This window comes from Dyadobacter sp. CY326 (genome assembly GCF_021390515.1).
In the GTDB taxonomy this organism is placed as follows: Bacteria; Bacteroidota; Bacteroidia; order Cytophagales; family Spirosomataceae; genus Dyadobacter.
The window spans coordinates 747,419-804,882 of the sequence record NZ_JAJUXI010000003.1 but is presented as its reverse complement, the minus strand read 5'-3'; the positions used below and the strand labels follow the sequence as shown (position 1 = coordinate 804,882).

56 protein-coding genes (1 of these 56 cut by a window edge) are annotated in these 57,464 nt (G+C 45.4%); 19 read left to right on the top strand and 37 right to left on the bottom strand.

Features of this window, described 5'->3' with window-relative positions; all coding sequences use genetic code 11:
* Positions 1 to 353, top strand: partial view of a DUF1624 domain-containing protein gene (locus tag LZG73_RS07825; RefSeq protein ID WP_233847366.1) — the 3' end only. It extends 811 nt beyond the left edge of the window; the window shows 353 of its 1,164 coding nt (coding positions 812-1,164); its start codon lies beyond the left edge, outside the window; its stop codon occupies positions 351 to 353.
* A 166-nt stretch (positions 354 to 519) separates the two neighbouring features.
* Here the strand turns inward: LZG73_RS07825 and LZG73_RS07820 are convergent, their stop codons facing one another.
* The 3 genes from LZG73_RS07820 to LZG73_RS07810 form a co-directional block, all read right to left on the bottom strand.
* Positions 520 to 936 (bottom strand): hypothetical protein, encoded by a 417-nt coding sequence (locus tag LZG73_RS07820; RefSeq protein ID WP_233847364.1) that lies wholly within the window; start codon positions 934 to 936, stop codon positions 520 to 522.
* A gap of 11 nt (positions 937 to 947) precedes the next feature.
* Positions 948 to 1,301, bottom strand: coding sequence for a YciI family protein (locus LZG73_RS07815; protein ID WP_233847362.1), 354 nt, complete (start codon positions 1,299 to 1,301; stop codon positions 948 to 950).
* Positions 1,302 to 1,379: 78 nt separating this feature from the next.
* Positions 1,380 to 1,949, bottom strand: coding sequence for a Crp/Fnr family transcriptional regulator (locus LZG73_RS07810; RefSeq protein WP_233847360.1), 570 nt, complete (start codon positions 1,947 to 1,949; stop codon positions 1,380 to 1,382).
* Positions 1,950 to 2,348: 399 nt separating this feature from the next.
* Between LZG73_RS07810 and LZG73_RS07805 the strand changes: the two genes are divergently transcribed.
* Positions 2,349 to 2,783, top strand: a complete 435-nt coding sequence (locus LZG73_RS07805) for a hypothetical protein (RefSeq protein WP_233847358.1) — start codon at positions 2,349 to 2,351, stop codon at positions 2,781 to 2,783.
* A 78-nt stretch (positions 2,784 to 2,861) separates the two neighbouring features.
* Here the strand turns inward: LZG73_RS07805 and LZG73_RS07800 are convergent, their stop codons facing one another.
* Positions 2,862 to 3,731 (bottom strand): alpha/beta hydrolase, encoded by an 870-nt coding sequence (locus LZG73_RS07800; protein WP_233847356.1) that lies wholly within the window; start codon positions 3,729 to 3,731, stop codon positions 2,862 to 2,864.
* Positions 3,732 to 3,952: 221 nt separating this feature from the next.
* On the opposite strand from LZG73_RS07800, the gene LZG73_RS07795 reads away from it, so the two are divergent.
* The 3 genes from LZG73_RS07795 (at position 3,953) to LZG73_RS07785 (ending at position 5,110) form a co-directional block, all read left to right on the top strand.
* Positions 3,953 to 4,291: a hypothetical protein gene (locus LZG73_RS07795; protein ID WP_233847354.1), complete on the top strand. Its 339-nt coding sequence runs from the start codon at positions 3,953 to 3,955 to the stop codon at positions 4,289 to 4,291.
* 77 nt (positions 4,292 to 4,368) lie between these two features.
* The gene (locus tag LZG73_RS07790; protein WP_233847352.1) at positions 4,369 to 4,596 is read left to right on the top strand and encodes a histidine kinase; all 228 of its coding nucleotides are present in this window, start codon (positions 4,369 to 4,371) and stop codon (positions 4,594 to 4,596) included.
* A gap of 31 nt (positions 4,597 to 4,627) precedes the next feature.
* Complete coding sequence (locus LZG73_RS07785) at positions 4,628 to 5,110, top strand: LytTR family DNA-binding domain-containing protein (protein WP_233847350.1); 483 nt, start codon at positions 4,628 to 4,630, stop codon at positions 5,108 to 5,110.
* A gap of 42 nt (positions 5,111 to 5,152) precedes the next feature.
* On the opposite strand, the gene LZG73_RS07780 is transcribed toward LZG73_RS07785, so the two are convergent.
* From LZG73_RS07780 to LZG73_RS07755, 6 genes are all read right to left on the bottom strand, one after another.
* Positions 5,153 to 10,111, bottom strand: coding sequence for an Ig-like domain-containing protein (locus LZG73_RS07780; protein WP_233847348.1), 4,959 nt, complete (start codon positions 10,109 to 10,111; stop codon positions 5,153 to 5,155).
* A 58-nt stretch (positions 10,112 to 10,169) separates the two neighbouring features.
* Positions 10,170 to 10,478, bottom strand: a complete 309-nt coding sequence (locus tag LZG73_RS07775) for a DUF6916 family protein (RefSeq protein ID WP_233847346.1) — start codon at positions 10,476 to 10,478, stop codon at positions 10,170 to 10,172.
* A complete protein-coding gene (locus tag LZG73_RS07770) occupies positions 10,460 to 10,963 on the bottom strand; it encodes a GNAT family N-acetyltransferase (protein WP_233847344.1) in 504 nt (167 codons plus the stop codon). Before LZG73_RS07770 ends, LZG73_RS07775 begins: the two co-directional genes overlap by 19 nt.
* Positions 10,964 to 11,013: 50 nt before the next feature.
* Complete coding sequence (locus LZG73_RS07765; protein WP_233847342.1) at positions 11,014 to 11,532, bottom strand: phage tail protein; 519 nt, start codon at positions 11,530 to 11,532, stop codon at positions 11,014 to 11,016.
* Between the two features lie 62 nt (positions 11,533 to 11,594).
* Positions 11,595 to 12,101, bottom strand: a complete 507-nt coding sequence (locus LZG73_RS07760; RefSeq protein ID WP_233847341.1) for a phage tail protein — start codon at positions 12,099 to 12,101, stop codon at positions 11,595 to 11,597.
* 42 nt (positions 12,102 to 12,143) lie between these two features.
* On the bottom strand, positions 12,144 to 12,659 hold the full coding sequence (locus LZG73_RS07755) for a phage tail protein (protein WP_233847340.1): 516 nt from the start codon (positions 12,657 to 12,659) through the stop codon (positions 12,144 to 12,146).
* Positions 12,660 to 13,232: 573 nt separating this feature from the next.
* On the opposite strand from LZG73_RS07755, the gene LZG73_RS07750 reads away from it, so the two are divergent.
* Both LZG73_RS07750 and LZG73_RS07745 read left to right on the top strand, forming a co-directional pair.
* The gene (locus LZG73_RS07750) at positions 13,233 to 13,592 is read left to right on the top strand and encodes a hypothetical protein (RefSeq protein ID WP_233847339.1); all 360 of its coding nucleotides are present in this window, start codon (positions 13,233 to 13,235) and stop codon (positions 13,590 to 13,592) included.
* Positions 13,593 to 13,767: 175 nt separating this feature from the next.
* Entirely contained in the window at positions 13,768 to 13,989 is a 222-nt protein-coding gene (locus tag LZG73_RS07745) for a hypothetical protein (protein WP_233847338.1), read from the top strand.
* Positions 13,990 to 14,131: 142 nt separating this feature from the next.
* Here LZG73_RS07745 and LZG73_RS07740 read toward each other — a convergent pair whose 3' ends face one another.
* Together LZG73_RS07740 and LZG73_RS07735 are read right to left on the bottom strand one after the other, a co-directional pair.
* Positions 14,132 to 15,925 (bottom strand): RagB/SusD family nutrient uptake outer membrane protein, encoded by a 1,794-nt coding sequence (locus LZG73_RS07740; RefSeq protein ID WP_233847337.1) that lies wholly within the window; start codon positions 15,923 to 15,925, stop codon positions 14,132 to 14,134.
* An 18-nt stretch (positions 15,926 to 15,943) separates the two neighbouring features.
* On the bottom strand, positions 15,944 to 19,312 hold the full coding sequence (locus LZG73_RS07735; RefSeq protein WP_233847336.1) for a TonB-dependent receptor: 3,369 nt from the start codon (positions 19,310 to 19,312) through the stop codon (positions 15,944 to 15,946).
* A gap of 55 nt (positions 19,313 to 19,367) precedes the next feature.
* On the opposite strand from LZG73_RS07735, the gene LZG73_RS07730 reads away from it, so the two are divergent.
* Complete coding sequence (locus tag LZG73_RS07730; RefSeq protein WP_233847334.1) at positions 19,368 to 19,781, top strand: hypothetical protein; 414 nt, start codon at positions 19,368 to 19,370, stop codon at positions 19,779 to 19,781.
* A 190-nt stretch (positions 19,782 to 19,971) separates the two neighbouring features.
* Here LZG73_RS07730 and LZG73_RS07725 read toward each other — a convergent pair whose 3' ends face one another.
* Positions 19,972 to 20,394 (bottom strand): response regulator, encoded by a 423-nt coding sequence (locus tag LZG73_RS07725; RefSeq protein WP_233847332.1) that lies wholly within the window; start codon positions 20,392 to 20,394, stop codon positions 19,972 to 19,974.
* A 390-nt stretch (positions 20,395 to 20,784) separates the two neighbouring features.
* Between LZG73_RS07725 and LZG73_RS07720 the strand changes: the two genes are divergently transcribed.
* From LZG73_RS07720 to LZG73_RS25625, 4 genes are all read left to right on the top strand, one after another.
* Positions 20,785 to 21,003 (top strand): hypothetical protein, encoded by a 219-nt coding sequence (locus tag LZG73_RS07720; RefSeq protein WP_233847330.1) that lies wholly within the window; start codon positions 20,785 to 20,787, stop codon positions 21,001 to 21,003.
* A gap of 81 nt (positions 21,004 to 21,084) precedes the next feature.
* On the top strand, positions 21,085 to 21,453 hold the full coding sequence (locus tag LZG73_RS07715; protein WP_233847328.1) for a YegP family protein: 369 nt from the start codon (positions 21,085 to 21,087) through the stop codon (positions 21,451 to 21,453).
* Positions 21,454 to 21,831: 378 nt separating this feature from the next.
* Entirely contained in the window at positions 21,832 to 22,737 is a 906-nt protein-coding gene (locus LZG73_RS07710) for an NAD(P)-dependent oxidoreductase (protein WP_233847327.1), read from the top strand.
* Positions 22,738 to 22,782: 45 nt separating this feature from the next.
* Entirely contained in the window at positions 22,783 to 22,935 is a 153-nt protein-coding gene (locus LZG73_RS25625; RefSeq protein ID WP_409014321.1) for a BspA family leucine-rich repeat surface protein, read from the top strand.
* A gap of 87 nt (positions 22,936 to 23,022) precedes the next feature.
* On the opposite strand, the gene LZG73_RS07705 is transcribed toward LZG73_RS25625, so the two are convergent.
* Complete coding sequence (locus LZG73_RS07705; RefSeq protein ID WP_233847326.1) at positions 23,023 to 23,499, bottom strand: SgcJ/EcaC family oxidoreductase; 477 nt, start codon at positions 23,497 to 23,499, stop codon at positions 23,023 to 23,025.
* A 114-nt stretch (positions 23,500 to 23,613) separates the two neighbouring features.
* A complete protein-coding gene (locus LZG73_RS07700; protein WP_233847325.1) occupies positions 23,614 to 25,050 on the bottom strand; it encodes a TlpA disulfide reductase family protein in 1,437 nt (478 codons plus the stop codon).
* Between the two features lie 828 nt (positions 25,051 to 25,878).
* Here LZG73_RS07700 and LZG73_RS07695 point away from each other — a divergent pair.
* Complete coding sequence (locus tag LZG73_RS07695) at positions 25,879 to 26,124, top strand: DUF3253 domain-containing protein (protein WP_233847324.1); 246 nt, start codon at positions 25,879 to 25,881, stop codon at positions 26,122 to 26,124.
* A gap of 74 nt (positions 26,125 to 26,198) precedes the next feature.
* Here the strand turns inward: LZG73_RS07695 and LZG73_RS07690 are convergent, their stop codons facing one another.
* The 10 genes from LZG73_RS07690 to LZG73_RS07645 all read right to left on the bottom strand — a co-directional run bounded on the left by LZG73_RS07690 (position 26,199) and on the right by LZG73_RS07645 (position 37,189).
* Positions 26,199 to 27,299 carry an NAD(P)-binding domain-containing protein gene (locus tag LZG73_RS07690; protein WP_233847323.1) on the bottom strand — a complete coding sequence of 367 codons (1,101 nt, stop codon included), beginning with the start codon at positions 27,297 to 27,299 and terminating at the stop codon, positions 26,199 to 26,201.
* 87 nt (positions 27,300 to 27,386) lie between these two features.
* A complete protein-coding gene (locus tag LZG73_RS07685) occupies positions 27,387 to 28,220 on the bottom strand; it encodes a glycosyltransferase family 2 protein (RefSeq protein WP_233847322.1) in 834 nt (277 codons plus the stop codon).
* Positions 28,213 to 29,241, bottom strand: a complete 1,029-nt coding sequence (locus tag LZG73_RS07680; RefSeq protein WP_233847321.1) for a glycosyltransferase — start codon at positions 29,239 to 29,241, stop codon at positions 28,213 to 28,215. The genes LZG73_RS07685 and LZG73_RS07680 overlap by 8 nt, the downstream gene beginning before the upstream one ends.
* Entirely contained in the window at positions 29,238 to 30,299 is a 1,062-nt protein-coding gene (locus LZG73_RS07675) for a glycosyltransferase (RefSeq protein ID WP_233847320.1), read from the bottom strand. The genes LZG73_RS07680 and LZG73_RS07675 overlap by 4 nt, the downstream gene beginning before the upstream one ends.
* Positions 30,296 to 31,318 (bottom strand): glycosyltransferase, encoded by a 1,023-nt coding sequence (locus LZG73_RS07670; RefSeq protein WP_233847319.1) that lies wholly within the window; start codon positions 31,316 to 31,318, stop codon positions 30,296 to 30,298. Before LZG73_RS07670 ends, LZG73_RS07675 begins: the two co-directional genes overlap by 4 nt.
* Positions 31,315 to 32,373, bottom strand: coding sequence for a glycosyltransferase (locus tag LZG73_RS07665; protein WP_233847318.1), 1,059 nt, complete (start codon positions 32,371 to 32,373; stop codon positions 31,315 to 31,317). Before LZG73_RS07665 ends, LZG73_RS07670 begins: the two co-directional genes overlap by 4 nt.
* A gap of 228 nt (positions 32,374 to 32,601) precedes the next feature.
* A complete protein-coding gene (locus tag LZG73_RS07660; protein ID WP_233847317.1) occupies positions 32,602 to 33,225 on the bottom strand; it encodes a hypothetical protein in 624 nt (207 codons plus the stop codon).
* 86 nt (positions 33,226 to 33,311) lie between these two features.
* Positions 33,312 to 33,893 carry a Crp/Fnr family transcriptional regulator gene (locus LZG73_RS07655; protein ID WP_233847316.1) on the bottom strand — a complete coding sequence of 194 codons (582 nt, stop codon included), beginning with the start codon at positions 33,891 to 33,893 and terminating at the stop codon, positions 33,312 to 33,314.
* A 267-nt stretch (positions 33,894 to 34,160) separates the two neighbouring features.
* A complete protein-coding gene (locus LZG73_RS07650; protein WP_233847315.1) occupies positions 34,161 to 36,434 on the bottom strand; it encodes a CRTAC1 family protein in 2,274 nt (757 codons plus the stop codon).
* Positions 36,435 to 36,637: 203 nt separating this feature from the next.
* Complete coding sequence (locus LZG73_RS07645) at positions 36,638 to 37,189, bottom strand: hypothetical protein (RefSeq protein ID WP_233847313.1); 552 nt, start codon at positions 37,187 to 37,189, stop codon at positions 36,638 to 36,640.
* 158 nt (positions 37,190 to 37,347) lie between these two features.
* Between LZG73_RS07645 and LZG73_RS07640 the strand changes: the two genes are divergently transcribed.
* Both LZG73_RS07640 and LZG73_RS07635 read left to right on the top strand, forming a co-directional pair.
* The gene (locus tag LZG73_RS07640; RefSeq protein WP_233847311.1) at positions 37,348 to 39,930 is read left to right on the top strand and encodes a helix-turn-helix transcriptional regulator; all 2,583 of its coding nucleotides are present in this window, start codon (positions 37,348 to 37,350) and stop codon (positions 39,928 to 39,930) included.
* 94 nt (positions 39,931 to 40,024) lie between these two features.
* Entirely contained in the window at positions 40,025 to 40,303 is a 279-nt protein-coding gene (locus LZG73_RS07635; RefSeq protein ID WP_233847309.1) for a DUF4242 domain-containing protein, read from the top strand.
* A gap of 143 nt (positions 40,304 to 40,446) precedes the next feature.
* On the opposite strand, the gene LZG73_RS07630 is transcribed toward LZG73_RS07635, so the two are convergent.
* The 3 genes from LZG73_RS07630 to LZG73_RS07620 form a co-directional block, all read right to left on the bottom strand.
* Positions 40,447 to 41,064 (bottom strand): DUF4242 domain-containing protein, encoded by a 618-nt coding sequence (locus LZG73_RS07630; protein ID WP_233847307.1) that lies wholly within the window; start codon positions 41,062 to 41,064, stop codon positions 40,447 to 40,449.
* 126 nt (positions 41,065 to 41,190) lie between these two features.
* Positions 41,191 to 41,631, bottom strand: a complete 441-nt coding sequence (locus LZG73_RS07625; RefSeq protein WP_233847306.1) for a VOC family protein — start codon at positions 41,629 to 41,631, stop codon at positions 41,191 to 41,193.
* Positions 41,632 to 41,819: 188 nt separating this feature from the next.
* Positions 41,820 to 44,309 carry a PAS domain-containing protein gene (locus LZG73_RS07620; RefSeq protein WP_233847305.1) on the bottom strand — a complete coding sequence of 830 codons (2,490 nt, stop codon included), beginning with the start codon at positions 44,307 to 44,309 and terminating at the stop codon, positions 41,820 to 41,822.
* 298 nt (positions 44,310 to 44,607) lie between these two features.
* Between LZG73_RS07620 and LZG73_RS07615 the strand changes: the two genes are divergently transcribed.
* Together LZG73_RS07615 and LZG73_RS07610 are read left to right on the top strand one after the other, a co-directional pair.
* Positions 44,608 to 47,055 (top strand): T9SS type A sorting domain-containing protein, encoded by a 2,448-nt coding sequence (locus LZG73_RS07615; protein ID WP_233847304.1) that lies wholly within the window; start codon positions 44,608 to 44,610, stop codon positions 47,053 to 47,055.
* 123 nt (positions 47,056 to 47,178) lie between these two features.
* Positions 47,179 to 47,475 carry a hypothetical protein gene (locus tag LZG73_RS07610; RefSeq protein ID WP_233847303.1) on the top strand — a complete coding sequence of 99 codons (297 nt, stop codon included), beginning with the start codon at positions 47,179 to 47,181 and terminating at the stop codon, positions 47,473 to 47,475.
* 1 nt (position 47,476) lies between these two features.
* Here the strand turns inward: LZG73_RS07610 and LZG73_RS07605 are convergent, their stop codons facing one another.
* The 8 genes from LZG73_RS07605 to LZG73_RS07570 form a co-directional block, all read right to left on the bottom strand.
* Positions 47,477 to 48,250 (bottom strand): hypothetical protein, encoded by a 774-nt coding sequence (locus tag LZG73_RS07605; protein WP_233847302.1) that lies wholly within the window; start codon positions 48,248 to 48,250, stop codon positions 47,477 to 47,479.
* A complete protein-coding gene (locus LZG73_RS07600; protein ID WP_233847301.1) occupies positions 48,222 to 48,986 on the bottom strand; it encodes a LytTR family DNA-binding domain-containing protein in 765 nt (254 codons plus the stop codon). The genes LZG73_RS07605 and LZG73_RS07600 overlap by 29 nt, the downstream gene beginning before the upstream one ends.
* A gap of 28 nt (positions 48,987 to 49,014) precedes the next feature.
* Positions 49,015 to 50,079, bottom strand: a complete 1,065-nt coding sequence (locus LZG73_RS07595; protein ID WP_233847300.1) for a sensor histidine kinase — start codon at positions 50,077 to 50,079, stop codon at positions 49,015 to 49,017.
* Between the two features lie 82 nt (positions 50,080 to 50,161).
* Positions 50,162 to 51,109 (bottom strand): fasciclin domain-containing protein, encoded by a 948-nt coding sequence (locus LZG73_RS07590; protein ID WP_233847298.1) that lies wholly within the window; start codon positions 51,107 to 51,109, stop codon positions 50,162 to 50,164.
* Between the two features lie 142 nt (positions 51,110 to 51,251).
* On the bottom strand, positions 51,252 to 52,499 hold the full coding sequence (locus LZG73_RS07585) for an NAD(P)/FAD-dependent oxidoreductase (RefSeq protein WP_233847297.1): 1,248 nt from the start codon (positions 52,497 to 52,499) through the stop codon (positions 51,252 to 51,254).
* A gap of 117 nt (positions 52,500 to 52,616) precedes the next feature.
* On the bottom strand, positions 52,617 to 53,525 hold the full coding sequence (locus tag LZG73_RS07580) for an NmrA family NAD(P)-binding protein (RefSeq protein WP_233847296.1): 909 nt from the start codon (positions 53,523 to 53,525) through the stop codon (positions 52,617 to 52,619).
* Positions 53,526 to 53,556: 31 nt separating this feature from the next.
* Positions 53,557 to 54,489 (bottom strand): alpha/beta fold hydrolase, encoded by a 933-nt coding sequence (locus LZG73_RS07575; RefSeq protein WP_233847295.1) that lies wholly within the window; start codon positions 54,487 to 54,489, stop codon positions 53,557 to 53,559.
* Positions 54,490 to 54,562: 73 nt separating this feature from the next.
* Positions 54,563 to 55,096 (bottom strand): Crp/Fnr family transcriptional regulator, encoded by a 534-nt coding sequence (locus LZG73_RS07570; RefSeq protein ID WP_233847294.1) that lies wholly within the window; start codon positions 55,094 to 55,096, stop codon positions 54,563 to 54,565.
* A gap of 213 nt (positions 55,097 to 55,309) precedes the next feature.
* Between LZG73_RS07570 and LZG73_RS07565 the strand changes: the two genes are divergently transcribed.
* Both LZG73_RS07565 and LZG73_RS07560 read left to right on the top strand, forming a co-directional pair.
* A complete protein-coding gene (locus tag LZG73_RS07565; RefSeq protein ID WP_233847293.1) occupies positions 55,310 to 55,834 on the top strand; it encodes a DinB family protein in 525 nt (174 codons plus the stop codon).
* A gap of 24 nt (positions 55,835 to 55,858) precedes the next feature.
* Positions 55,859 to 56,989 carry a S9 family peptidase gene (locus LZG73_RS07560; protein WP_233847292.1) on the top strand — a complete coding sequence of 377 codons (1,131 nt, stop codon included), beginning with the start codon at positions 55,859 to 55,861 and terminating at the stop codon, positions 56,987 to 56,989.
* Between the two features lie 60 nt (positions 56,990 to 57,049).
* On the opposite strand, the gene LZG73_RS07555 is transcribed toward LZG73_RS07560, so the two are convergent.
* Positions 57,050 to 57,412: a DUF4174 domain-containing protein gene (locus LZG73_RS07555; protein WP_233847291.1), complete on the bottom strand. Its 363-nt coding sequence runs from the start codon at positions 57,410 to 57,412 to the stop codon at positions 57,050 to 57,052.
* Positions 57,413 to 57,464 lie beyond the last annotated feature (52 nt).

The window sequence follows — 57,464 nt, the reverse complement described above, 5'->3', positions numbered from 1 at the left end:
GCTATTTACTGTTCACATTGACATTTACCTTCCTGTTTCTGGCCAATTCTGAAAAGTGGAGGGGTAAGCTCGTCGATTTTTTCTGCGTTTTCGGCCGGGTTCCTTTCTTTTATTATATACTGCATCTTTACACCATCCGAATCTTAGGCATGGTGCTCGCCCAGTTGACAGGCTATGGCTGGCAATCCGCAATTCAGCACGATTTTGAGATCGATTTAAAGGGCTTCGGTTTTAGTCTGCCGATTGTGTATCTAATCTGGATCGCGATTATTCTCGCACTTTATCCGGCTTGCAAGAAATTTGACCAATATAAGCAAAGCCACCGCGAGCAATGGTGGCTGAGTTATTTGTAATATCATTCAGTGGAAGATACCATCTGTCTTGCGTAACCGCCATTGGCACTTGAAACAATCGGTGGGTCATGCGAACCAGCACAATGCAAGCGAAAAATTCAGTTTGATATTCGATTTCAGACAGTCAATCAGTAAATTGTGCGGTGGTCAGAGTAGGGGCTCATTGTTAACCAATCACTCTTTTGTCTTTTGCTACAAACCTCGCAAAGGCCAGCAGTGCACCCGCCACCATGATATTTCTAAAAATATTGACCATTTCTAGCTCTTTTTCCCTGTCCAAATTTGCGGACATTAAACCGGCATCCAGTTCGTGACCCATCGCGCGGGGCATGTGGACCAGCACTGCCATCAGGATTACATACACAGCCATCAATGTATAACTTAGCTTGTCGTACTTGCAGACTACCGCGCTGATAATAAAGGCAATGATGCATAGCAACGTAAAATAATTCCAGAAAAGCGGGAATGGAATATAGTCGGGAACGAATGAAGCCCCCACTTGTGGTTTGCCTAAATGCAAGCCGACATACAGCAGAAACGACAATGGGAAAATGTATCTCCCCAGGTTTAGAATTTTATCCATCTGTCAGCGGATTAATTTGTTGGAAATGGAATCAGGGGGCGGATTTCTACCGAGCTGCTTGGGTAATGCAGGATCGGACAAGTTTTGGACCACTCCTGCACCTGGTGTAAATTATCCGCTTTACAGATTAAAAAACCGGAAACCAACACGCTGTTTGTTTCTTTATAAGGGTTGTCAGTGTCACCGGCGCAACTTACGATTGTTCCGTTGTATTCCATGGGGGCGGTGTGCACCAACTTGCCCTGCATGGCGATACTGCCAATCCAGGCTTGCCATTTGGGCATGTCTTCGGCCATTTCCTGTGAAGTCGACAGATAGGCGTTTTCAGCACTTGCATTTCTGAATAATAAGAGATATTCTTTCATTGCTTGAAGATTTGATTGTTGTTAATGAATCAAATTTCTGCAAACAAAATCTTATCGATGATGACAAAAGTCGATGTTTTATAACTTGGCTTTCAGTCTGCTGAAAACATCTTTGTTGATGCCTAGATAAGAGGCAATTAATTTGCTTGAAAGCCGGCTCATCAATGTGGGCCGGTTTTGCATTAGCCATTTGATCCTTTCCAGTGCCGTAAGGGAGACGAATGTATTGATCCGGTAAACGGAGTTGGCATAAGATGCTTCCAGGATTTGTTTGTAGACTTTGTCAAATTGCGGGACTGTTTCTATTAACTGCTGAAAATCATTTCGGGCAATTGCAAAAAGCTCGCAAGGCTCGACAGCCTGGATATTTTCCGTAGCCGGTTTTCCGCTTCCAAAGCTCACCAATTCAGAACACCAATTGTCTTCTATGACGATGTCCCTTGTGGTTTCATTGAAATTCCGATCGTAGACATAAACTTGTAAACATCCCTTTGCAACGAAGTAAACGTATTTGCATATCTCACCTTCCTGTAAAAGTTGCTGGCCCCGCTTGGCCTCAATGCGTTTAAAAAAGCTCAGGACTTTGTCTAAGTGCTCAATGTCATCTCCCAGGCGGGATATAATGTGCTTGCTTAGCGGGTCAACCATTTATTAACAATTATCAGATAGTTCTGGGATCATCAGGGACTAATTTACACTATTCGGAATGAAAAGCCAGCCCTAAGCATCAGTCGGCGTAACTTTATCAATTAGTCATGAGCTTTTACCCGAAATCATCAATAGCCATGAAAAATTGAGATTCTTTTTTTTGCTTTTACTCTTTTGTTCCTGATGAAAAAGATCTGCAATCGTCACAAAATCCTTTCGCAGAGCTGCCGGAGTAAAGCCCTGAATACGGTTTGCCAAATACGTTCACATCCAATAAGTGACCGTTAGATAATTTGTGGGCTCTTTTTGCCAGTGACACATTTAACTTTCCTTGGGAGGCTCCGTAAAGCGCGGCGACTTGTCAAAACTCAATATTCTTTCATTTTAACAATCCTTTTAATGGCCAAAATTTTATTGCCCGTTTGTCTTTTAATGATGGTATTTTCAATCATCACTTTTTCCTGCGTAGATCATTCTATTCCGAGTAACGATCCTGTCATTGAAACAGGTTATGCAGGCGGAGTTGGACTTAATGATGGAATTGATATGAACTTTCGGCTCAGCTTCAAAGATCTGGGAAGCAAAGGAATTGTAGAATATGGAATTTCATACATTCCATATACCACAGATGTACCGAATGATGAGATTTACATCGATAACCCTGGAGTTCTTCTCGAAAAATTTACCGCACCATATCCCGCGATCCTTGGTGAAGTAAAACAATCACATGCTAAATTTCCATACTATGGCGCGATCTACTACCGGGCTTACGTCATAACCGCCGACAAATACGTCTTTTATGGTGAAAAGAAATTTACAATTTTACCAAAATAATTGAAGGCAAAAGGGCTATTAACCACTGAGCTGCTGGCTCTGGCTAATAGCCCTTTTCATTTGCATTTGTGAGAATCCTTAGCGACTTTTTTCCCAGTCTTTAAAAATGAATCGCAGCGCATCGAAATAAGCCACAACGGGTTCGGTCATGTGGGTTTCGGTGGGGTAATGTTTGTAGAGATAATCAAATCCTTTCAGCTTCTTTTTAGCAATTGTTGCATCAAGCTGCAATAAATTCTTATGAAAAAAAGAATTATTCCCCCCTTCGTTTCCGTCACTGTAAAAAAATATTTTGTCTAATGCTGCACCGTTTTTTAGTGTTTCATCGGTCATTCTCAACAGATACTCCTTGTCCCACCAAAGGGATGGGCTTATGGAAACATACGCATCAAACAGATCGGGATGGGTCAACAGACAATTAAGCACTGAAAGGCCCCCAAAGGAGTGCCCGGCAAATATTTTGTAGGGCCCTGTTTTATAATTTTTGTCGACCATTGGCATCAATTCGGTCTGGATGAATTGCAAAAATTTTTCGTTCCCGCCACTGCCTGCATACGAACTGCCGTCTGGCTTGCCCTCGTAGTTGAGCAAGCTGTTGGTTGGGGTAAGGTCTCTGGTTCGTTTTGTATTCGGGATGCCAACGACGATTGTCTCCGGCATCGCTAAAACGTCGGGCCGACTCAGATAATCGACATACTGAGCAAGCAATGCAAAATGATTATCCCCATCCAATACGTATATCACTGGAAATCGTTTGTTTCCATCCGCGGAGTCTACTTTCGGGCGATGCACATACATCTTGCGCTCTTCGTTTAAAAGTTTGGAGTGAATCGACACCACCTCACTTGATGGAAATGTATAGGCCTGCATATTCTGAGATTGTGCCTGAAAAGCGACAACTAAAAACAGACTTGTCAGCCATCGAAAAGAACAGGTAAGCAATTTCATTGAGTATGATTAAATTGATGGGGGCGTCGATTTTTTTTTCTCTACCTCACAATTGCAATTACTTTTGAAAATAAAAGCAAATAAAGTGGGGAATCTTCAATCTTACAATTTTAAGCCATACAGTCTGTGGTAAGCAGAATTCACAGTGAATTTTGCAGCATTCACAATCCTACTTAAAAGTATTCTTTAAATAGGTTCATTTGTTGTTAAAAATTAGCAACATGAAAAAAGGGATCTCGTTATTTGTCGCGGCCATATTTGGCGTGACTTCTGTAAATGCGCAAATCAAATGGGATGAATATTCCCACAGTTTTCTAAAAAACAGCAATAAACCATCGACACCCGGGTTGATTGTTGCTGTGAGGAAAGATAATAATTCATTCTGGGAAATACATGGGCGAAGCAAGCATTTTGAGACATTGCAGAAGGATCAGGGTTTTCTCCGATTACGACCGAAGGAAATGATTGCCCGGACTGTGTTTGATACCGCAAGTGCATTACCGAATATGCCTTCCAGGTTAAACCTGCGTGGTATGAGACCATGTTTTTCCAGATCTTAGCCGGCGTCTTATCATTAGTTTTTGTGAGTTTGGTAGTATTATTTGCCTGGCAGCGAAGCAAAATTAACCAGGGGAACATGGATAAATCCCGGTTACAGCTTGAATTAAAGACCATTTATGCCCAGTTGAACCCATATTTCGTATTCAATGCGCTCAGCTCTATCCAGGCGCTCATCAATAAACAGGATATTCAAGGGGCGAATGCCTATTTATCTGACTTTGCCCGATTGACCCGGGATTCACTCGTTCATAGCCAAAAGAGTGAAATTTCTCTTCACGAGCGGCTGCTGATACCGATCCGCTAGCAACCTGCTCTATAACCACAAACCCGATCTGGTGTTTCTGGATATACATATGCCAGTACAAAGTGGGTTTGATTGGTTGCGTAGTCTCTCACATATTGATTTTGAGGTTATTTTCGTGACCGCTTACGATCAGTATGCGATCCAGGCAATGCGGCTCTCGGCGATTGACTACTTGCTGAAACCTGTTTCGATTGAAGAATTACAAGATGCTGTTCTGCGAGCTTACAAGCAATTTTCCTTAAAAGAGGAAAATCAATTGCTTAGCAACCTGATGCATTTTTTGAAGGATCATGATAAACCCGCCGAGCAACGCATTGCATTACCAACGACCAAAGAGACGCGCTTCGCAAAAACAAGTGAAATTATCCGGTGCGAATCGGCTAACAACTATACCACATTTTACCTTTTAGGCGGGGGGGAAATACTTATTTGCAAGCCAATACCTACCGGGTGTACCAATATAAATGTGCTGAGCCCGGAACTATACCGGGCTCAGCGCGCTAATCAAATTTAAGCATGTCTTTTTTTCGCTTTGCAGCTGTTATTGGTATTTTGGTTACCTAATAATGAGCACTTTCTGGCGATCTGTTTTTCCGCCTTTGTAATAAATTGACAGCACATAGATCCCGACGGGTAGATTGCCAACTGATACAGTTTTGGAAACAACACCTTGTGACTTGTGAACGAGTATGCCTTTGACAGTATGCAGTTCGACTGAACTGATCTGGTCATTCGTTTTTATAGTTAACAGATCCGCGACTGGGTTTGGGTAAATTTCCAGATTGTGGCCATCCAAGCCACCCACAAACACGATCCGGCTGTAAGCGAATGTCTGGTCTTTGTCGATCATCTTCAACCGGTAAAAATTATCTGCTGTATTCGGTTTTTCGTCGGTGAATGTGTAATGCAATATGGCTGCGCTCTCACCGCTGGATTTGTTTGCGCCAATTGCTTCCCAGTATTTTCCGTCAGCACTGCGCTCAATGTCAAATCTTTCGCTATTTGTTTCTTCACTTGTCCTCCATTTCAACACCACCGCAGTTTCCTGGCGCGCGGCGGAAAAATCGATTAGTGTAACAGGAAGTGAGCAGTCACGGAAAACCGATAATGTGCTGGAACAGCCATCTTTTGTAACGGTTAAAACGGCTGTCTGGTTACTAGGGATATCCGCCACGGAATTGCCGGAAACCGTTCCTTTATCCGTTGTCACTATGGCTCCTGAGGTGGCAGTGAAAGTCACGGAATAAGTGTTCAGGTCTGCTGAGCAGATGTATTGATCTCCGCTCAGAGCTATCGTCGGAACATCATTCACGACGATCACAGCGGTTTGTCCGGAAACAGATGCGCTTGCATCTCCGGCTCCACTGACATTGACAAGCTCATAGGAAAAACTGCCCGCAGCCGTGGTAGGCACAGAAATACTGGCGGCCATGTTAGCCCCGGTTGTGCTGAGTTGCACGTCAGGGCCGCCATTTAGTTTGTACGTAAAAGTAAACGGAGCGACGCCATTAACCGCAGTAAAGGTAACCTGCGGCGATGTGGCACCCACACATGCTGGGCTGCCTTCGGATATCGAAGCTGAAAGACCATTGGCAACTGTAACAACTGCTGTCTGTGCGGACGCTGGCGTCAATGTGCAGCCCTGCGCATCGGTTACACTGATAAGCTCATAGGTAAAGACTCCCACATTTGCGGCTGACTGCGAGATATTAACCGTCGTTGCCGCTCCGGAAGTGCTAATGGTGGCCGGCGTTCCGTCGTTAATTTTGTAAGTAAATGTGTAAGGCAAGGTCCCCCCGGTTGCACCGAAAGTTACTATGGGAGCAGCTGCACCCTGATTAACGGTCGCGGTGCCTGAAATTGTCGACGCAGTAATTTCATTGACAGTTAATGTCGCTGCTGAGGACGTTACGCTATTGCAGGGATTGGAAACTATGCATTGATATTCCGATTGGTTATCTGTTGCCGCAACATTTGTCAGCTCCAATGTTGCTGTGGCCGCGCTTGCATTTACACTGGCATCAATGTTTGCAAATGCGCCACCAGAAAGTTTTTTCTGCCACTGATAAGTTGTGATAGTGCCAGTTGCGGTTACACTGAATGATGCATTTTCGCCCGCGCATATCATTTGTTCCTGCGGGTCTTGCGAGATTACCGGCACAGGAGTGGGCGTTACCGTCACTGTAAATGAGCAGGTTGCATCTGTGCCAATTCCATTGGAGGCGTTCACTTCAACCGTCGTGAGCCCGGCCGGGAAGTTGTAGGGAAATGTGATCGGGCTTCCGGAGACGCTGTAAACAACCGTTGGCGCGGGGCAGCCCTGAACAGTTGCAGGCAGAGACAAAGATGCCGTACAGGTTCCAGCGTCCGGGCTAACAACCTGATTGGCGGGACAAGCGCTGATTACGGGAGCGGAAACAACGGCCGTCATCGTTGGATCACTTGCTGCTACTGTTGCCGGATCATCCGTTAGGACAGCAGCGAAATCATTGCCAGTTACCGATCCTTGATTCGTAACCTCGCAGGTTGTTACAGGGATATCATTGTTAATTGTAACCTTGAATTTGATCACAACATTTGTATTGGCAGGCAGTGCAAATCCGCTGCCGGTTCCGTTCACTGTAATGGTTTCACCCGCCAATGCAGCTGCTGTTCTGCCATTTGGCTTGTCAATCGCTGACACAGTTTGTTGCACATGTTCTATTTCTTGCTTTGTGGTCACAGGCTGCGCGCGTTCGGCTTCTGGCTGAATAACGTTTGAAGTGTTCTGCGCATCCGACGACTGCTGATTTAATGTCATTTCCTCTTCCGCGGCGACCCGTAAAGTGGATACATTCGGAACGGCGCAGGTTTGACCGGTGTTATAAGTTGTCGTTCCTGAGCCAGTTGGAAATACAAACGCATTGGATGGGACATTTCCGTTTGCACTCCATACAGCCGCAAGTGTATTGCCCGGACCCTGCACAATAATCTCATTTCCAGGTGCACCCGGACGTAAGCGCAATGCAATTCCGGTATTTGCTGCCACAGTGTTGTTGGCAATGTAAGCGCAAACTTTGCCCTGATTGTCTGTAAGAGATGAAATCAGATTGACATCAATATCATAAAAGGCATTGGGCCCGGTGGTGATATTATTCCCGCTGATGGTCACATCACTTTTGGTGCTGCTGCTCGTAGAATAGCCTGAATAGGCAATGCCGAAATCATTGACGATGCCTGAAACCGTGTTGTTGCTAATTTTTACAATTCCTTTCGCACCAACACCTTCCGTGTTAAGGTTTACCCCGGATCCACCACCTCCATCACTCACCACTGTATTGCCATCGACAGTTCCCTGCTGGGTGGAGCTGTTGCTAACTTTCAGGTTAATGCCGGGGCCATTTTTACTTCGAATGTTGTTATTAAGAATGTTGTAATTCAATGATGAGGTGCCTGTTGACTGAAAATCAATTCCGATTGATGTTAGTCTTGTCACCGCGTCCAACGCCAGGTTGTTTACAACAGCGCCCTGAATGTCACCCACGAGCTGCGCGTTGTCATTGGATATCATTTTGATTCCCTGTGTCTGGCAGCGTAAAAACTGGCTTCCACCAGTAATTTTGAGTTTCATTTGCGAGCTTCCGTAACCTTCAATCAGGATTCCGCCATTGTTGGGCGAGTCCGTAAAATCAGCGTTGTTAACCGTCAGCAGATTCAGGTTTGTATTTGTATTTCCAAAATAGGCAACCCTTCCAGAAGGAGCATTTGCAATGGTGCTGTTGGCAAAAGTCGAATTTGCAATCGAGCTGTTTCCGGTTGTGTTGGTGGCATAAATGGCGCCTTCAATTGAAGAGTTTCCAGCTTTCTCAACAGAACTGTTATTGATAATCAAGTCATTGACAGCTCTAAGGTTAATGCCATGCTGGGTTGTGTTTCCGGCAATATTCACTTTTTCAAGTTTAAATGCATTTACATTGTTGGCATAAACCGCCGCATTGCATCCGGAGTTATCTGATGTGCCGCATCCGCCGGAGTCTGATGTGTTGGCGTTAGTGAGGTTCATATTGTTCAAAGTGACACCCGAAGCGTTCGAGAATTCAATGCCGCGTTGTGAAATATTTTGGATTGTCCCGCCAGAACCGGCAGTTGTTCCAGAGCCTGTAATCTGAAATGTTCCGGTTGTTCCCGAGACGGAAATTCCTTTGGCTGCATTGTTACAGGAAACCGCCGCCAATGTCACATTAAGCCCGAGTGAGCTTCCGGCAATGTCGATTGCCGTGACATTGGATGACGAAATTGTTCCCGCGTTAATTCTCAAGGAACCCCCACTGGATGAAATGTCAATTGGGCTTACTGATCCCGAGGTAACGTTTGAGGACACTTCCGAGAATTCCGCTGCAAAAGTGACATTAGCCAGGTTAAGCGCACTGCCTTCACCGGATAATCCTACCTCGCTAACCGTCAGTGTTCCAGCCGCTGAGCCAGCAATTTTGGCGCCACCCGAATTACCCGCATTCAATCCCTGGATTGTATTCGAAGCAGCAGTGTTGATCACATTCGAACCGCCGGAGCTTGTTAATGTTGGCCTGGTTCCGCCCGTCGAGGGAAGCTGGGTGTTTCCGCTTGGCGCGCCATAACCTGCGATCGTTAGAAGCGCTCCGCTTGCACCCTGGCCAATGAGCTTTTGCTGATCAAGTAATGTGATCGGGCCTGTGTAGTTTCCCGTGTATAAGAATATGGCATGACCTGGTTGCGGATGCAGCGCACCGCCGTCATTGATGGCTTGCAGGCCCGCCAGGGAAGTGAAAGGGCCGGCTAATGTTCCATTCTCACCGCTGGCATTCGCTGCTGCATTTACAAACCATATCGCGCCGGTGGAAGTAATGGTTACCGTTGCCTGAGAGGTTAACCCCGATTGGTTTTCCAAGGTGTATGTAAAAGTGTCGTTACCAGTGAACCCCGGAGCAGGCTCGTAAGTAAATGCGCCCGTGGCGTAGTCCAGCGTCACCACACCTCCCTGGGTGGTTCCTATCGGCCCCGATCCTGATATACTGAGTGTAGCGCCATTTGGACTTACATCATTGGCAAGCACGCCGCCTCCCGCAGCAATCTCAATCCCGACGTTTCCAATGGTGTTGTAAGTGTCATTTTGAGCAATAGGGCTTACTTTAACAGATCCGGCGACAAGTGTTGTATTAGCATCAATCTGGTCTGTAAAACTGACGCCTGCTGCATCTGTGCCGCTGTTGGAGATCGTAACCGTATATTCAAGCTCATCACCTGCGGATGCGCCCGTCAGGCCAGTGTCGTTGGTAAGCGCATAAGTGTTTGTGGCAGTGACCGTTGGCACGAGAAATGTGACATTATGCGCTATTTTTTGTTTAAACGGAGCATTAGCGATTTGTTTACTTCCCTGATTTACGCTCGTCCATGCAGACATTTGGAGCTGGGCAATCGGGTGATGCTGGGTTTGATTGATGAAGACGCCGGAAGCAAGCATGGCCGCCCCGGCCAGAATGAGGTAAAAGTTTTTCATGTTTTGATTTTTGAGTAAAAAGGACGGGCATCACCTTATTTGGTGATGCCCATGGAGATTAAGAAAATACGGCTTCGTATCTCGTGCCGCTCTGGTCGGTGCCGATTGGAACCAGGAACACTTCAAGCGAATGTGATTGAGGATACAAGATCCGGTAAATGCCCTGTGGCCGGTGCGATGAATCACCATCAGTTTGCAGGACAACTGAGAAAGCGCCTCTTTCGAGGGGCGAATAGGTTTCAAGATCGGTCACACGCTTAACAGTAACCGGCACAGGCTCGCCTGATAAAAATTCAATGTGCAGCTTTTGACCCAGATAATCCTTGAAATCCTGGGCGGTTACCCGGCTTAAATCGTATGTTTCCATTCCATTAAATGATAGACTCCGTTTGTTTCGCTTATTTTCTTAAATCCCAGCCGGTTATAGAGGTTTTTGGCAGGGTTAAATGATTCAACATGAATGCTCAGCGGCCTTTCGAGCTGAGCCGAAAGTTGCATCAGATCTTGCAGTATGCTTGTTCCTATTCCGCAATTTTGATAGGAGGGAAGCAGTGTAATGTCAATGATCCGCATACCCCGGCCCTGAAAGTTTTCGTGGAAATAGAGCCTGCCTGCATTCGATTTGTTTTTGCAGATCACCCAGAAATCTGCCCCTGAGTAGTTTCTCTGATAATGGTTGTGCTGCGCTTCAAACTGACTTTTGATGAATTCGGTTTTCATCGTTTCACTCCATTGCGGCACTTTTTCCAATTCCGCTTGCCGCGTGCTTGCATAGATGGCGAGCAGGGAAGGCATATCTCGTTGGGCAATGCGGCGAAGATGAATGCTTGGGTGAGCAGGCTTAAATTCCATTTGTCAATAAAAAATTTTCAGTTGTAAAAGTCAGAGTGATCAAAAGAGCATTATGGCCGCATGGGAAAGACGCCTTGAAGCGCGAGGCAGAAATAAGTGGTCAGATAGGGCTGCATGTTGTTATGGGGCTGACTATCGCCTGCCGGCCCTATTGAACTTGCAGACATGTTGACATTTGGACTTCCCGGCTGAAAGACAGCGCCGCCGACAGATCTTGCGATGGTATGCCCTGAGGGATCCGAAATTTCGCCTGGCTGCGGTGTCAGGCCAATGGTATGTCCGTGCTGGGGAATCTCCCCCTCAAGCAGCGTCACCCTCTCCGAGCCGCCAGATTCTCCCAGGCTATGCTCTGACAGCCCGGGTCCTTGTCCCGGATGCATCGGTGAACGCCCTTGAAGGTCTGGCAGTGCAAAAGTGGATTTGCCGTCACCACCATATGTGGTGCCTAATAATGAAAACAATGCTGTATTCTGAGAGATAGGAAATAATTGTCCATCGCACCAGGCCCAGCCTTGGGGCGCAAAATTAAAAGGGACTATTCTTATTTCGGCTACAAAAGGTTCTGCCATTGGAAAAGGTGTTTAATTAAAAGGGAAAAGATTTTTGCTGAAATACCGAAAGGCGTTCAGAATCAGGTCGGTGAGGGAAATATGCCGAAAAGTGAAATGATGAAGCTCACACACAGATAAGGCTGAAAATTGGTGTGCGGCTGCGACCCGCCGACGGGCCGGATGCTCGTCGGGTTCATCGAGGCCCCCGACGGCGGGTCACCCATAAACATCTGCACTGCCGATGAGTTGCCCACTACCGCATTTTGAGGCTGGGCCGTATTTGCACCATTCGCCGACGCAAAAAAGGAGTGTGGATGAGCCGGGATCTGATTAGCAGTCAGTGTAATTTCTTCTGAGCCGCCAGACTCGGCAAGAATGAAGCCGTTTCCCTGATGCAGGGGCAGGCGCCCTCTCATGTCAGGAAGAGAAAAAGTGGATTCGCCATCGCCACCATAAGTGGTTCCTATTAATTGAAAAAGGGTTTCATTTTCGGAGATAGCGAGAAGCTGCCCTTCGCAAAACAACCATCCGGCAGGCGCAAAATTTCCCCCGAACATCCTGATTTCCCCAATATAAGGCTGTGCCATTATTTTGTTTGTTTAAATGTATAAAATAGAGAAAGGTCACTGCTAGTATGGGCTCGGGAAAATCCCCTGCAGTGCGATACAGAAACTGATCGTCAGGAACGGCTGCATATTCGAATGTGCCTGACCACCGCCACCGCCACCGATTGTATTTGCAGATAGAGGGACGAGATTAGCCGTTGTGCTTTGATACAGGTCTGCGGGTTTTGAATTGGAAAACAAGTTGCCTGCGGGGTTGTTGACATTGTTGTCCGCAGTTCCCGTATCCAGGGCATTGAGCAAGTGCGCGTGGGTGGGCAGCTCCTGAATGCTGACAGTATGCGCCTGCTCACCAGCGCGTTCCCCCAGCGCATGCCCGCCGCCGACATGCAAAGGCGTTCGGCCACGAAAATCCGGCAATGCAAAATTTACGCGGCCATCACCGCCGAAGGTCGTTCCTAAAAGTGCAAATAGCGCTTGATTTTGGTTAATGGGCATTAACTGTCCGTCGGCCAGCGCCCAGCCTTTGGGAGCGAATGAAAAACTGACCAGACGGATTTCTGATAAAAAGGGTTCTGCCATAAATGAAAGGGATTATTGGTTGGATTAAAAGGGAACGGTTATTATCCTCACGGTTACTTAGAGAGGGTAATATTGAAAGATTCTAACATAAAATATAGAAAATCTTATTTTACGGTATAGTAGTAAGCGGGAAGATGAGATGGCACTCTATCGTTAACACGATTGGTAAGTTGTCTTTGAACGAACGCTCGATGAAGCAACACTATGAAAATTTGCCAACGATCGGTAGTTAAAAGCATTATTCTTTGGCATGAAAATTGAAGACTCCGCAGTCTCTTTTTGCAATTATTAGTCTTGAAGAGAATTGATAGTTGAAGATTATTTTAGAGCTTTTGACGATTGTTTTGTGGCTCCTGTTACAATGTTATTTTTAGGAATTCTTGTGATTATTTCAAATGATATAATTGTAGGATTTTCATTCAAGGTAAAGAATGATACACCGAAATTTATTGCACCAGGGAGTTTAGATTCTTTCAAAAAAAATTATAAAAGACGATTTAGTAATCTGGCAAAATAAGAACAAATCAGACCACGTAATGTAGTTTATCCGAAATCAATTTAACCAATTTTGTTATGACCATCTTCAAAAAATGTACGATTGCTTTTTTCGCAATGACAACACTTTCCTGCTCTGTAAAGGTGTCTGAATTATCCGGTTTGGAACAAGGGAAGGTTAAAGATTGTCCGTTGGATGTTTATCATGATGCTAACAACATAAAGCGGAAATATGAAGTTATCTGCCTGGTTGATAGCAAAACTAGCTATTCATTGTATCAAAGCCACACAGGATCTGAGGCGATAAAAATGGCAGGATTTAAGGCTTGTAAATATGGGGCAGACGGGATGATTGTTATATCCTCGGGTAAAACAAAGTTCAATTTTTGGGGAACGAGAGGTGTAGCGAAGTTGAAGGCTATTAAGTATCTTGAATAATTTGATCATAGCCAGTTGCGGGATAGTATGATACTGTTAACAGTTTGAAGGCTGCGATTATATCCTGCAATCCTAAAAGTTACGATTTGCGCGGATTTCACAATGCACCTCTTGGACGGCTACATTCATAAACAGTGAGCTAAGTGAGCAGCAAATCGTTGAGCTGATAACATCGTTGCCCACACAAATCAAAGAAACAGTTATAAGCACGTTAGATATTTTTGTTGAGAAAGGTCGTAAAGAAGGTGAGTTGAGAGGCAGAATTGAAGGCCAACAGGAAAAGACTGAAAACGCAGTTCGAAACCTGGTCAAGCAATCTTTGCTAACTGACGACCAGATTGCTTCTGCCTTGGAAGTGACTGTCAATAATGTGGCCGACATCCGTAAGCAGTTTTAAATTCTTAGTAGTTCATGCCCCGACTGAGCTCTACAAATTTATTTAGTCATAATTGGTACGTATAAACAGAGGAACTATAAAAAAGAACAGGCCGCTACATGTCTGAATGTAACGGCCTGTTCTCTTTGTTTAACTAAAATCCTCAATATCCCTGGTTTTGCGTCAGAACCGACTGGCCGGCCTGGTTGCTCAGGTCAATCTGGCGTTGTGGAATGGGAAAATACTCACTTCGGTTTGGGGTAAAACGCGCGCCGCGGATATCGGTCGTTAACCGGCCTTCGTAAGCGAAATAGGCATTGAGCGTCTGCTCGGCGATGCCCCAGCGTACCAGGTCGAAAAAGCGCTGACCTTCCAAAGCCAGTTCCAGTTTCCGCTCAAAATAGATGGCATTCAATGCACCCGCTTTTCCCATTCCCGCCAATGCGCCGGCCGGGTAAACCGAGATTTTATAGTTTGCGGCAGCTACGGTCGAGAAGCCGGCCAGCGGGTCTGCGTCATTTTTGTATTTGCGCAAAATATTCACGGGATCGGCAGCCCGCGCGCGTACCAGGTTGGTATACGTTTGTGACTGCGCAAAATTTCCAAGCTGCGCCTCGGCTTCCGCAGCCATGAGCAGTACATCCGCAAAACGGATCACATTATAGTTAATGGCTGTTCCCGGCGCCCACGTGCTCTGGTCGGCGTAAATATCCTGCGTAGCCTGCCAGTAAATGTTCTTTTTGGGCGAATAAGGTCCCGCATAAGTCTGCCCCGGACTGCGTATCCAGCGCGCGCCAGGATGGTAGCCCCAGTCATGATAAGGCAATCCGCGACGTCCCACCGTCCAGTCGAGCCGGGGGTCGAGCGGGCCCGGATCGGGTGTAAATGGCTGGTTGGACGGAACTCCCTGATCATTTTTTACGGCATGCGCATTGTAATCGGTGAAATAAGGCAGCCCCGCCTCGGTAGTCCGGTAGGAATTGACCAGATCGTGGCTCGGCTGGTAAAATCCGCAGCAGCGGAACGGACTGTCACCATAAGGAAAATTGAGCATATCACCCTGATTTCCATTGGCAATGGAGTTGGTGCCATCATGAACCGCCATCTGGATCACAAATACACTTTCCGAATTGTTCTCGGTGGCTGCGTCGAAATTATCCTCAAAACGCCGGGTAAGTGCATATTTCAATCCATTACTCGTAACTCCCTGCGGGATGATGACGTCAAACAACCTTTTTGCTTCCTGATATTCGCGCTGGTACATATAAGACCGGGCAAGGTAGGAACCGGCTGCCCATTTGTTTGCGCGGCCAACTTCCGGCTGCGTGGTGGGCAGGTTTTCGTATGCAAACTGAAAATCGGCTTCGATCCGTGGCCAGATGTCCTCGGTATTGGGCACCCGCGAAGTCTCGTTCGTTTCCACATTTTCATCGATCCAGGGTACATTGCCGAACATTCTTTTCAATTCAAAATAATAATGTCCGCGCAGAAACCGCGCCTCGGCAGTGATTTGGGTACGATCGGCATCGCTGATTGATGGAACCCCCGCAAGCACTCGGATCACCGTGTTGGTGCGGTTCACACCTTCGTAAACGGACCGCCATTTGCTGTTGAAATAACTGTTGCTGGGATCTGCCGTAAATCTTGCGATGGCATCAATGGCAGGCTGGTCACTCCCGTCGCTGCCTTTGTGCGCCTCGCCGCCCGCCACGCTCCCGAATACCCAGTTGGATGGCGAAGCTTCCCACGAGCTGGTCCCGCTAAGGTTCTGATTATCATGCTGCTGGGCATCGAGCGCAGCGTAAGCTCCGTGTAACAATGCGTCTATGCCCGCGCGGGTGTTGAGCTGCTCTTCGGATAGTGCGCCCTGTGCGCCTATATCGAGGTCTTTTTTGCAGGAGTCTAGTGTGAGACCCAATGCAATGATGCTGATAAGTAATGAATATCTGATTTTCATTTTTTCAAAAGTTTGAGATTAAAATCCAAGGTTAAGCCCGATCAGGAACTGGCGCTGATTGGGATAAACCCCCTCATCGATACCAAATGATGTGGTCGTCGAAAACGACTGGTTTAGACTTCCGCCCGAGCTGTTGTTGGTATTGGCCGTCGTACCAATCTCCGGATCAAGGCCCGAGTATTTTGTAATGGTAAATAGGTTCGCAGCCTGAACGTACAACCGCAGACGTTCCACTTTCAGCTTTTTCAAAATTGCTTCCGGGAATGTAAACCCGATCTGCGCATTGCGGGCGCGGAGGTAGGAACCTTTCTCGATAAAATAGGAATTGGGAACATTGGCACTACTGAACGAACCGACGGTCTCCTGGATCGGCGCTTTTGCATTTTGGTTTTCCGGCGTCCATGAATCGTATAATGCAGTTTCGCTTTTTGCGCCCTGGAAATTCGCATTGAAATCCGTCCACCATCTTACATTGTTCCAAATGTCGTTTCCCTGCGAGCCATAAAGGAAAATGCTGAAATCAAATGCTTTGTAGTTTCCGCCAAGGTTAAGTCCGTACGTAAATTTCGGGTTTGGATTTCCAAGAAATGTCCGGTCGGCTGCACTCACAATCCCGTCGCCGTTGGTATCCTGATACCTGAATCTGCCCACCGCCACGTCCGACTGATAAATCGTGCCGGTATTTCCGGAATTTTGCTGCGCCTGCGAGTTGGCTGCATTGATTTCTTCCTGCGAATTCCAGAAACCAGCCACTTTGTACCCGAAAAATTCTCCGATGGAATGTCCTACTGCATTACGCACAATGTAGCTTCCATTAAACCTTCTTCCCTCCTGATCAAAATAATCGACACCTTCGGCCAGCGAAACGATCTTGTTTGCGTAGGTTGTGAATGTGAGGGTCGCATTTAGTTTAAGGTCACTGGTTACATTGAAATCCGTCGATGCAGAAAGGTCCACACCTTGGTTGCGCATTTCGGCGATGTTAATAAAAGGCACTGCGCCCTGTCCGGCAGCACCGGCCAGCTCAGGGTTATACAGCAAATCCTTGATCTGCTTGCGATAATAGTCCACGGTCAGGTCGAGCTTACCCTTGAAAAGCGTGGCGTCGATACCGATATTGCTGTTGATGTTTTTCTCCCATTTGGCATCCGGGTTTCCGATCCTGGTACGTTGCAAACCCATCATTGTGGTCTGGTTTGTTCCGTCAATATCGTAGAAGGAGGAAGTACGGTCCTGACCATACGTTGTATAAGCATTGGCAGGATCGACATTCAGCTGGTTACCCATGATGCCATAGCCGCCGCGGATTTTTAGATCTTCAACCCAGGCAATGTCCCCTAGAAATTCCTCTTCCGAAATGCGCCAGCCAAAACTAACAGCCGGAAACCAGCCATACCGGTAGGTTTCGAACCGTGACGAGCCGTCGCGGCGGATCGTTGCGCCGAGCAGGTAGCGGTCTCTGAGCGAATAGTCAACACGTCCGATCAGTGAAGCCAGCGCATCTTTGAACCTTCCGCTGTAATTGGTGGGAGAGCCCGAGCCGGTGGAAAGGTTGGTAAATTCGGGATCGAATGAAAAATAGTTGGTAGTGGTCCCGCCGACGAGGTTGCCGCGGTTCCGGTAATTTTCTGTACCAACCAGCACTTTCAAATCGTGTATTTCTCCAAAATTATGCTGCCAGTTCACGGTATTACTCCAAGTCCAGTTAAAGCCGCTGAATGTATTTTCGGTGTAGGAGTTGGTGGTGGTATTTTCCTGGTTTTCATATTCAGGATAAGTAAACGAGCGGAAAAGGCCTGAATACAGCTCGCCGCCGAAACTCGTCCGGAATGTAAAATCTTTGAGAAAATCGACTTCCAGGTACATATTGCCAAAAAGGCGGTTGCTCTGGCCTGCATTGTTGCGCATCCGGTCCTGAATGGCGACCGGATGATCCGCATTCCCCAATCCCTGACCATAACCTCCCGCAAAGTTTCCCATAATATCCCGCACCGGGATGATCGGCTGCTCGCGGAATGCCATCCCGATCGCGCTGCCTTCCGTCAGCGCATTGATCCGCGGGTTATCTGAGACGGAGAATGCAATGTTTTCTCCCAGCCTCACGTGCTCGTTTACATTGTACTGACTATTCGCCCGGATCGTGTAGCGTTTCAGGTACGTATTGATCAGTGTTCCCTGCTGGTTGAAATAATTAAGCGAAAACAAATAATTTCCCTGCGGACCGCCGCCGCTTGCTGTGAGGTTGTGGCTGGTAATGGCGGCAGGCTTGAAGATTTCGTGAAACCAGTCTGTACCACTTTTATTGGCCCGGATGATCCGGTAAAAGTTATTGTACTCGTCGGAACTGGTGTAATTCGGGTTGACATTGTAAAGTCCGGGGTCAACAGACGGATCTCCCTCGCTGGCTCCCTGAGGCGTAATGTAGTCGGGTAACACCGGGGTGGCGCCGCTGCCGTACAATGGATCATTGATCTGATCATTCGGGTTGGCGTTCCGTAAGGCATTGTATTTGAGCTGGGCGGTTTCCTGCGGGTTCAGCAGATGCCACACATTGCCGGATTTTGGAAGCTGAATGCCCGCGTAGGCATCGTACTGGATCTTTACTTTGCCGCTGCCGCGCTTGGTCGTGATAATGATCACCCCATTTGCAGCCCGCGAACCGTAGATCGATGCAGAACCGGCATCTTTCAGCACCTGCATCGTAGCCACATCGTTCGGGTTGATGTCGTTGATGTTTTGCGTAGGAACTCCATCCACAACGTACAGTGGGGAATTGTTTCCAAACGTGTTGATCCCACGGATACGAATCTGTGGAGCCTCGCCCGGCTGGCCTGAACCAAGCACGGTCACACCCGAAGCCCTGCCTTGTAACTGACTGGTGATCTGCGAGGTAGGTTGCTGCTGCAATTCCTGCACGTTAACAATAGCCACCGCGCCGGTGAGGTCTTTTTTCCTCTGCGTTCCATATCCGACCACCACAACCTCGTTCAATGCACGCGTGTCTGAGGCTAGTACCACATCCTGCGTCGCATTGGCACCGACTGCAATTTCCTGCGTGGCGTACCCTACAAACGAGAACACGAGCGTCGCCCCCGAACCGTCGGGAATGTTGAGCGTGTATTTTCCATCAATGTCCGTCGTAGTACCATTCTGGGTGCCTTTCAGTACCACACTTACACCCGGCAGCGCATCATTGTTGTCGCCCCGTACCGTGCCGGTAACAACCCGGTCGGCCTGCCGGAACCATGCACTAGGGCTGGTTGCATTAAAATGGACCTCTTTGCCGGCTCCTGCGGCAACTGCTTCCGGTCCCACGATGCTGAGCGGAATTGCCAGTTGGAGAACCGACGCGCTGAGCATGATCAACGAATTGTAACTTTTTTTCATAGTAAATTCAAACTGTAAAACCTGAAATTGAAATGCGCCCGGCCAGTCAATAAGTATGCCAGTGTTTACAAGTTTTATAGCCGCACGTGTCAAGCTGCTTGAACAGGGAATGATCCCAATTCAAAAAAGCGGGCGATTACCGAAGAATTATATGTGGAGATCTTTTGAATACGCCGCACAGCAGGGCGGAACGAGAAAGAAGAGTTTGAAGTTTCTGCCAGATCAGGCTAACGAATTAAATGTTGGCGCTCTGGCCGCGGCTATTCACTGCCCGAGGAATCAATCCTTTCCAAAGATGGCATTGATTTTGGCGCCTAGAAGTATGTTTTCAAAGCCTAGATATTTCAGCGTGAGGATGCTGTGGGTGCGTTTTTCCTTGCCTTATCTGGCCTTGCGATTAATGAGGAGGCTCTCCGACATTGAGGTGATCACCTTGATCTTTTTGCTTACAAGTAAGCTCTTTTGGTAAGCAGCTTGAAAACGAATCTGTAAATCAATTGAATGTTCAAATAACCGTTTCACATGCGAAAGAGTATAAGAGATTTCCATAATGAAAGTCTGGGGTGGTAAGTATGTAAGTTACGCTATTTAAGTTACATATAACCGCTAATTCTTCATTAAGAATTTTCCTTCGTTCTTATTCAGTACAAATGTCTCGACTAGAAATTGTTCGGAGCGGCGCATTTCATCCAGTATTCCATGATGACGCGTAGTGTATCCTGCAAGTCATCAAGATCTGCCGTCTTCACAAAAAATCCCTGCGCTGACATGCTATATGCGTCTATCACCGCCTGCTGGTTTAACGCCGTGGTGAAGTATAAGTAAGGAATGCATTTCAATTTCAGCTCGGCGTCATTGTTAAGCTTATTTCTCAGTTCAAACCCGTTTAGCTTGGGTAGGTTGATATCTGACAATATTAAAAATGGTAAGGAGTTAGCGTTGTGAAGATATTCGAGGGCTGCGAGTCCGTCTGAAAAGTATACGCGCTTATTGCTGTAATTTAACGATACAAACGCTTCTTCTAAAAAGAATTGATCGTCAGCATCGTCTTCAATTATAATAATTTCACCGTTTTTGTTCATAATCACCGATAATCCAGTTTCACCGCAAACTAAGCAAAAAAACCGATCCGATGCATGGATTTGCTTGCGTATGGCTGGATAGGTTTCTTTTTAGAGATGAGTGCTTGCCGGATAGATTAATGGTACACTATGCTGATGAACTAATTGTAGTATTATTTGTGTAAATAAATAAAATATTTGGATATTTGCTTGGGCCGGACTACACTACTAGTTGTATGAGCCTTTTGAAAACATGGCCTTTGGATTCATTGAAGGTTGATTTTATCGACATGGTTTCGGAGTTGCTCATTATCAGATTGGTGTCCCGAGACATTGGTCTTCAATATGTAAACCTTAACTTAAAAACTAGTCTTCTCGCAAAAGGAAGAAATAAATATCCTCAACTCAGATATGGCATATATAACAACAATGAATAAGCTTAACAATTTGTATGTATGTTCTCCGCATTTGATAGAGGAATTTTACGCAACCTGCGAAAGAATCATTGCAAGTGGCATAGAGGTAATCTTTACTGCCGGAAATGAAGAAAGCAAAGTGATAAATACAATTGATGGTCTTAAACTATATCGGATTTCAATTGAAGTCGGAATCTGGTCTGTTTTTGATTGATATCAAACATTAAAACAAATGCCTAGATCTTTAAATCAAGGCAATTCAATAATGAATAACCTCCTCTAACAAATTTTACCAATGGAAAAATTCACAATCAGTGAAAGTCTTGCCGGTCAATTCCGGTTTGCTTTGCTGTCTAAAACCGGCAAGGTCATTCTAACCAGTGACGGTCATCATTCAAGGGATTCATGCCTGGTTGAGATTAGTAAAGTTCGCAAATTTTCACAGGAGCATCATCGTTTCGACAAGCAGCTTCTTGCCAAAGGTAAATGCTATTTCAATCTGGAAGCCACCAATGGTTACATCATTGCGGTCAGTCCTTTGTTTGATTGTTTCTTAGATATGGATGCGGGCATTGATTGTGTTAAAAGGTATGGTCAAGCAGTTGATATAGAGGATGTAACTTTGAATAGTGCCAATATGCCACTGGTGCTGCAACTTGCTTAGTCCACGGTTTTCAGCAGGGTTTGGGTGTTGTTCAAATACAGCTTTCTAGCAAGTGAAATTGTCGTGCTGCTCATCCAGCATTATTGAAAATATTACCCCGAGCTGCTTTATGTCAGCTCCGTATTTCATGACCTGGGCTTAACAACGCATTACAGCAGTCCGGATAACCGCTTTGACCTGAGGCAATTTTGACGTCGCCCTGGTTGGAATAGTTTTGCCAGAAAATGTGCTAGGATCGTCTTCTCCATGATTTTGTCCTGATTTAAATGCGTTGCCGCACAACGGCAGCAGAAGCGGAATGGAATTAACCATTAAACTGCGCTGTTCTACGCTGTAAACCAGTTATTAATTTCGCCGACTTATTAAACAGGAGAATACATGACTCAAATGCGAATATTGTTTACGGGGGGATCGGGAAAAGCAGGAAAGCACGTGATACCTTACCTGCTCGACCAGGGACATAAAGTAATGAATGTAGATATGGTGCCCTTGGATTATCCAGGCGTGGACAATCTGATCGCTGATATTACGGATTCCGGACAAATGTTTAATGCCATGCGATCGTATGCCGGGTTAGATGAGTTGGAACCGGGTATTGGCATACAACCATTTGATGCCGTTGTACATTTTGCTGCCGTGCCCAGGATCTTGATCAAACCTGATAATGAAACTTTTTGGGTTAACACCATAGGCACATACAATGTGATTGAAGCAGCTGTTAAGCTTGGAATTAGAAAGATTATTATTGCTTCATCAGAAACCACTTATGGAATTTGTTTTTCGGACGGTAAAACCGACCCTCATGCGCTGCCTTTGGAAGAGGATTATGATGTCGATCCAATGGATAGCTATGGATTGTCAAAGGTTGTGAATGAGAAAACGGCACGCAGCTTTCAGCGACGGTCAGGCTTTGACATTTATGCGCTTCGTATCGGGAATGTGATTGAGCCTCACGAATACGCTCAACTGTTTCCGCATTATTTCAAAAATCCTGAGGTGCGTCGCAGGAATGCGTTCTGTTATATTGATGCGCGTGATTTGGGACAGATTGTGGATTTATGTTTGAAAAAAGATGGCCTTGGTTATCAGATTTTCAACGCTGGAAATGATCATAACGGTGCGATCATCCCCAGCATTGAATTGGCTAAACGGTTTTTTCCAGGTGTACCCATCACCCGTGAATTGGAGGAACATGAAGCATTGTTTTCTAATCGCAAAATCCGTGAAGTTTTGGGATTTAAAGAACAACATAACTGGAAGAAATATGTGAAATGGATTGCTTAGAACAAAGAGCATACTGATTTGCCCCATTTGTTAGAAGTAACAAGTGTGTCAGGCATGTTTAGTAATTGTACTGCCCTGATGGGTGCGGCCAATATTAGCAATTCAAATACTGCCAACGTGGTTGATATGAGCACAATGTTTATGTTTGCAACAGCGCAAATACTGTATTTATCAAGATACTTTTGCCAAAAGAGTTGATTAACCGTTTACTTATGACATTCAGTGGCTACTCCGCGACATTTCTTGGTGCATTGATAGCTGATGACAAGTGAATCTGGTGAAGAGCTAGTCTATCCCTTCATTAAGCTTCGCATTTTGGCCCGCCGCTATCCGCCAACCGCCATCCTTGTTTGTTAAAAGGATCGTTCGTCGAAACCGGAATGTTTGACCGGGATAGCGTTCATCTCCGCTTAGATCCGTGCGGACATGAACGAGGGCCATATCCGGTTTGAGAAAGGTGATATCTTCAACGGAACGGGTGGTAAACTGGGTTGCTTTGAAATAAGTTGCATGCGTGGTTTGATAGTGCTTCTCAATCTCGACTCGACCTTTGTAATACGCTCCAAACCAGTTAACCCAAGAGGCATCCGTATGATATTGCTCCGCTAATGCTTTGGCATCATGGCGATTCCAAGCCTGTTCATAGTTGCTTATTACTAATTTGATGGCTTCTTGCCTCGATGCCTGGTTGTCCACTTGCGCAATTGTTACTTGCGGCAATAAGAATGAAAAGACGATTAAGGCCAGCATTCTCTTTTTCATATTGAAGGTATTTTTTTGAGGTTAATGTGGCTAAGTTACAAATAGCGCTTCATGAGTTGTTGAAATAATGGTGTGGTTCCTATAAATCAGTCATTAGTACAAGACACAGTTACGTTAAAGTAAGCGGTCTAAATATTCACGGGTTTTCTTTTCCCTGGGACGAGGTGCAGAGGAAATTTTAAGATTTCCATTTTTATCGAAAATCATGTAGCGCGGGATTGCGTTAATCTTAAATGTATCCTTGATTTTCGAGTAATTTCCTCCCTTGAGACGGAAGCTGTTCTCATTTTTCAGTCCATTCCGTGCAGCCGATTTAATCCACGCCCGGTGTAAATCGTCGGTTGAGACATATACAAACGCTACACTCTTGCCGTCATAACTTTCTTTTAATTGATGAGAGCCAGGCATTTCAGCAATGCAAGGAGCGCACCAGCTTGCCCAAAAATCCATATAGACTACCTTGCCCTTATTCTTGTCCAGCAACTCAGCCCATGTAATTTCCTTGTTATCCGTGCCAATTAAACTGGCTTGTTGATACGTCGTTTCGGAATCAAACCTTTCCAATTGAAAATTCTCTTCGGCGTAATCCTTTAGGGGTTGATCAGTGGATATATTTGAATATCTTTTTAGCAAGTTACCAAGTGAATCGTCTCCCTCACGAAAAGCCTTGGCAACAATCTGGAATAATACGCGATCTCTGGTTTTGTTTTTAAAAACTTGGGACGCCTCATCAAACATGGAAACCGGACTTAATGACTTATTTCTCATATGATTCCGAGCGATGTAATAGGCGTAATTCCAAGCCCGTTCATCAGCCTTCCCATTGACTTCATCGTAAACGGGATTATCATTGATGAAATTAATTATTTCTTTATCAAGTGGCTTGAAACCCTCTGCATATAGGCTTACAATATTATCATACTTTATATAATTGAGTGTAGCCGCTAACTGAGCATGATTCTCCTTAGAAATCGGATATTTTCGTTTATAATCATTTAAGAATGCAAGCCTCTTTTCATAGAGCAGATTGGCAGAATCAATAATCTGCTTTGTACTATAATTTACACGCGGGGTATATTGATAAAATCCTTCCAGATCTGTTCCAATCTGCTTATTCATGGAATGGATGAGATTAAGCTCATTACTTCTTACAGCATTATTATTAACAACGAAAATATTTCCATTAGAAATAGTGTCTGAAATTTCAATGGACTCTCCCGGATGAATCATAACTGTCTTTGTATTTGGCTTTCCATCCAAGGCGACGAGAAATAACTTTACATCACGATCGAAGAAAAAACGAAAAGTGGTTGAGCCATTGAGTTTACTTAATTCGTAATGAACGGACCCTTCACCAAAGTAATCTTGAAAATAAAAAAAATCAAATTTATTGTGACTAGAGATTTGAATTGTTGTAGAATCCAGTTTTATTCTTTTAATGCTGGCTTTGATTTCAGTCGAATCTTTCCCATTGCTTGCAGCAGAATCCTTCTGACTTTGGTTGCAGTTCAACATTGATACAATCAGAAGCATTCCTATTAAGTATCGCATTATATTTCCGGGTTAGGAATTTTGAGGGCCTGAATTTGATTGTTGGATGAGAGTTTTTAGTTGGAATTCATTTAATAAATATTCACAAAACAATCTCCCCATGAATAGAAATGCTACAAAGTGCTAACATATAAATTATTTATATATAAAACAAGCACAACTATAATCTTGCACCGAACCTCAGTATCTTTGACATTACTCACTGCAAAAACTTCAACGGTTGGCATCTGAGCCACTTTTACATTCCTTTAAGATTCTTTTACAGGTCATTAACAGACAACGGGATTGAAACTTTTAGCTTTGTGGCTCTCCGCAGTGGTATCCACCGCTGTGGTTGAATTCCTTGAAAAGAGTGGAATGCCTAAACTCGTGTATGTTTTTGCTTTCTCGTAATTTAAACTAAACCTGGAACCTTCTAAAAAGGAAGCAGCAAAGCCACTCGCTGCTGCTGAAAGGAAAGCTGCATTGAACAAATGGGAGGCAACCCCTGCTGGTATTGAATACAAAAACGGGGAGCATCTCCCGAAGGTAAGAAGGTGGATGCGAGTGAAGCTAAAATAAGAAAACATTTAAATGCTTTTACCAATATGGAGGCTGTTGTAACCGCTCTATCTCTTCCGCGTGGCTCACGATTAGGTTTTGGAATGATGGTTAGGATTGATGGTGAAGATTATATTCTTAGTTTTGGGCCGGAAAGGTCTGACAGGAATTAGCAAGCTATTTTTTGCCACCAATAGGGCAGGAGCAGAGGAGTAAGGTTCGAGCATATAGTTTGGCAGTAGATCTGGATCTTCTTAGTTTTCGACAAATTATTTCAAAAGCATACGCATGCAGCATTACGAGAAAATAGCAACAACCATTCTATCTACTGCCATTCATCGTGGTGCTGAGAAAAGCACTTGTCCCTCTGAAATTGCACGCAAGCTATTTCCTGACGACTGGCGTAAGCATATGAAAGATGTACTCGGCGTTGCAATTGATTTGCATAACAAGGGTAGCGTAACCATAACACAAAAGGGAATACCTGTTGACATTAAGGATTTCAAGGGCCCGGTTCGCATTAAAATTATCTGAACATTTGCATTGCGGATCGCAGAATAGCATTACTTGCTTGTTTGCGCAAACGACAGAAATTCATACATAATCAATCAAAGTTCGCGGTTTCCGGCCAGACCCAATGTGGCCATCAACTCCCTGGCAGCCGCCGGTCCGGCTCTGTTGGCGCCGATGGTGGAAGCCGATGGGCCGTATCCAGGCAAATGGACGCGTGGCTCTTTGGCAACCATTGTTGCGAACCGGCCAGCCATCATTATACCGCCACTTTCCTCTCTGGGTAAAACCGGTTCCAAATGTTGCAATGCTCCTCGAAAACCAGTATTCCACAGAATAACGTCGGCTTTTTCCTCCCTACCATCATCCCATTTTACGCCATTCCTTGTAATCTCGCTAAACATGGGAAAGCGTTCTAGTACACCTCTGTTTTTCATGTCAATTATTTCTGGCGACAAGGGTAAACCGGTAACGGAAACGACAGACAAAGGAGGCAACCCATTCCTAACCCTTTCTTCCACCATGGCAACGGCTTTATGACCAGCTACGTCGTCAAAAGGCCCTTCTCTGAATTCTGGCGGGCGCCGGGTGACCCAGGTGGTAGTGGTTACTTTTGAAATCTGGTCGAGCAATTGAATGGCAGATATCCCAGCACCCACTACGATAACATGCTTGTTTTTGAAGTAATCGGCAGTTTTAAAATCTCGTGTATGCAGCTGTTCACCTATAAAGAGGTTAGCTCCCGGATACTCAGGAATGTAGGGATTTTCCCAGGTGCCGGTGGCGTTAATGATGCCTAATGCAGAAAATAGCCTTTCGGACGAATCAATGTAAAACCGCTCCTTGTGCAGGTAAACACTTTCCACTTTCAACGGGCGATAAACTCTGATGCCAAATTTCTGTTCGTAAAGCTCATAGTAGTGAGGCACTGCTTTACTGGCTTGTACAGTCTTGTTACCTGTATCAAGCGTTTCCTCAAAAGACATTCCGGGCAGATCATGGATTCTGTTTACCGTACTCAGCGTGAGAGAAGGCCAACGGAATTGCCAGGCGCCACCTGCCGAAGGGGCGGAATCGAGCACGATGAAATCGGGGCCTATCGATAAGCCTTGCTTCTTTAAATGGTAAGCTGCGGATAAACCGGCTTGACCGGCACCTATGATTGCAATTTTTGTCTTATATCGGATTTTATCTGCCATTAATCATGCTGTTTGAGATCCGTTCCAACCCCAGTGCCACGCGGGTTAGATCCCCATCACAGACATGGCACCACACCGACGCTCGTATCAATATGGATGGGGCGAAACACTGTCTTTGATCTGACTATCCGTAGGTTTGCGAATGACGGTGATGTGATCTGCCTGATCGATTTTTATTAAGCCCATTTCTTCAAATGCTTTCAACCAGCGCTGCATAGGCAAAACATTCCATTTCTCCCTATAACGCATCGCGTTCTCAATAATCGAATGAAAATGGTTTACCGGCGGATCGTGCTTATCGTGATACTGGTGTAATACGTGATCGTGTACAAAGATCAGCTTAATGTCCGCCTTGTGAAACATCATGGCAAAATCGGTGTCTTCTGCCCCATACCCAATAAACGACTCGTCAAAGCCACCAATTTTTTCGAACGTTTGCTTTTGAATAGCAAATATTAAAGACCAGAATAGCAAATGTTCAACCGGCTCGCCGACTGGTATGCGCTCCCGGCCAGGGTGCGTTACGGCTTTATTTTTTAGCTCATCATAGTTCCCTGTGTCCGGCAAAACTGGCAGATATAAAGGATAAGCTGTAATGATATTTTCCACTTCCAAAGCTGTCAGCATATTTGCAAACAGCGTTGGAGATACAATGCAGTCTACATCTATGAGAATGACATTGTCTGTTTTTGCAGCGGCTATTCCCGTGTTCCGTGCCGCAGCTAGTGGCAACTCATGGATTTTGTTATTTAAATGGAAATTCACATTCAAACCATCAGGAATGGCAATTCCATCCAGGTCGTCCATACAAACAACTTGTATATCGTAGGGAAGAATAGTTGATGCTTTTATAGATTCAAGCAGATTGGCTAATTGCTTTCTTCTTCCTTTAACAATCGTTACAATACTAAATTCAGGCATACCAGTTTTTCATTTTTTGCGCTATTTCATCAGGTGCTGACACATTCACCAAGTTTTCATAAAAAGGTGTAAATACCTTCGCTTTTTGCAGCAGGTTCTGCCATTGCTCAGCACTGAAATTTTCCTGCGCTAACAGCGCAATATTTTGATTAGCTAACACATTTGCATGAACTACTTGCTCATCATATGGTCTGGGTTCCGGAAGCAGGATCAATCGTTTACCAAGCGACAAAAGTTCCGCAATTGTGTTTTGACCAGCTGCGGAAATCACAACTTCTCCAACAATGGCTTTGCTAATGTCTTTAACCTGGCCGAGCAGTTTGCAATTTTTACCTAAATCATAATCCCGCTTGTTTCCAATAATAGTAAACTGTGTATTCTGATCTTTCGTGATATTTTTAAGGATTGATTCATCGTAATTATCATAGCCTAAAATGATGGTTACATTGTCAATATCTGAACGGTTGCTGGCGTCCGACGCATGCCCAGCGTATTGTGAAATATATCCGCAGTAATATGTTTTGGATGCAAAATGGTAATCCGACTGTTCCAGAGAAGCAGGAAAATGAGCCACAATATGATCCGCCAGTTCATGCGCAAAAACCTGTGTCGGGTCGTTCATCACATTTCCGGGCAGGTGGACTAGAACCACCGGGACGCCCATTCCCCGAACCATGATGGCCAACTCAGGAACACCGTCGCAGTAGAAAGCTTTTGGCTTATAGCGCGCTATCGCTTCGGCCAGCGCTTTTGCCCGATCTGCTGGCTCTATTGCATACGGCGTCACTTCAAAAGCTTTTGAAAATGTATGCTCCGGGATTTCGTAACCAGCCGGATACTTTGGAGGCAATTCCAGCACCTGAACGCCGTGCTTTTGATGCAAATACCCGGTTATTTCGCTGTTCGTTGTGATCGCTATAACCTCAAAAAAGACTGACAATGCCGGATACAACATATTGAATGTTGCCCTATGGCCATTCCCGTGCGCATGTACAAAATAGAAAATCGTGGGCCTTATCATCGCCTGAGGTTTTTCGCTAAGCGTTCATAGACGTTTACATAAGCCGCGGAAGTTTTTGTCATATCAAATGATGCTGCAAAGTCTCTGCACGCTGCCGGTTCCGATTTTTTAGCGATTTCTAACGGCTTTATAAGATCGCGCCAGTTATGTGAATCAACTGCTATTGAAACTTTTTCGTTACGCAGATCCGGAGGAATGGCGGTGTAAAACCCTACTACGGGTAAGCCACTTGCAAGCATTTCCACCGTACTCAGGCCGAAAGGCTCTTCCCAAATAGCGGTTGCCAGATACGCGGAGGCACCTGTAACAAGATTACTTAATTGTTGCTGCGTGGCATGGGAGATGTATTCAATATATTCGTTTAGCTGCGGCTGGACATGGTCACTGAAATATTTTTTGTCAAATATGGGACCGACAATTTTTAGTGGCTGTTTTAAATGATTGGCCAGATGTATAGCGGCTTCAACATTCTTTTCTTTCGCAATACGCCCGCTCCATAGCAAATATCCGTCCGCATTTCGGTCGTGTAGCTTCCACTTATCGAATGCTATTCCATTTAAAATCACCTCGACATCTTTGCCGAGAAATTCCTTCCATTGTTCGCTCATCCGCTTCGAAATGCCTATGAGTACGACAGGAGCATGCTTCATAAAAAATGTATACATCAGTACAAATTTTTCTGTTGGCGGCAGATGCAATGTGAGTACGCTTGGCGTCTTGAAGAGCGCGCCAACTGCGTAGATTTCGGGTATAAATGAATTATAATGGATGATGTCGTAGCGACTAACGTCAAACATTCCATATTGAAACGTCTGATAATAATGCTGTCCAAGCGATTCAGAACAGGGCCTGTACGCATTATCTTTCATGCTAAGCGGGCTCTCATGAAATTCAATTACCTGAAACAGGTTTTTTTCATCCGCGTCCTTTGCGATCACGTCGACTGTATGCCCCAGGCGCACCAATGCATTTGCGTGCTCAACGATGAATGCTTCCGTGCCTCCATTGTATGGCTCACGCAGCGAAATGAATGGTCCGGCAACAAGGAGTATCCTCATATCAATTCCTCAAAGTAATTAATATAGCGCTGAGCCATCGTTCTCAACGAAAATGTTTCTGCGTGGCGCCTGACTTTGTTGCTGTCAAGTGGTATCGCAGCTGCGATTGCTTTGGCAAGAGATTTCACGTTTTTTTGCTCCGCAACAACGCCGCTTTCAACATTTATCAATTCAACAAAAGCACCGCGGTCGAATCCGGCTATCGGCACGCCCGACGACATGGCTTCTATGTTGGTAAGGCCAAACGGCTCTTCCCAGCGGACGGCATTGACCACAGCGGCTGCGCCTTTCATATGCAAGTGTATATCAGACTGTTTTAAATGGCCCAGGTATGTATCGTTTTCCGTCATGCGAAGGCTGATTTGTTCATCAAAATACTTTTGATCGTCGAGCGGCCCGGCAAACTTTAAGGGCATATTAAGTTCGTGGGCCGCATCTATCACGATGTCCAGACCTTTATCGTGCACGATCCTTCCAAACCAAAATAGATAATCCCGACTGGTGCGTATGAGCGGCCATTTATCCAGGTCAACACCATTATAAATGACTGTTGAACCGTTATTCAGATAAGGCTGCCACACAGCTTCAAAGGATTTGGAGGGCATGACGAAACGAAGATTTTTAGAGGCGGAGCAAATCTTAATCGCTGCTTTTAACTTGCTGATGGGAGGCGTATGTATGGTCGTAACCACCGGAATTGGAGCTTTCACGCCCCATAGTATCGGCAGCTCATGCGTCGAATTGTTGTGAACAATATCGAAATCATTTTGTTCAATATCTTCAAGTATCGAGAGATACTCATCGGTCTCATATATCTCGAAATACTCATTTTCCCGATGCGCATTACCGTAAAATCCCTTTACATTCAGGTCAGGGTCGCTATCCGCATGGGCATACAAAGTGATTCGGTGACCGAGCCGTATGTACTCTTTACATAATGCGTGGGTAAATGCTTCCAGGCCTCCCCGAAATGGCTCAGCGATTGGCAGTCTGGTTTTGGCTATAACAGCAATCTTCATATTGCAGATATAGCTTTTTTACCGACGCCTTTTTGAAATAATACTTCCTTATACAGCTTCAAATAGTTCGAGGTCATATTTTGTATATTCATGCTGGATGCAAATTCTTTACATGCAGCAGGACTGACAGCATTGCTCTTTTCAACCAGCTCTACCAAGTCTTCCCAGCGCAGCGATGCAATTGTTAATACGCTTTCATGCTCCCAATCCGGCGGAACAGCGGTATGGAAGCCAACGACTGGCACGCCGCTCGCCAACATCTCCAAGGCAGCCAAGCCAAAGGGCTCCTGCCATGTTGCGGTTGCGAGATAAGCAAACGCTTTTTGCGCAAGGCTGCTCAGTTCGCGCTGCGTCACGTGGCCAACATACTGAATTTGATCGTTGAGATGCGGTTTAACCTGCTCATCAAAATAACGTTGGTCAACAATTCTGCCAGCAATCTTCAACGGCAGCTGCATATGCTTTGCCACGCAAATGGCAGCTGCAACATTCTTTTCTTCGTTGATTCGTGCCGACCAAAGCAAATACGCACGGTCCTCCGAGCTTTTTGTGGGCCAGAGATCCATGTTTATGCCGTTGTTTATCAGCGGCATATCTATCTCAAGCGCCTGGTCATATTGACGTTTGACCCGTTCTGATATCGCTACGAATGTTACATCGCTTTCCCGCGAATGCTTTTGATACGCTGATATTCGTTTGCTGTCAGCCGGTGAATGCAGCGTCAGAATTGAAGTTTTGGTGAAATGCAATCCTGCCTCTAACAGATGCGGGTAAAACATGTTGTAGTGAATGACATCATATGAACCGACATTCATATCTCCGAACTGACGCTTTTCTTCGGAATGTTTACAAGAGTCCGACTTTTCTGACGAAAATGCGGTAAACGGATTTACGAGCAAAAATCTAGCGCTGGCTTCCGCCTCCTCCGCAACGACATCCACAGCATGTCCTTCATTAACAAGTTGGTTGGCAAAAGAAACTATAAACGCCTCAATACCACTGTTATAAGGCTCTTTCAGTGATATCCCAGGACCAGCCACAAGTAAAATATTCATAATAAAAGCACCACCAATCTGTATAATAATCTGTCCTTCAAAAAAGGCTACATACAGACGCTCAATGAGCGTTATGTGCGTGGCTTTTCAAGATCATTGACTTCTAACGTATAGATAATGATAGTTATAAAGTCGCTATCTGATTTGTAAATATAGTTTTTTGGATGGAGTATAATGTTCATTTGTCGTGATAGGGACGAAGTGATGGCAGATATTTGGTAACTGCCATTAGAAGTTATATCCAAAATGCAATCCCGGCTGCCCGAAGAAGAATCTTGACCATCTATCATCAACCTGTTTAAACGAATCAGGCATTTTTGATTGATAGGGACGATGCGTTATTGCTATTGAAGGCTGTATGAAAAACCTGTCTTTGAAAAGTTTAATGTGATAACCAATGGAATAAGTGTTAAAGATTTGAAATCCATTGTCAATCTTTTTACCGTTATCATTCACAAAAGTTTGAAAAGCAGGCATCACGTCAATTTGGGTAAAAAGACCTTTCCATAAAAACCTGTAATAGGAAAGTGACACTCCGTGTTCACGAATATAACCTGGAAACCCTTCTCCGTCTGCTTCATATGATTTCCCAAAAGGAATGCCAATTGGCCAGCCATATTTCCAAGTTTTGAGTTCAATTGAAATTACATCTTTTCCTGTAATGCGATAACCCAAGTTGAGATAAACCATCTCAGGCGAATTATTATCAGGTATAAGGTTTGCGAGCATAAATAATGTACTGCCTACAAAATACTTTTTATAAGTACTGTCTTGTTTGGCATATTGAGCTTCAACTGGGAGAGTGCTTGCCACCATTAAGGTCAAAGCGAACAGTAAAACTATCTTTTGCATATCATTACGATTGGTTTTTTAAATGATAATGCAAAGTTAGATTGGCCAGATGCCACGACTCGTTGACTTAAGTTAAGAAATGAGCCCTACCACTTATTTTTGGCCATGATTCTTGGTCTTAACCTACTTAAAGACTCGGGTTTGATTCCTAAATAGCTCGCTAATTGATGCTGTGGCACACGTTGAATAAGGTCAGGCCGTGATTGCAATAAGTTTAGGTAGCGTTGTTCCGGGGACGAAGTCTTGAACTCGTCAAAATTGATTTGCTGTTTAGCTAAAAGTTCTTCTGACAAAACCCTGCAAAGCGATTCGAATTTTGGGAATTTATCGAAAATCTCGGCTTCCATTTCAGGATTTGAAATAATAATGATGGAGTCTTCAATACAAGATATGTAATATTCGGAAGGTGTTTTATTGACCACACAAGGCGGTGTCAGGGCATCCATTTCCGTATAGAATGCAGTTGTTTTTTCTTCTCCGTCAATAATGTAGTAAGCCCGAATACAGCCTTTCAATACAAAGTATGCTTCATTAGAATTTTGTCCCTCGCGTAAAAGAATTACACCCTTTTTGAAAGTCCGAAAGGTGTCCAAGGAGATGATGGCATTCTTTTCATCTTCTGTCAAAGAAACATATTTTGCTATAAAGTCAAATAGTAAGTCTTGCATTTTCTGCCTTCTTTATCTGTACACAGTTTCTGTCCTGCACCTGCCATGGCGTCCCGTGATTAAGTGCTAAATCATTCACCCTAAATTACAAAGTAATCTTTAAACAGGCCTACGCTTGAAGATAATCGGTTTGCCGCCGGAAAGCTTTAATTCCTTAACTCTGCTAAGAACTTAAATGCTTTCCAGCGAACAGAATATGGTGCTGTCTTTGTAGATAGGGTGAATTCAATGAGCACACCATTGTGCCCAAAGAATTAACACAACATACTAAATAGACGCCTTGGCAACCGGCTGGCAAATTGGAATTTCGTGATGTGATTTGTCTTTAAAGGCTAACTTCTTAGGGGACAGCCTTTCCACTTTATCAATCCCTTCCTTTACCTTAATGAATTGGTTTACAGCGACGTTCTGGATTTTTTGAATGCGTCCGCTCCCGTTCCATCTGATTTCAATTTCGTCAATTTGTGTTGCTTTACCCACCCCGATCTCTCTTTTGAAAGGAGCAGAACCAAAACTGCCACCGGAGTTCACATCCCGGTAAATGTGCCTCGTAACGCCATTCTCGCGGATAGTGATTTTTAGCCTGCTCCCTATGGCTGCTTTGTTTGCTGTAATTCCTTCCAGATCGATGGAAACCCAGTTGTTATCACCTTGCCCGGGGTTAAGGAAAAAGGAATTCTGGTATGCGTCGCCAAAATACGCACCGCCCATTTCAATGTAAATGTCCTGATCGCCATCATTGTCCATATCCCCGAATCCAACTGAATGACCCTTCTGCAAGCTTCCCACCTTCGCCGATGATGTAATATCCGCAAATGATTTTCCACCCATGTTTTTAAACATTTTATTGGGTACCAGTGATTTGTAACTCGGGTTGCCGGTTCCAAGGAAAATATCCAAAAAGCCATCATTATCAATGTCGCCGAAACTTCCGCCCATTCCAAAAGCCGTTTTATCCAGTCCCATTGCATTTGTCACATTGCTGAATGTGCCGTCGTGATTGTTTTTGTAAAGAACTGGCTGGCCATGAAAACGGGGTGAAGCGCCCACTCGTTCGGCAGCCGCATAATAGCTGAGATTGTGTTCCATGGTATAATCGCCGCACAGAATATCCAGCCAGCCATCATTGTCATAGTCAAAAAACCAGGTTGTAAAACTCCTGTTTTGATCCAGATCCAGACCAGCTTTTTGAGATACATCTTCAAATAAAACATTGCCGGATTTGGAACCGGTTAAGCCTTTGTTTTTTAACAAAATCCGCTTTCCACTCATTGTTGACAAAAAGATGTCATTCCAACCGTCATTGTCAAAATCGCCGGATGTAACTCCCTTTACAAATGCCTCTATCCCGGCATGGGCAAGCTTGGCGGATTCGGTAAAAGTGCCGTTCTTATTGTTCAGGTAAAGTTCGCACGGATGATTGCTGACGCCAGTGCTGGTTTCGTTACCAATGAAAACATCCACCCAGCAGTCATTATTGAAATCGTTCCAGGTTGCAGTCTGCGTAGGATGGAACGAAAGTAAACCGCTGTCAATGGTCACATCGGTGAATGTGCCATCACCATTATTTTTCAAAAGCGAGTTGGGCTGCTCACCGAATTTGCCGCTAAGCCATGCTCCACGCATGACAAACACATCTTTGAAACCATCGTTGTCAAAGTCGGTCTGCATAATGTGCAAGCCGCCGGTAAATCTGTCCAATCCGGAAGCAGCAGATTTGTCCTCGAACGAACCATTGCCATCGTTCTTAAAATAATGCATGGATTCACTCAGATCCCAGCTGGACATGATCAGGTCGAGATAGCCATCATTGTCGAAATCCTCTATGATATTTCCGCCCGCCATATTTTTGACATCCAGTCCCAGGCCCGGAGCAATGTCTTCGAATGCATTAATGCTCGTTTCGTCTGCTTTATCCAGGTTTGCGATGAGCATTTTTTTGGGGACACTTTCAGGATACTTACCCAGGGTCATATACGCAACGTTCAGCAGCCAAAGCGCTTCCAGATCGTCAGGTCGTTCTGCGAGCAACCTTTTGTAAATGTCAATGGTGCCTTTGGAGCCGCTCATATCGCGGTGAACGCCGCCATTTTTTATGGGCAGTATGCATGCGTCGATGGAATGATTGGTAATGCAATTGGTTTGCTCGCCAAGCCGAAGGTAAGCAACCGCAAGATCATCTTTCACCCGCCTTGTAATGCCAAACCGCTCGTAAATTGGATTCGGGTCATTTTCCAGTTTTTTGAGAATGCTTACTGCTTCTTTCGCTCTTCCAAGCTGCACCAAAACATTGGCTTTGAAGTGGTAAAGTTTAAATAATTGCCCCTCTTCTGATGCAGGAACTGTTTTGATACAGGAATCGAGATACACCAGTTGCGCTTCCGGGCTGAAATTATTTTGGTAATTAAAAACCGTGGCCTTGCTCTCGCGTAAAAGCCGCAGCATTTTTTCTTCCGGTGAAGGATTTCTGCAAAAACTCATGGCAATTGCACCCACCCCAACCGTCGTCAATAATATAACTTTGAGTCTGATGTTCATCATAATTTATCTTGAAGATTTTGAATAAAACCGATCTCAACCGCAAGCTTCAAAGCTCAGGTTCTGTGTTCGGCCAGCTTGGTTCCGTTTATTAGCCAACAGGCTCTGCGCCCATTGTGCTCTTAAACATTTGCTGATTTTGATTAATACAATACGGACATAACCCGGCCAATAGCCGTGTTACGTCAATCAATCAATGAAGTTTTTTAAGCTGCTTCGGGAGGACAAAAGGGAGGTGCAGGAAACGAAGAAAGGAGTTTAGCGTTCAATGCAGGATACTGATTTCCAAGATTTAAACTCGTAATGTATAGGTTACTGCCGGCCAAGTGGACTTTTGCAGGCAGGTAAATCTTGATCAGATCGTTTAGTAATTTAATGGTCTTGCTGCGTGGCGATTCAGACGCCCCGGCGGGGAATTCGTGAACTTGCTGAACCATATGCGAAAGCTCAGCAAAACGTTGGTGAGCCGACGCGTCGGGTGTGAGCGTCACATACAGTGTGTCGTTTTCGTGCGCATATTGAGTCACATTATAAAACCCGTCTGCAATACGAAGCAAGTGGTTTTCAACATCGCCGAGCTCTAAAGGCGCTGCATATGGGATCGAAGGCAACGGAATTTTAATGGTTTGCGTTTGCGCGACATTAATTTTGATGGAAGCATTTTTATAGCCACTGTCAAATAATAATACGGTCAATGAAAGGCTCAGCATATTGCAAAGCAGCAGTACAAGCAGAAATATGCAGGCAACCGTTTTCATTAATCCAAGTTAGCGTCCTAAACATAATGAAAAAGTTTAACTTTTTATAGACTTAACATGATTATTCTTTAACCTGTTCATAGCGCGTTCCTAGTTTACGGTATTCATAAATTGCTCATTTAAAGCTAATTTCGAGTTTATTTTCTTTATATGGCACCATGGAACTTATCGAAAGAGCAGAATTTTTAAATATACTGCGTTCCAGATTCAGACAAACATTAAGCGGTGAAGGACATTGTATTTTTGTAACCGGCGAGCCCGGGATCGGGAAGACCACACTGGTCAACGCTTTCTGCAAAGAAATCAGACCTGACTACAAAACTTACTGGGGAACGTGCGACGCATTGTATAGTCCGCGACCGCTTGCACCCCTTTATGATATTATGATGCAGCTGGGAAAAGGAGTCTCCGATGTACATGCCAATGCTGAGGACCGGACAGCGCTTTTCTTCAACGTTTTACAAGAATTACATAAAGAGCGTGACGGCGTTTTGGTCGTTTTTGAAGACATCCACTGGGCGGACGAAGCGACGCTTGATTTTATCAAATTTCTTGGCAGGCGTATTGGTCAGCTGAAATGCCTGTTGATCCTCACTTACCGGGACGACGAAGTGCACACGCGGCACCCGCTGCGAAATGTGCTCGGGCAGTTTTATTCCGATTCATTCACCAAATTCCAACTAACACCTTTCTCCCGCCAGATAGTGGAAGAAATGGCAGCTGCGAAGGGATACAGCGGTGAAGAAGTTTACAAAATTACCAATGGAAACCCTTTTTATGTAACTGAAATCCTGGCAAGTTATAGCAGCGGAGTTCCTGAAAATGTTCGGGATTCGATTTTATCGGTTTACAAAGGACAGGAAGATGACACCAAGACATTGTGGGAAATGCTATCGATTTTCCCTGCCGGCTTTGAATTAAATTACCTTGAACAAATACAGCCAAGATACAGGGAAGCGGTTAAATATTGCTTTGGCTCACGCATCCTGATCGTCAGGGATCGGCTGATCTTTTTTAAGCATCAGCTTTATAGTCAGACCATAGAGGCATCGTTGTCCCCACTATTGCGCATTACACTCAATAAGCAAATCCTGTCGATGTTTCTCGATGCATTTGAACAAAATCAGGAAATCGAACGCATTATCCATCACGCAAAAAATGCCGGAGCGGACGAGCTCATCGCCCGCTATGCGCCCATTGCTGCTCAAAAGTCCGCATCGGCCGGCGCACATGCAGACGCGGCAAGATTGTATTGCCTTGCTATTGAATGTGAGAAGTTTATCAGCAGAGAAAAGCTTGCAGAATACTATGAATTATATGCTTACGAATGTTATCTGATTCACCAGCATAAAGAAGCGATCGCCTACGCAGAGCGGGCACTTGGATTTTGGCAGGAACAGCAAAATGCAGAAAAAGTAGGAGAGGGCCTGCGCTTTTTGTCGCGGCTTTGGTGGTATGAAGGCAATCGAACCCAAGCCGAAAAACTTGGCGCCAGGGCGGTGAATGAATTAGAGAACGCCCCGGCTTCCCGCGCCAAGGCAATGGCTTACAGCAACATGGCAGCCCTGAAAATGCTCGCCGACCAGACAGACGAATGCTTAATGTGGGGACAAAAAGCAACTGATCTGGCCCGCGAAATTGGCGATCAGGAAACACTCGCGCATGCTTTGAACAGCATTGGCTCGGCGCTCATGACCGATCACCGATCGATATCCGAGGGAATGTCGTGTTTGCAGGAAAGCCTTCGGATCGCCCTGAAATATGCATTTCACGAGCACGCCGCCCGTGCGTATACTGCTATTGGAAGCAATGCTGTGTCGATGAAGCTTTACGATGTTGCGGGGGAATATCTGGATCTCGGAATCGCATACTGTCTGGAAAGGGATATGGATTCGCTGCGCCTCTACATGGTGGGATATAAAGCGAGGCTTTGTTTGGAAACCGGTGCCTGGGACGAAGCTTATGATCTGGCAAACGGCATTTTGCAAACCGAAGATCTGCTCCCTGTGATCAAAACGAGCGTGCTGATTACGGTCGGTTTATTAAAATTACGCCGGGGAGAAGAGGGGGCGCTTGACCTGCTGACCGAGGCGAAGGAGATTGCTTTTGACACGATGGAACTGCACCGGATTGTTCCGGCTTTGTCTGCATTGCTGGAATACGAGTGGCTGCTGGGAACAACACTTGTTGAACCTGCCGATCTTGACCGGGTTGTGGGAATGGTCAAACAGACCAAGAAAATCAAAGAAGACAGCAAATTGTATTTCTGGCTGCAACGTGCCAGAAAGGACTATATTTTGACGGAAGGGTCTGACAATCAAGTTAATAATGGAAATGGCTTAGCTTCGCATTGGGAAAAGGCCGGCTGCCCTTACGAATATGCGCTGACATTGTTTGATGGAGACGAAGCCGATATGAGGAAGGCGCTGCATATGATACAGGAATTGGGCGCCGAAAGGGTTTATCAAAAATTGCGGCAATCAATGCGCTCGGAAGGAGTGAGAAAGATTCCGAGAGGAAAACGCCTGAGCACCCGCTCCAATGCGGCCCAACTCACCAGTCGCGAGCTGGATGTTTTACAACTTCTTCAGACCGGGATGCAAAATAAAGAAATCGCCGAAAAGCTTTTCATTTCTGCCAAAACGGTCGACCACCATATTTCGGCGATTCTTGTAAAACTCGATGTGGGAACTCGTGCCAAAGCTGTCATTAAAGCATCGGGACTGGGGATTCTAAAATAGGGGATTTGGATTTTAATTTGGGCAATAACACTGTGTTCCAACCAGCTCGCAGCTTATACTTTTGTAATCATACTCTAATCACAAAACCGGCCTTATGAAAAAATTTATTATTGAGAGAACAATTCCTGGCCTGGGCAACTTTTCAACGGAAGAATTGCAGGCGATCTCACAGGCGTCATGCGCAACGGTGCGCAAACTAGGCGTGCCGTATCATTGGATTCAGTCATATGTGACCAACGACAAGCTTTATTGTGTGCACATTACGGAGTCGGAAGAGCTGATCCGTGAGCATGCGCGCCTCGGAAACTTCCCGATTGATTCGATTACAGAAGTCAAAACCATCATCGACCCCACCACCGGAGCCACTTACTGATATGCGGGTGGCCCCTTATCGTCAATAGTTAGGTTTGTTATGTTACATATCCGTCGCGGAAATTTCTGCGGCGGATTTTTTTAAGCCAACACAAAAAGCCCGTCAATGTTGACGGGCTTTTTGTGTTGGCTTAACAGATTTCTCTATTGCCCCTGCTTCACCGGGTGAACTTCGACAGGAATTAACCCGTGCGCTTCCTTGTGCGTATTGATCACCGAATTGGCATCTTTTGCTTCGGAGAGACACATTACGGCGCCGGACTTTTCATCAACCCAATAATTGATAAAATTGACACCATACTTACCTTGAACGGCAAGATCTTTCACGTGAGCGTCGGCAACTGCCTTGGCGGTTACATTACCCGCACCAAGCTGGTGAATATCCAGAAACAACGTTGGATTAGCGCTTGCAGCTGCTTCTTTGCCGCTGCTCACCGGCTGCACCAGAGCCGGAACTAATCCGTGTGCGTCTTTATGGGTGCGGTAAACCGACGCGGAATCCGGGGATTCGGAGAGGCAGTAAACTTTACCCGCCGCTTCATCGACCCAGAATTTGACAAAGTTGACGCCATACTTGCTTTGCGTTGCAAGATCTTTCTTGTGAGCCTCCATCACTGCATCATACGTGACCTTACCTGGTTCAAGATTGTGCACGTCGAGAAACATGCTTTTTTGTTGGTTTGAATCAATGCCCTGTGATTCTGATTTGCACGAACTAAAAAGTACGGCGAGTGCGATTAAACTGTAACTTAAATTTTTCATGTTGTTCTGATTGTTTTAAATACGATGCAAAGTAATGTCGGTTTCAGAGCCAACATTTCGGTGCTTTTCCCTATTTTAAAAAATCAGATACCCTATTTTAATGACGGTTTAAGAAATGCACTTCCGTTAGATCCCGCTATCGTCATTTGGGTCAAATTCCACAATCCATTCAATGCCATACTTGTCTCTGAACATTCCGGCGTAGGAACCCCAGGGACTGTCGCCAATGGGACCTTCAACATCTCCGCCAGCCGATAATTCGTTAAAAACCTTCTCAGCTTCTTCACGACTTTCTGCACTGATCGCTATTTTAGACCGGTTTTCCCTTTCATTTACTGTTCCCATAAATTCAGGAACATCATTGCCAACCAACACATTGTGCTTTCCTATCGGCAGTACAATGGTCATTATTTTATCCGCTTCGTTCTCTGGAATCGAGAATTCATCGCTTGACAAATCTTTGAAACGAATCACTTTTGTGAATTCGCCACCAAACACTAATTTGTAAAAATTGAATGCTTCTTCTGCATTTCCATTGAAATTGATCCATGGATTGATTGTCTTCATAATTTTGATTTTAGACTGTTTAATCTTGATTAAGGTTCTCTGCCTACATCTATTTCAGCGTAGCAACATTGCAATGCAAAGGTGAAATTTAGTCCAGCATTTGAACCTGTGCAAATGCGACAAATTAGAGGGTGAATCCCGCCAAAATGAGTTGGTTGTATGACAATGAGTGAGTTGCCCTTGTTTTATCAATTTGGAAAATAAATGACGAATGAAGCGCCCTGATCAGGCTCGCTAATGGCAGTAATCGCGCCGCCATGGTTGGACACAATCTTTTCGCAGATTGCAAGACCGATCCCTGTTCCAGCATATTGAGACCGACCATGTAATCGTTGAAACATTTGAAAGATGCGGTCAACGTATTGCTGCCCAAACCCAATCCCGTTGTCAGTTACTTGTATTTTATGATAAGTTTTTGTGTGCCTTATGGGTTTCAAAAAGATTGGCAAAGCATCTTGCCCAATCTGCTCATAAGTGATCGTAATAACCGGCGACAGACCAGGCTTTCGAAATTTAAGGGCATTACTGAGCAAATTTTGAAACAGCTGCCCAAGTTGTGAGGCATTGCCCGAGACAATAGGCAATTCGTCAATCTGAATGTTGGCCCCGGTTTCTAAAATTGCTAAATCCAGGTCACTCATGACAGTTTCCACCACTGAATTGAGCGCTACAAACTGGTTGGTCGCAGGATCAGCCGTTATACTGGAAAAATCCAGCAGGTCACTTACCAGCACAGACATGCGACCGGCCGCTGCCTGAATTCTTTCCAAATATTGAAGCTCCTTTTCACTCGCATTAACATTGAACGACATTAAACGGTCACTAAACTGTCTGATTTTACGAAGCGGTTCCTGCAAATCGTGGCTGGCCACATAGGCAAATTGCTGCAAACTTTCGTTTGAGCGTGCAAGCAGCTGGTTGGCTTCTTCCAGCTCTTCATTGACGGCCATGTACTCTTCATTCTGAGCGGCTAGCTCTTCATTCAATGCGCCCAGCTCCGCTGTTCGATCTTCCACGAGTCGCTCTAATTCCTGCTGCTGCCCACGCTCGATGGTAACGTCCTGCGCAGTCCCGAGCAGCTTATGCGGCTGGCCGTCAGAATCATAAATGACTTTGCCCATTGCATGCACAATACGCTCATTTCTGGTGCTGCTGCCAGCGATCCGGTATTCGGCATCATACATTCCTCCCGAACCGGGAGTCAAAGCTTGATTGATCGCTTCCTCAACCGAAACGCGGTCCGTATGATGAATGGCGTCAAATGCCTGATCAACAGGAACCTGATCTTGTTCAAATCCAAACCATTCCTTGATGCTATCCGAGTAAGTAAGCTTTTTCGTTTCCAGGTCCAGCTCCCACGTCCCCAGGTGCGCAAGTGTGATAGCGCCTTTCAGGCTTGCCTGGGTTTCTTCCAGCTGCTCATAAGCCACCATCAGGTCGGTGACATCTGCTGCTGTGTTCATCACACCATATACATTTCCCGATTGATCAAAAAGCGGTGTAAAAATGTATTTGAAATAGAAGCGCTGTAATTGGCCAGAAATCACGAGGTCAACCCGCTGGTTATGGGCATAAAACGGCTTGCCAGTCCGGTAAACCTGTTCCAGCTGTTCATAGATGCCTTTTCCTTCAAGCTCCGGCAAGACTTCGGCGTAGCGCTTGCCAACAATGTCTGCGCCTTTGCCCCAAACATCTACAATGGATTGATTAACCATCTGTATGCGCATTTCAAGGCCCGTATACACACCAATTGGAAAGGGCGCACTATCCACCAAGCTGCGCAGACGCGCTTCACTTTCTTCCAGCAACCTGCGGGCCTTCACCTGTTGGGTAACATCCTGACAAAGGACGATTACACCCGTGACACTGCCGTCCAATTCGCGGTAAGGATGATATACAAGATCTAAAAATCCCTCTTTCTTCCCGTTTTCTATTGCCACAAAGTAGGGCTGTGCGTACAGATATACCGGCTCACTTGTGCGCAGGACATTGCTGATAATGGCGTGAAATGGCTCCCGTGCTTCGGGGATTATGTCAAACAGTTCTTTTCCAAGTAATTGGCTCGGCTTTCTGTCAATCAGGGTCGCATAGGCTTCGTTCACAATCTCCACACGCATCTCTGGCCCGCTGAGCATGATTATCCCAACGGATGCTTCACGAACCAGGTTTTGAAACCGCTGCTCTGACAATTGCAGCTGACTGGCTGTGTCCACCCTTTCTGTCTTTTGCAGACAAGTTACCATTACACCATTAATGAGTCCCTGATCGTCTGAAATCCGACCCAGGCTGTAACTCCATGCATTGCCATCACCATGTAATTGAAAAGACTCGTTTTGCGTTAAAACGGGGTCTCTTCCTGTCATAACCGAATCAATGACAGGGGCAATGACTGGCCAGACATTTGACCAGCTCTCCTTGCCAGGTCGGCCAAGCTGATGCAAGTCAAGACCATTATTGGTGGACTGGTAAAATGCATCATTATAAAAGGTAACTAAATCTCGTCCCCAGAACAACACCATCGGGAGACCTGAGTCAAGCATCATTTGCAGCAGAGTCCGAAGGCTGATTGGCCAACTCTCTGGCTTGCCCAGGGTTGAGCCCGACCAGTCGGAATTTCGGAGATGGGCACCCATTTGGCCGCCACCGGCGAGAAATGGATTTGTAAGTGTATCTGACAATTGTTTTAAATAATATTCTTAATAGTAGTGAGTTGGGTAAACCTTCAATATATCATGACTGCCCAACATGCAAGTATAATACATGTTGCCAGTTCCACCAAGACGAGGACCTGAGCAGGACTTTGAATAAGGGGCTCAGTGGAAGCTTACGCAGAATCGTTGCCGATTTTTTTTACGCCCGATGCCACGGACGACCGGTCATTTGGTGTCCAATGAAATATAGACAATGCTAGTTTTTATTGTCTTTTTCAATGACTCTTTTGCCTGTCCTATTCATTCACCTGTCCCTGCATTTGCTATGAAAACTTGTACGCTCGTCTTTTGCTTCATGCTGTTCCGCCTCTGTTCCTATGCTGCCAATGAAGGCAGTTATGCCGACAAACCGATCGACGTTGTTTCTGTAAAGGATCACAAAGATTTATCTGAAAAAGCAGAGCCATTCAGTCTCTGCCTGGAAGCCGAAAATGCATTGGGCAACGGACCTGTGACCGAGGATCCGAATGCTTCCAATGGCAAAACAAGAGGTGACAAAGACAATTGGGATCATTATGTCGATTATGATATCAATGGTGTCCTGGCTTCCGGTGAGCACCAATTGATAATCCGTTATTACACGGCAGGTGATGCGAATGTAAGCGTTTCGGTAAACGGGACTACGGCTCCCATAACGGTTGAGCTTCCCGCCACCCACTCCTGGAATATCGTTTGGGCCGAGAAAACCATTTCAATAAACTTGAACAAAGGGGCCAATCGGGTTCGCATTCAAGGATTATCGGGTTACAGTGTTCGTCAGGACAGAATTTGCGTGACAGGGAGTTCCGGACCTAGTGGGCCCGTGACATGTAATTTTGATGTGTTTCCATGGGCAAGTAGCGCGGAGGTTTTGCCCGGGCAGGCCGTAACCTTGGACGCCAATTGCTCCGGTTCAGATTGTGGAGATGTGTCTTTTAATTGGACAGGAAATGGTGTCGACCTCAGCGGTGCACAAGTCACATTCAACGCACCTGCAACGCCTGGTTCTTACGCATATGAACTCACTGCTTCCAAAAATGGCTGCATTGCAAAAATGTCACGTGCATTTGTCGTAGTAGATGACACACCCACCTGCGATTTTGCTGTCAGTTCATTTTCACCCAACTACTTTGCTTCCTGCGCAACGCAAGTAGCGCTCATCGCCGAGTGCAGCGGTGGAGACTGTTGGGCGATAAAGTACAACTGGAGTGGCAACGGAGCAACTGGTTCCGGATCTACGGTCACAGCACCCGCACCTTCCGCCAATGGCAGATTTTACTACACAGTAACGGCCTCCAAAAACGGCTGTCCAGATAAATCCAGCAACGCAGAAGTCCTCGTAAGGGATTGTCCGATCACACCGGCAGAACCATTCAGTGCATGTGTGGAAGCGGAAAATTCGGCAGGAAACGGGCCTGTTACTTCCGATCCAAATGCCTCTGGTGGCATGACAAGGGGAGCGGAAAACAACTGGGATCATTATGTGGAATACGAAGTGAATGGCGTGAAAGCCACCGGACCGCACGAACTGACATTGCGTTACTATGCAGCGCAGGATGCGGCAGTGGATGTGATCGTTAACGGGGGAACAAAAATACCTGTGGTGGGCCTCAACGCCACCCACACCTGGAACATTGTCTCGGGAGAGCGGACCATTACTGTGAATCTGGTCGAAGGCAACAACAAAATCCGCATCATTGGCTTGCCGGGTTACAGCCCTGTGCGTCAAGACCGGATCTGTGTGACAGGCAGCGGCGGAACAGGAAATCCACCAACCTGTGATTTCCAGATTAGTGCAAATGCGGTCACCATTTCACCATCGTGCAGGGACGCTGTCGCAATCTATGCGCTTTGTTCAGGTGGCGACTGCGAATCGGTGAACTATCAGTGGACGGGCAATGATATCAATCTGCCCGGCAGGATCGTATATCTGGACCCACCGGGAAAAAATGGAACCTTCACTTATATCGTCACAGCCTCTAAAAATGCATGTCTACCCAAAACCGCGACTGTCGCGTTTACCGTCACCGGTTGCGAACCTGCTGGCGAACCGTATACTGCCTGCGTGGAGGCTGAAAATTCGGCTAGCAATGGATTGGTCTCGGATGATCCCAATGCGTCGAACGGACAGACCCGGGGAATGGAGGGCAATTATGATTACTATGTCGAATATGCTGTCAACAATGTGCCTGCTTCCGGTTTTTACCCCGTAACCTTGCGATATTATGCTGCCGCAGATGCCCATGTAAGTGTCACGATCAATGGCGTTTTGTCCATCCCGTCGTTGCCGCTTGCAGCCACCCACAGCTGGAACATTGTGTCGAGAGAAGAAACATTTTACATCACTTTGTTCAAAGGCAATAACACCATTTTGATTCAGGGTCTGCCAGGAGCCGCTTGTCGACAGGACAAGTTCTGTGTTTTACCGGCCGTGAGCACAGTACGAATGGCAGCACCGGACGCGGCAGAAATGCAAACCGATGGGCCGGTGCTGCAAGCCTATCCTAATCCCGCAACCAGCGAATTCAATGCGGAATTTTATTTGCAAACGGGAAAGGCAGCCACGCTACGGGTTATGGATGTACAAGGAAAAGTTTGGCACCAGCGTCAGGTAAAAGGGCAGGGCAAAAATCAGGAGCACATTATCCTTAGCAATGTGCCAGCGGGCATTTACCTGTTGCAAGTGAATAAGCCGGATGCAACAGAAACGAAAAAAATCCTCATTGTACGCTGAAAGCAAACAAAACAATGTTGATCGAACGGGTCAACATTGTTTTGTTCTGTTATTGAGTTGCCACTATTGCTGCGATATACTTTTTCATCAGGTAAAGTGCGGCCTTTTGCCGAACTAGGGCCCATGCTCCGCTTACGCCAGGCACTTAAAGTCAAGATGTATAGCAGCATTTGCGGCTTCGCTAATTGTTATGCCGAGGAATCGAATGAGGATTTGCAACCTTTAACGACCAAAGACGCGATCGGTCTTACTGCCGGTGCGGGAGTTGAAGTGGATCTTTGGAAAGTGACTGTTCCAATTTCGGTGCGGATTCAGGAAGGCTTTGGAACTTACGAAACGAATGTGACTTTTTACGAATCCGCTGGTTATTACAACTTGAAAACGAGAACAATACAGGTTACTGCGGGTGTCAATTTTTAAGCTAAAACGAAAACCCTGCCCGCAGTGTCAGTCGGTTGAAATCTTCCAGTTTTTCCAGACTTGCCTGCGTCACCGACGATCTTTGAAACCGGTAACCGGCTGCAATAGTAAATCCCGTGTTCCCGCTAAAAAGGATTTTCAGGCCAATCCCCGCTGAAAATGTTGCGCCGCCCCCAAAACGGACGCTATCCACATCATTGGAAGTTGCATTGAAACCATAGCCGCCTTCCAGGAAATAGAATGGAATTTTAGAGCCTTTGTCTGTAAAATCACCTCTGAGACTCAGGACCACGGGAACGAATGTCTGCACGGCATACAAGTCCGCACCGATGCCCAAGCCGGTGTAAATCCATTGTCCAAACTTGTAACCATTCGTGGTCTGGAAAGAAAATGCGGAGGTCGTCACGCCATTTGAAGCGCGGTTGCTCATAGCCAGCGGCCCGAGCTCCGTATAATGCACGAATCCTTGCTTTTTATATCGGATGTTTGGATTGACCAGCTTCTCGAATGTCAGCGTGTCGACTTCTTCTTTTTGAAATACCCAGATGCTTTTGTCATACGTTTCAAGTTGATAAGTGGCACCTGATTCAAGCAGCCGGCCACGAATGATAGAGCCATTTTTGAGGTGCATGCTGACTTCTTTGGTCTGCTGGCCGAAAACTACGGAAAGCCAGCCTGCAATGAGAAAAGTAAACAGGGTAAATAGCAATTTCATAAAGTGAAGTTTGGTAAGTGAAGGTTTGGTTTTAATTGTCCAGCCAGTTTTTAAAGTCATGGCTCTTATATTTGCTCACAAACACCTCCTGATTGAAAAGAGGCTTTAAGAACACTTGTAAGCGGCTGCTAAGCAATGTCTTAACTTTCTGTATTGCTTCAATTCTGGCGATGACTTTCCGGTTGATCCTGAAAAACAGCGCCGGGTCCAGCACTTCTTCGAGATTTTCCAGGTTGCTGTCCATCAGGTATTTTTTTCCTTCATTGGTTACCATAAATACCACCTTGTCATCCGCATAGAAGTAGGCTACTTCTTCAATGTGCTTAAAATGAATGGTGTCCCCATGTTTGACCAAAAATCTGGTTTTGTATTTTTTGGTCAGCGACTGTATCGTAAGCCTTAAATTTTCTATATCGACGGTGGAAATGCTTTTCCGGTCGTGGTTCAGGTTGTAGTATTTGTCCAATGCCCTGTTCAGCTCACCTTTGTCCAGGGGTTTAAGCAGGTAGTCAATGCTGTTTATTTTGAAGGCCTGCAAAGTATATTGATCATAGGCCGTGGTGAAGATAACCGGGCTTTTTACTGTGATTTTTTCGAATAGACTGAAACAAATGCCGTCGGATAAGTGGATGTCCAGCAGCATTAGGTCTGGCTCCGGGTTTTGATTGAGCCAGATGGCGGCGTCCTCGATGGAGTCCAGGATCTGCTGCACCTCAATGTTCGGATCGTATTCGGTTAGTAATTGAGCAGCTCTTCTGGCCGAAAGGGCTTCGTCTTCTAGAATGAGTACTTTCATGGAAGGTGAATCTGAATGTTGCTGAATGTTAGTCGGATGAAGCCATATCGTTGTGCAAAGTGTGTTCCGAATGGATGCGGATCAGCGGGATGGTGACACTGAAATACTTGTCTGTCTGTTCTACAACCACGCCATGATGTCCGAGAAAATCATATCTTTTGGCAATGTTGGTCAATCCCAGCCGGGTCGACTGATCGTCTTCTATTGGTTTTCTTTGCAAATTATTTTTAACTGTAATGGTCTCATTATCAATGCAGAATATATCAATGTGCAGAGGCTTTCCTTTGGAAATAATGTTGTGCTTCACCGCATTCTCAACCAGCATTTGCAGGGATACGGGAAGAATATAGGCGGAAAGGCAGCCTTCCGAAATATCGACCTGAATGCTGAGCCCGGATTCGAAACGTGTTTTGAGCAGATATAAATAGGAGTGAATGAAGCTCAGTTCTTGCCGGAGCTCTATCAATTCCTTTTCATCGCTTTTTAGAATGTAGCGGTAAACATTGGAAAATTGCTTCACAAACTCCACCGAAGCGGTTGTGTCCTGCGCAATCAGCGCTGTCAGGACACTCAAGTTATTAAACAAAAAATGAGGATTTACCTGGTTTCTGAGTGATTGGAGCTGAGCCTGGCTGGTAATCCGCTTATAGCTTTCCAATTGCTGATGGCTCTCTTCCAGCTTTTTCATGTACAGGAAAATGACGTGGATGGTGTTCAGGAACAGGTTTACCCGAAAACAGAACATCAGCAGCAGCTTTAACGGGAGTATCCATTCATGCCAATCATGGGATAAGCTGTAATAGGCCGTTGGAACGCCAAGGATTAGTGTTACCAGCGCTGTGATGAGCACACTCCCTGCCAGATTATAACCGATCCGTTTCCAAAATGGCTCGATATCTTTCTCGGAAAGCCAGTTGTCCCAAAGCCGGTTGCCTTCCCAGATCCCCGCAGTAACCGCCAGAAAAAGCAAAAAAATCACCCATTGGTCCGCGCCAAGATGATAATAGTCGAATGATTCGAGCAACAGCGTATTCAGGAATGAATAGGCGCCAAGCAAAAACATAAATCCGAACCTATACCTGATTTTGAACATGACAGCAGCGCGTTAGGCAAATTTAAAAAAATTGGCAAACTGATTGAATTACAACCGTTTGCCAATTTACGCTCGTTTTAGTTTAGGGCATTAAGACTTTGTCTATCACATGGACTACTCCATTGGTAGCCAGAATATTAGCTGCTGTAATGTTGGATGCGCCACTGGTTTTTCCTACCACTTTTGCGCCGCCTGCGAGGTCAAATGTGACCGTGCCAGTATTTGCGGTTGTAACAGGCCCGGATACATTAGGCAGGTCGGTCGAGAAAACGCGACCGGGTACGACGTGATAGAGTAAGACACTGGTCAATAGGGCCCGGTTGGCTGCCGCCAGAAGCGTGGCTTTTGGGGTCGTTTTATACAGTTCACGGAACGCTGCATTGGTTGGGGCAAATACAGTCAGACCATCTCCGGCTGAGGTAAGCGCTGTGGCAACTGCCGGATCAGCTGCCAGCACCAGCGATACGAGCTCCGTAAAATTGGTGTCGCCCTGGGCGATCTGTACCAGCGATTGAGTAGGAGGGACGATGACATTGTCAATGACGTGGATGACGCCATTGGAGACCGCTACATCCGTTTTGATGACTTTGATTTTTCCGTTAATGAACACACCATCCGCATTTTTGGACAGGTAAATGTCATTATTGGTGTTAACCGTTTTTACGGTTCCGCTTTTCACGTCAGCCGCTTTCACTGAGCCGCTAATTACGTGGGATCTCAGGATCGGAGTTAAAGCATCTTTTGTCAATGGGTCCAGGCTGGTAATGCCCGCGGTTGTGAAAGCTGCATTATTCGGCGCAAAAACAGTAAATGGTCCTGTGCCTTGCAGAGTAGAAACGAGTTCAGCTTTGGTTAAGGCGGCTACCAATGTTGAGAACTGAGGATCGGCAGAAGCCACGGCCGGGATGTTACTTGCTGCCGGTTCCATTGGCTGATCGTCGTCATCGTCATTGCAGGATGAAAGTGTAAAGGCCAGCATGGCCGCAAACAGACATGTTTTTAGTCTTGGCACTGTTGTGAAAGTTTTCATAACGCTCATTGGTAAGGTGTTGTTTAATTTGACTTACAATCAAATCAACAACCTTTGATTCTGCTTTTTCCGTTCTGCGTTTGGTGCCAATCGGCGATAGAACGGAGTGAGCAGCCAATCGTTTTGGATGGATAGACCAATATCATTTCTGACTGATCAATATGGCTTCCGCAGCCAGCCTTCCACTTTTCATGGCTGCATTGATCGATCCATTCATCAAATGGTCGCCGCAGATAAAGCATTGCGGAGATAGCTGATTTACTCCGTCGCCGAGATCATTAATCACATGATCATCATCAGGCAAAGCATAGCCGATATGATAGGTTTTTAAATGTTTCCATTGCATTGCCTCCGGAAACCAGGCTTGCATTTCCCTCAAAACCTTCGCCTGAAGCTGTGCACTGTCTGCGTTGGAATGATCTCCAATCAACGATAAGGAAATTAGGGCATCACCATTTTTGGAATAGTTGGAAGCGACCTGGTTCATCACGGCCATATTGTTGACCAACTTTTGGGACAATGCATTCAAGGCAATCAGCGGCTGGGTAAAGGGTTTGCTGGCCGCAGTAAAATACATATTGGTTACCGAATTGTAAGCCGATGGTGTTTGCTTAAAAGGGCTGGGCACTTCGAGCTGATCTGTGGCAATGAGCACTGTGGAGCCCTCAAACATTGATCCCGCAGCTGTTTTTACAACATTTCCGTCAATGGAAACCACTTTTTGATGAAGATGGATTTCTTCCGAACTTAGTCCTGCCGCCAACTGCAACGGGATCATGCCCATCCCTTTCGCGGGAACAGCCGCATCTCCCTGCCCGAACATTTTGAATACAAATTCAAACATCCTGCTGGACGTGCTCAATTTGTCTTCCAGGAAAATCCCGGTCATAAAAGGTTTGAAAAACTGGCCAATGATCTTTTGGCTGAAACCTGCTTCTTCCAGATATTTCAATGTAGTCGCCTCGCTGCCTGAAAAAATTTCATCAATGCTTTTTGCAGTCAACTTTAATTTCAGTTGAAGCATCCGGATTTTATCAGCGAATGTTCCTGCCGGTGATGCCAATGTGCTTATCAAGGCACTGGGCTGCCGGAGCGGATCGCCAATCTTTGTAGTGCCTTGTTCGTTGAGAATCAGTGCACCGGGATCAAATTTGCGCAGCTCTAATGCATCGTAGTCCAAGAACTTCTGGGTTTCCGGATACGCCGTTAATAAAACCTGAAATCCTCTGTCCAGCAGGAAGCCGTCAACCTCCTCGGTTCTCACTCTGCCGCCTATCTGGTCAGAAGCTTCCAGGATCTTTACTGATTTCCCTGCCGCTTTTAATACTTTGGCAGCCGTCAAACCTGCCAGTCCTGCTCCAATAATGATTACGTCCGTGTTGTGTTGCATTGCGTTCCGCCAGGCTCATTTAGTTCGTTTGGCCTTGTGCTAAATTATCAATTATAATACAAGAACATACTAACTAAACGTGACTGAAACAGATTTGACAAGATTTATGCGCTAAACTCAGGACTGATTGGGGGAAACAAAAGACTTCATATACGCCAAACCGGTTGTCCAGCTAAGGTTGTCGTATTGCTCATTGGATAGTTGGTTATGCTGGGTTGAAAACATGGAATACATGTATTGCGCTTGCTGCCATTTTGCATACAACTCGTTTTCCCCTGCCGGGTTGTCGGCTCTTTGTTTCTTGATAAATCCGGCAAAATCTTCCAAAGTCGACAGCTGGTGGATTCTGAATTCCTGGCCTGTTAGTTCTTTCACATTAGCCCATAACTCATTGGGGCTGATCTGAAAACTGGCAATTTCCAAATCCCGGAGTGCATTGTTGTCCAAAGCCACTTCCGCAGTAAAGGCTGCTGTATCGTCCATGGTGGTGAAATCCAGTTTCCAATCTGCTTTTTCACCCCAGTAACCGATGCTTTTGTCTTTTAAGTTTAATATCGGCGTATTGTATTTCAGTATGTCAGCAAAAGCGCCATTGAAAATAGACGATGCTTTGATCGCGGCGCTATCCAAATAGGCTTTAAATTCTCTTCTTAAATCAAAATTCCTGTTTTCGCCCGGCACCAGATCATTGTAATTTGTGCAAAAGTCGGAAGGGATGAATCTTGGAACACCTGCTTGCAGCGCGCCATCCAAAATTCTCGATTGCAGATCCACAATTACATCGCGCAGGCCAGCCACTGCGGAGATTACACAATCGATGCCCACACAGGCTTTTGCGATCTCGTCGACACTGTTTAAATCCACTTCGATTACCTTAACACCCATTTTCGTAAGCACATCTATTTTTTCCAGATCGGTAGCAGACCGGACAATGGCACTCACGTCAGCATTTCTGATTATTAATTCCCGACAGATTCTGTTTCCCAGATTACCCGTAGCACCCGCTACTAAAATTGCTTTTTTCATTTTCTTAATGTTTATAAATGTTATGATTTTCTTATGCTAAAAATTCGAAGACAGCGTCAATCACTTGTCCGGGCTGCTCTTCAAACATATAGTGCCCGCTGTCCAAAATGCCAATGACTTTTACATCTTTTGCAGCGTAGGGTAATCCCATCTTCATGTAGTTATAACTCACATTGCTCCCGATTCCTAATACAGGCATAGCAAGTTGCTGGTAGGTTTTTGCATCCGCAATGTCCTGCGTGAATGTCTGATACCAGGCATTGGAAGCCCTGATGCGATCTGCTTCATTGTAAACAGAAGCATACACTTCTCTTTCAAAGGAGCTCATTTTACTGCCGTCGATCATTACATATTCAAAGAGCCAGTCAAGCAGGAAATGAAAGCGCCCTTCCAGTATTTTTTCCGGCAATTCCTTTACCTGATTAAATCCCATCCACCAGGCATAGGGCATATTGGAGTCCATTTTGTCAGTAAATGTTCCCGCAGGTGGGATCAACGGCATTTGCATCATGCCTTCACTTGGGTGCGAGCCATCCAAAACAATAAGCTTTTCCGTGAATTCGGGGTAATTGAATGCGAAGCTCATGGCGACCATGCCGCCAATATCGTGACCCATGATATGAACTTTCGTGAATCCGAGTTGCTGAACAAGTCCCAAAATATCCGTTGCCATCGTTTTTTTATCGTAGCCTGAGTCAGGAATTTCAGAACTGCCCATTCCTCTGATGTCAACAATGATTACCCGATATTTTGTAGCAAGTTCCTGGGCAATAGGATAATAAGAAAACCAGGTTTGGGGCCAGCCTGGCAAACATATCAGGGGAATGCCGCTGCCTCCGTCGGCATAATGCAGTTTCACCCCATTGACCGTCGTGTATTGATTTGTAAAGCCAGGAAAGCTTTTAATTAATTCATCATCAGAATATTGATTCTGAGAGTTAGAAGCGTTTTTCGTTTGAGTCATCGTTTTTGTTTTTCGAGACTCAAAAGTAGTCGGCCAGCGAAGTGTGAAAACTACCAAGTGGTAGATTATGAAATTAACGGATGTTTTTCCTGATCCGGCTTAGTGCATTGGGAGTAATGCCCAGAACTGCTGCTAATTGTTTGACAGGCACTTTTTGTAAAAATTCGGGATTATTCATGAATTCCAGATAACGTTCTTCGGCAGATAAAGTTTGGAAATTCAGGATCTGGTCTATCATTCTCACGGATATTGCCTCCCAGATTTTTCTGCCAAACTCCTCCCAAGCCGCAACATGCCCGTATAAAAAGTCCATATCCTTTTTATCAATCACCACCAGCCTGGTTTCTTCAATTGCTTCAATGTTAAACCGCGAAGGTGTCTGGGGATTAAGACTTGAAATTTCGGTAAAGAACTCGTTCTGAAAAGTCACCCAGGTTGTATTTTCCTGGTCATTCAGATTATAAAAAAAGCGTACACCGCCCGACACAATAAAAAAGTACTGATTCGCAATCTGTCCCTTTCTGAGAATCAATTTACCTTTGGGCACTTGCCTTTCTGTACACCTCGAAAGCACCAGTTGCAGATCCAGATCATCTATCCAGATCATTGTTTTAATAAATGCAGTAAATTCCTCCATTGTAAAGTGAGAATGTGCTTGTGCCAGCTGCTCTGCGCAAGCTGATTTTTGCTAAGTTAACCCTGTTTTTCGCTTCGTTGGTTCCTTTCTATATTGGGATAATTACTTCTTAAATAACAAGCGTTATCTTGCATTTCAGGAACCTAAGATCTGCATTAGTGATCACCATAAAAGTAAATTTATATGCTCGGCATTTTCAAGCATAGTCTCTGGACTCAATTCGGCGCAAGTATTGATTCATTGCGAAATGCGATTGCAATGTGGCCTGAGGCGTATTGGAATACAGATACAAAGTTTTTTTACATTGCATATCATAGCCAGATTATGCTGGATTATTATCTCACGATTCCGCATACCGGAGAGTTTCCCTCGACTCTTCCATTTACATTTTCAGAACCAGGCGCTCAGCCTGAGGGTGTTTTGGGCGATATGGTTCCGGATCGGATCTATACGAAATCGGAAATGCTGAGTTACCTTGATGCGACACGCGAAAAGTGCAGGGTTTTTATCCAAAATCTGACCGACGAGCAAATGGAGGAGCGCTGGATTGAAGGACCCGAAGAATTTGATATGAATTATGCAGTGCCTGAAATCCTGTTCTACAACATGCGGCACGTTCAACACCATGCAGCTCAACTGAATATGCTTTTGCGACAAAAAATTGACAAGGCACCCGGATGGGTTTTTCGCGCAGATGAAACTCCCTAGCTGACAACCAACGAATTCGACCCTATGCGAAACATTTATTACATAATTGCGGCGACGGCCTTTGAGCTTCTGGTTGCATGTTTTCTATGCAATTGTCAAACTCGGGAATCCGTTCGGGAAGCACATCACGGCCAGGAACCGAAACCGCCTTATCCATATAACAGTGAGGATATAGAATTCACTAATTCCAGCGCGGGAGTCCGGTTAGCGGGCACGTTAACCCGTCCATCTCAAAAAGGAATTTATCCGGCAGTAATTTTGATCACAGGCAGCGGACCCCAGGACAGGAACGAAGAAGTAAACCAGGGGCATAAGCCGTTTCTGGTCATTGCGGATTATCTTACCAAAAAGGGAATTGCGGTATTGAGATATGATGATAGAGGCACTTACAGGTCGTCAGGTAATTTTCAACAAGCAACGTCGCTGGATTTTTGCGATGACGTAGAAAGTGCTGTCTCGTATCTGAAAACAAGGACTGATATTGACGCTAACAAAATCGGATTGATTGGTCATAGCGAAGGTGCGACGATCGCTTCTATTGTTGCCTCCCGTGCAAGCAACACGGCATTTATCGTCTTGCTGGCAGGGCCTGGTTTGCGTGGTGATACGCTTCTGTTGATTCAGGGGGCAGCCATCAGAAAGTCGGCTGGAATGTCACAGGAAGATATCCAGAAGACAATTAAGCAGGGCTCAGGTCTCTATAATATTGTGTTGAAATCACAGAATCCGAATACTTTGAAGGCTGAGTTAACACACTATGCAAACGGACTTGACATTGCGAAAAACGAGATTCCACCCAATGTGACACGGGAACAATTTATTGCTCAACAAGTTGATATCATTGCTTCTCCCTGGTGGCAATTCTTTTTAAAACATGATCCGTCTGCCACTCATCAAAAAGTTACGTGCCCGGTTTTGGCATTAAATGGGTCAAAAGATATGCAGGTTACTTCAAAAGAAAATCTCACTGCCATAGCCTCATCCTTGAAAAAGGCTGGTAATAAAAATTTAACCATTAAAGAGCTGCCGGATCTGAATCACTTTTTTCAGGAGTGCGAAACAGGATCGCCAGTAGAATATACAACCATTGATCAAACTTTTTCCCCTACGGCATTAAAAGAGATGTCTGACTGGATAGCAAAACAGATTGATTAATCACTCCAAACGTTATTCTCAAAAGTCTTCCCTATCAAAACCAGCTGAGATAGTTTCGCGTCATCGATTTTTCTTCACCTCCTGTTTCCGCATGGGCATGGCGTCAATGGTGCCAAACAATTTTGCTGAGGTAACTATATCGCTGGATCTTAGTTTTTCACCACCATCGCGCCCAACCAAAATGAATGTAAACGCATTAGAACTATCGATTTTCCATTTGCGCCATTCACGGGCATTTGCCTTTGAATATGGAATGGATTTGATTTCAATGTCGCGTTCGCGCATATCATTTTGTTGCCCTTCGAATGCTTCTACCTGCGCCTTCCATTTGTCTGAACCATTTTCCGTATAAAAAAGCAAAACCCGTCGGGGCTGGTCGGCTACAAGCAATGCCATCATTAATAATCCCAGTATAGTTTTCATATTATAATGCTATCAAATATTCTGCCAGCGTAGTGAGTTTTGGATGGAAAAT

Excerpts from the sequence above, each read along its gene's own strand:
- LZG73_RS07820 (WP_233847364.1), bottom strand. The coding sequence starts at position 936 with ATGGATAAAATTCTAAACCTGGGGAGATACATTTTCCCATTGTCGTTT.
- LZG73_RS07815 (WP_233847362.1), bottom strand. The coding sequence starts at position 1,301 with ATGAAAGAATATCTCTTATTATTCAGAAATGCAAGTGCTGAAAACGCC.
- LZG73_RS07810 (WP_233847360.1), bottom strand. The coding sequence starts at position 1,949 with ATGGTTGACCCGCTAAGCAAGCACATTATATCCCGCCTGGGAGATGAC.
- LZG73_RS07805 (WP_233847358.1), top strand. The coding sequence starts at position 2,349 with ATGGCCAAAATTTTATTGCCCGTTTGTCTTTTAATGATGGTATTTTCA.
- LZG73_RS07800 (WP_233847356.1), bottom strand. The coding sequence starts at position 3,731 with ATGAAATTGCTTACCTGTTCTTTTCGATGGCTGACAAGTCTGTTTTTA.
- LZG73_RS07795 (WP_233847354.1), top strand. The coding sequence starts at position 3,953 with ATGAAAAAAGGGATCTCGTTATTTGTCGCGGCCATATTTGGCGTGACT.
- LZG73_RS07790 (WP_233847352.1), top strand. The coding sequence starts at position 4,369 with ATGGATAAATCCCGGTTACAGCTTGAATTAAAGACCATTTATGCCCAG.
- LZG73_RS07780 (WP_233847348.1), bottom strand. The coding sequence starts at position 10,111 with ATGAAAAACTTTTACCTCATTCTGGCCGGGGCGGCCATGCTTGCTTCC.
- LZG73_RS07775 (WP_233847346.1), bottom strand. The coding sequence starts at position 10,478 with ATGGAAACATACGATTTAAGCCGGGTAACCGCCCAGGATTTCAAGGAT.
- LZG73_RS07770 (WP_233847344.1), bottom strand. The coding sequence starts at position 10,963 with ATGGAATTTAAGCCTGCTCACCCAAGCATTCATCTTCGCCGCATTGCC.
- LZG73_RS07765 (WP_233847342.1), bottom strand. The coding sequence starts at position 11,532 with ATGGCAGAACCTTTTGTAGCCGAAATAAGAATAGTCCCTTTTAATTTT.
- LZG73_RS07760 (WP_233847341.1), bottom strand. The coding sequence starts at position 12,101 with ATGGCACAGCCTTATATTGGGGAAATCAGGATGTTCGGGGGAAATTTT.
- LZG73_RS07755 (WP_233847340.1), bottom strand. The coding sequence starts at position 12,659 with ATGGCAGAACCCTTTTTATCAGAAATCCGTCTGGTCAGTTTTTCATTC.
- LZG73_RS07750 (WP_233847339.1), top strand. The coding sequence starts at position 13,233 with ATGACCATCTTCAAAAAATGTACGATTGCTTTTTTCGCAATGACAACA.
- LZG73_RS07740 (WP_233847337.1), bottom strand. The coding sequence starts at position 15,925 with ATGAAAATCAGATATTCATTACTTATCAGCATCATTGCATTGGGTCTC.
- LZG73_RS07735 (WP_233847336.1), bottom strand. The coding sequence starts at position 19,312 with ATGAAAAAAAGTTACAATTCGTTGATCATGCTCAGCGCGTCGGTTCTC.
- LZG73_RS07730 (WP_233847334.1), top strand. The coding sequence starts at position 19,368 with ATGCCAGTGTTTACAAGTTTTATAGCCGCACGTGTCAAGCTGCTTGAA.
- LZG73_RS07725 (WP_233847332.1), bottom strand. The coding sequence starts at position 20,394 with ATGAACAAAAACGGTGAAATTATTATAATTGAAGACGATGCTGACGAT.
- LZG73_RS07720 (WP_233847330.1), top strand. The coding sequence starts at position 20,785 with ATGGCATATATAACAACAATGAATAAGCTTAACAATTTGTATGTATGT.
- LZG73_RS07715 (WP_233847328.1), top strand. The coding sequence starts at position 21,085 with ATGGAAAAATTCACAATCAGTGAAAGTCTTGCCGGTCAATTCCGGTTT.
- LZG73_RS07710 (WP_233847327.1), top strand. The coding sequence starts at position 21,832 with ATGACTCAAATGCGAATATTGTTTACGGGGGGATCGGGAAAAGCAGGA.
- LZG73_RS07705 (WP_233847326.1), bottom strand. The coding sequence starts at position 23,499 with ATGAAAAAGAGAATGCTGGCCTTAATCGTCTTTTCATTCTTATTGCCG.
- LZG73_RS07700 (WP_233847325.1), bottom strand. The coding sequence starts at position 25,050 with ATGCGATACTTAATAGGAATGCTTCTGATTGTATCAATGTTGAACTGC.
- LZG73_RS07695 (WP_233847324.1), top strand. The coding sequence starts at position 25,879 with ATGCAGCATTACGAGAAAATAGCAACAACCATTCTATCTACTGCCATT.
- LZG73_RS07690 (WP_233847323.1), bottom strand. The coding sequence starts at position 27,299 with ATGGCAGATAAAATCCGATATAAGACAAAAATTGCAATCATAGGTGCC.
- LZG73_RS07685 (WP_233847322.1), bottom strand. The coding sequence starts at position 28,220 with ATGCCTGAATTTAGTATTGTAACGATTGTTAAAGGAAGAAGAAAGCAA.
- LZG73_RS07680 (WP_233847321.1), bottom strand. The coding sequence starts at position 29,241 with ATGATAAGGCCCACGATTTTCTATTTTGTACATGCGCACGGGAATGGC.
- LZG73_RS07675 (WP_233847320.1), bottom strand. The coding sequence starts at position 30,299 with ATGAGGATACTCCTTGTTGCCGGACCATTCATTTCGCTGCGTGAGCCA.
- LZG73_RS07670 (WP_233847319.1), bottom strand. The coding sequence starts at position 31,318 with ATGAAGATTGCTGTTATAGCCAAAACCAGACTGCCAATCGCTGAGCCA.
- LZG73_RS07665 (WP_233847318.1), bottom strand. The coding sequence starts at position 32,373 with ATGAATATTTTACTTGTGGCTGGTCCTGGGATATCACTGAAAGAGCCT.
- LZG73_RS07660 (WP_233847317.1), bottom strand. The coding sequence starts at position 33,225 with ATGCAAAAGATAGTTTTACTGTTCGCTTTGACCTTAATGGTGGCAAGC.
- LZG73_RS07655 (WP_233847316.1), bottom strand. The coding sequence starts at position 33,893 with ATGCAAGACTTACTATTTGACTTTATAGCAAAATATGTTTCTTTGACA.
- LZG73_RS07650 (WP_233847315.1), bottom strand. The coding sequence starts at position 36,434 with ATGATGAACATCAGACTCAAAGTTATATTATTGACGACGGTTGGGGTG.
- LZG73_RS07645 (WP_233847313.1), bottom strand. The coding sequence starts at position 37,189 with ATGAAAACGGTTGCCTGCATATTTCTGCTTGTACTGCTGCTTTGCAAT.
- LZG73_RS07640 (WP_233847311.1), top strand. The coding sequence starts at position 37,348 with ATGGAACTTATCGAAAGAGCAGAATTTTTAAATATACTGCGTTCCAGA.
- LZG73_RS07635 (WP_233847309.1), top strand. The coding sequence starts at position 40,025 with ATGAAAAAATTTATTATTGAGAGAACAATTCCTGGCCTGGGCAACTTT.
- LZG73_RS07630 (WP_233847307.1), bottom strand. The coding sequence starts at position 41,064 with ATGAAAAATTTAAGTTACAGTTTAATCGCACTCGCCGTACTTTTTAGT.
- LZG73_RS07625 (WP_233847306.1), bottom strand. The coding sequence starts at position 41,631 with ATGAAGACAATCAATCCATGGATCAATTTCAATGGAAATGCAGAAGAA.
- LZG73_RS07615 (WP_233847304.1), top strand. The coding sequence starts at position 44,608 with ATGAAAACTTGTACGCTCGTCTTTTGCTTCATGCTGTTCCGCCTCTGT.
- LZG73_RS07610 (WP_233847303.1), top strand. The coding sequence starts at position 47,179 with ATGCTCCGCTTACGCCAGGCACTTAAAGTCAAGATGTATAGCAGCATT.
- LZG73_RS07605 (WP_233847302.1), bottom strand. The coding sequence starts at position 48,250 with ATGACTTTAAAAACTGGCTGGACAATTAAAACCAAACCTTCACTTACC.
- LZG73_RS07600 (WP_233847301.1), bottom strand. The coding sequence starts at position 48,986 with ATGAAAGTACTCATTCTAGAAGACGAAGCCCTTTCGGCCAGAAGAGCT.
- LZG73_RS07595 (WP_233847300.1), bottom strand. The coding sequence starts at position 50,079 with ATGTTCAAAATCAGGTATAGGTTCGGATTTATGTTTTTGCTTGGCGCC.
- LZG73_RS07590 (WP_233847298.1), bottom strand. The coding sequence starts at position 51,109 with ATGAAAACTTTCACAACAGTGCCAAGACTAAAAACATGTCTGTTTGCG.
- LZG73_RS07585 (WP_233847297.1), bottom strand. The coding sequence starts at position 52,499 with ATGCAACACAACACGGACGTAATCATTATTGGAGCAGGACTGGCAGGT.
- LZG73_RS07580 (WP_233847296.1), bottom strand. The coding sequence starts at position 53,525 with ATGAAAAAAGCAATTTTAGTAGCGGGTGCTACGGGTAATCTGGGAAAC.
- LZG73_RS07575 (WP_233847295.1), bottom strand. The coding sequence starts at position 54,489 with ATGACTCAAACGAAAAACGCTTCTAACTCTCAGAATCAATATTCTGAT.
- LZG73_RS07570 (WP_233847294.1), bottom strand. The coding sequence starts at position 55,096 with ATGATCTGGATAGATGATCTGGATCTGCAACTGGTGCTTTCGAGGTGT.
- LZG73_RS07565 (WP_233847293.1), top strand. The coding sequence starts at position 55,310 with ATGCTCGGCATTTTCAAGCATAGTCTCTGGACTCAATTCGGCGCAAGT.
- LZG73_RS07560 (WP_233847292.1), top strand. The coding sequence starts at position 55,859 with ATGCGAAACATTTATTACATAATTGCGGCGACGGCCTTTGAGCTTCTG.
- LZG73_RS07555 (WP_233847291.1), bottom strand. The coding sequence starts at position 57,412 with ATGAAAACTATACTGGGATTATTAATGATGGCATTGCTTGTAGCCGAC.